The following is a 57,671-nucleotide window of genomic DNA, read 5'->3' as shown; positions in this document are numbered from 1 at the left end:
CGCAACGGAAGACACCACCTCCGGGAGGAGGAAGCCGGCCAGCGCCAACGCGCAAGAACTTCCTCGCGCCCTGGCCATGATGATCGATCATGTCGAAGAATGGCAGGGACGACACAGTCAACTGCCGCAAACTACCGCTGCTCACCTTCGAGGGACGATCAGACAGGCCGTGATCAACAGATGCATGTGGATCGATCCGGTCGTGGCGGACCCCCAGTCTGCTGAACTCGACAGGGCATGGCCATCGAACTCCACCGTCGTGTCGATCGAAGGTGCGGCGAGCGAGCGGTTGCCCGGAACGGCAGACGCCCCGATTCGGTTCAAGCGCAATCCGAGCAACGCCACGTTCTTCCGACAGATACTCCTGGCGAGCGTGGGTGTGGCAGGTAACGCGGCAGCGATACGACGCCTCCACGAGATCGCGGAGCATCACCAACCCGACCTCCAGCGTGCCGTACAACGCCACCGTGGCTTCTCAAACCGGGAACTCATCCTCGGGTTCCGCGCCTCGCTGCTGGGCGCCGCGCTTGCCGGCCACGCCTGGCCGGGCATGAAGGACACAGAATTGCTGAACGCGGCGCTTGCCGACGGGAGCGGGTGGGAACGAGCGGATGGACTGAGCCGCACACCGCAATGGAATCGGCTCTGGGAGGCTCACCGCAGCGGCCGTGGCGAACTGGTCGCCAGGCTACGAGACAGTGTGGGCTTCACGCGAGGGGTGCGAGGCAACGTCCGCATCGTCGACGGCACACGGGCCTTGCCCTTGGTTGGTGAGGCATCCCAAGAGTGGGCCTGGGAGCGCCCCGACAAGCTTCCCTCGTGGGCCACCAAGGCAGTGTCCGGACTCAATCAGTTTGCTGTCGTGGCCGATGCGCAGTTTGCCGACCTGCAGCACACCCTCGAGAAGGTTCGCGCTCTGCTACCCGCAGGAGTCAGCGGCGCCGAGACGGTGCTGGCGGTTGACCAGGCTCTTCGTGCCGCGGTCGACGAGGGCCTTGGCCCGGTGGACCTGCCAACATTCCGATCCTTGCTGGCTGACGTTCGGCAACGCGACTGGAAATCCATCGATCGGCTGGAGCGTGACATAGGGCGCGTCGCGGCTGCCGAGGACGACGACAGCCGGTTCCGCGCGGTCCTGGCGACATGCGCGGCAGACCGAGGGGCGGACTTGGCCGCGATTGAACGCTTCCTCGTCGCTGGTAACGCTTGGTTGACCGAGCGACTGGACCAGGCCAGGTTGAAAACTGGCGGTTCTGGCGAGTCGGCGGCACTACGGGTTCAAGAAGTTTTGCGGCAGTGGACAGAGGTGGGGCCATGACAGCGATGTCTGTTCTAGACAAGGCGAGGGCGCTCACGGCTGAGGCGAACCGGCTACGCGAAGGGTCTGTCGCGGAAGACAACGCCAAGCGGGTCTTCACGCAGGCCGATGGCCTCGGCAGCGCGCTTGAGCAACTGCGCCGGTTGCTTGAAGCGGGTCGCGCTCTGCAGGAACAAGGCGCCGATGTGCCGGTGGGTCAGGTCGATGAGGGACGCGAGAGATTCGCGCAACTTGCCGCGGACGGACTGCCATCAGTTCGCGCCATCACCGCGGCCCGCCAGAAGGTAGAGGGCGTCCTTGAGCGGGTGCAGGCCACGCTGACAGGGGCGTGGCTGAGGTGGACCAGCGAGCAGTTGGCCGAACTCCCGATTCAACGTTTGGCAGTGTTGCCCGCTGCCGCCCAGCGCGACCAGCAGACATGGTTCACCGAACTGAAGAGACTTGGCAAGATCGAAGTGCCTCACGTACGGGAGATCTCCTCCTTCGTGACGACACATGCCGGCCTGAAGGAGTCGCTGAGCTACCTGCGGGAACCCGAGCCGGAGCTTGAGGCGTTACTGTTTCGCCTTGGCCGACGGGTGTCACTCGATCGAGTCTCAGACGCAGAGATCGCGATGCTACGGGAGTACGGTCTGGCCGACCAGATTGAACTCCATAGGAGGGGTTTGTGACTCAGGGGCTCGACGGACGCACCCTGTCTGGCGTCCTCGATCATCTGGAGGATCTCGAACTGCCCCTCCTGGTTTGGGGCGTGACCACGGGCACCCTCTCGCACGAGGAGGTGCTCGAGACGATTAATGAGCGACTCCTGCAGTCCCCGACCTCGGCAAACGTGGACCCCGACGACGTCCTCACGGCCCTCCTCGATGGCGCACTGCTGATGCGCATCCCGGCGACGTCACCGCCCCGCTACCGCACACGCATGGGCGAGACCGTGCGTCTCACCGCCCGACTGCGACAGCTATTCGGCCCCCGCGACCTCACGTCGCCCCCAGCGCGTTGGTGGGAGCAAGGCAAAACGCTCGTCGCCGATTACCGCCTCCACACAGCACCGCGTCGCTACCCTAAGATCAACGTCCTCATCGAGGACGCCCTGCAGGAACTCGCCGTCACCGAGGCGTGGACGGCCGGGCATGAGTCAACCGCCCGAGCGCTGCTCAGACATCCAACTGTGGCGAGATTCCAGGTGGACGCGACGCGAGCGATCACCACGGCGCTGAATGCGCGCCAGAGCGCGGGCGTCATCGTCGGTGCCGGCACCGGCAGCGGAAAGACGCTGGGTTTCTACCTCCCCGCATTCGCCGCCATGGCTGCGCACATGCGGACGGGCGGAACCGGTGTGCATACGCTGGCTCTTTACCCTCGGATCGAACTGCTGCGTGACCAGTTGCGGGAGGCGGTCGCCACCTCATTGCGGGTGAATGGGGAGGCCGGCGCCGGGACGAGCCGCCGGCTCAGGATCGGAGTGTTGTACGGCGACACGCCGCACAACGCCCAGCGTCTACGCGCACAGACATCTCACCTGACCCGTGCGTGGCGCAGTCGCGGCGCCGATGTCGTGTGCCCCTACCTGTCGTGTCCCCAGTGCCGCCAGGAACTGATCTGGTCTCGCCAAGATCAGAACGAGAATCGGGATCGCCTGCACTGCACTCAGGCCACCTGTGGGCTTGTCATCGACGATGTCGTTTTGACCCGTGACTCGCTACGCGACAATCCACCGGACCTTCTATTCACCACGACGGAGATGCTCAACCGCAACGCCACCGACCCTGGGCTCGGTCAACTCCTCGGCTGGCGCGGCCCACGCCGGCCGTCGCTGGTGCTCCTGGACGAGGCTCACACCTACACCGGCATGCACGGCGCCCAGGTGGGACTCGTACTCCGGCGATGGCGCCACGCCGTGCGAAACCCGGTGACCTTCGTCGGCCTGAGCGCCACCCTGCGCGACGCCGCTGCATTCTTCGCACAGCTCACAGGCCTGTCGGACGCGTCGGTGGAGCACGTCACGCCCCAGCCGCAAGACCTGGAGAACAAAGGCCGGGAGTACGCCATTGCTCTACGCGCCGACCCGGTCTCCGGCGCGAGCCAGCTGTCGACGTCCATTCAGACCGCCATGCTGTACGGCCGAATCCTCGACCTCCCCGGCCATGAGATGCTTTACGGCTCGCGTGGTTTTCTATTCACTGATGACCTGGACGTCACGAACCGTTTCTACGACGACCTGTGTGACGCCGAAGGAGGAGGCACTAGACGCGGACCTCGACGAGCCGGGCGAGTCTTGGCCGGGCTCCGGTCACCGGAAGCGCCGTTCCGGGCTGAACGCTTCATCGACGGTCAGTCGTGGGATCTGGTACGTCAGATTGGACGTGACATAGACCCTCGCGCTCTGATGGGACAGTTAGCCGTAGGACGTACGTCATCGCAGGACGTCGGTGTGGACAATGATGCCGATCTCATCGTTGCAACGGCGTCGCTGGAGGTGGGCTACGACGACGACCGCGTGGGTCTCGTCCTTCAGCACAAGGCGCCACACGACGCGGCTGCCTTCATTCAACGCCGCGGTCGCGCCGGACGTCGCCGAGGAACCCGCCCCTGGACCGTCATCACCCTGTCGGACTACGGCCGCGACAGGCTGGCATACCAGGCCTACGACTCCCTGTTCTCGCCCGAGTTGACCGCGCGCCGCCTCCCGGTCCGTAACCGCTTCGTACTCAAGATCCAAGGCGCGCAGGCTCTGCTGGACTGGCTATCCACGACGCTACGGGACAACCGGATCGACCCACGCCGGCTGCTGTCCGCGCCACGCCCGACTGCCCGCCCGCCGTCTCCAGCACAGGGGCAGGCACTCGCCGATTTGCTGGAAAAACTCATCATCGACCCAACATTGCAGGACAGCCTGATCGTCCACCTGCGTCGCGCGCTGGACATCAGCGCCGATGAGGCTCAGGCATTGCTCTGGGAACAGCCGCGTGCCCTCCTGCTCGGCGTGGTGCCCACCGCCCTGCGCCGGCTGCGGTCCGGGTGGCGACCCGTCGACCCGGACCCAGGCGCGCATCCCGGAAGCCTGCTACCCGAGTTCCTCACCACGGCCTTGTACGAGCCGCTGAACGTGCCGGAGGTCAACTTCCGGCTGCCATTCGCAGAGGATTGGGAAGCCCTTCCCATCGAGCGGGCGCTCCGCGAGGCAGTGCCCGGACGCGTCAGCCGCCGCTATGGCCACCGCCGCAGCAATCACCGCACGTGGCTGCCGCTGCCAGATGTCCAGGCCAACGGCACTCTAGAGATCGACAGTTTCGTCGAGACCTATACACCACAGGGCACGTGGTCACCGACGGGACACCAGCCGGTTCAGGTCTTCCGGCCCCACGTCGTCGCTCTGCAGCAGCCACCGGACGAGGTCGCCGATCGATCGCAGGGCATTCCGGTGTGGGCGTCTGAAATCCTTGAACCCAGCAGCGGCCTCTACATGGCGGACATCCCCAAGCCGTCCAACTGGACCGACCGCATCACCGCCGTTGGTTTCGCCACGAGCGCCGCCGGCAACCCGGCTGAGGTCCGCCGAATGACGCTCGGGGCCGAATGCGACACGACCTATGACCGCGGCACCGCAGGCACCGTCACCAGCAGCGTCCGCTACAGCTTGGACGGCCAGCCGGCCGCGCTGGGCTTTCGCCTAAACGTCGACGCAGTCCGGTTCGACCTCGCACCGCTTAACCTCACTCGGCCGACCGTCGCCGAACACCTGAAATCGCCAGAGTGGCGATCGCTGGCGTTCGCCACCGCCGTCGCGGAGGACCCGGCGCTCGACGGTGTAGCGAATCCATTCCAGCGGAACTGGCTGACCACCGTGTATACGGCCGCATATGCCCTGGCCGCGATCCAGCCCAACAACGCGACCTTCGGCGAACGCCTTCACGCCCAATTGAGTCGTGGCGCCTGGCGCAACGACGTCCAACAGATCCTGCGTGCCCTCTACCGCGACGCCGGATCCGTCGCGACCGCCGCACCTGAGCGGCTCGTCGCCGGTCTGACTGAACTCAGCAACGACGCGCGGCTCACTGACTGCCTCGACCGCCACGCACGGCTGCTCTGGACCGATCAAGTCGTAAGCCTCACGGAAGACCTCGCCCAACGGACGTACCGCGAGACCGTGGCAGCCGCGATTCTGGCCGCTGCCCAACGCGCGTGCCCCGACGCTCAAGACCGCGACCTGATCGTCGACGTCGTTTCGCCGCCTGGGACCGGAGGCCCCGCCGCGGTCTGGCTGAGCGAAACATCGCTGGGCGGTATCGGAATCATCGAGCAACTGACGCACTACTATGCCGAGAATCCGCGCCGCTTTTGGAACCTCGTCGACAGCGCTTTAGGCCCCAGCGACCACGACTACATTCACAGTACCGTCGTGCAACTGCTCGACCATGTCGTGTCCCAGCCATCAGGGCCCGCCGCGCAGGCAATGTCCACGCTCCGTGACCCGCGCTCGGCCCATGCCGCTGAGAGCGCGCTGCAACAACTTCGATCAGCATGGGCGAAACTTACCGGCCACCCACGCCATCAAGCCGTGGCAGCGCTCTCCACCCGCCTGCTAAGACCAGGAACCACCAACGCCACCGACGCCGCAGCGCTCGGACTCGTCCACGCCTGGGACGCCCTCCAGCAACGCCTCGGCTTCGAGGTCGAGGCAGCAGTGTTCGCATATCTCATCGGCAGCGGACAAGTCGCCGTGCCGAATGCGGGCAACACCAGCCTTACACCGGACCAGATGTTCAGCTTGCTGTGGCCCCGGGGCAACAAGGCCCGAGTCCAACACCTGCAGCACTACCAGCCATACGCCCCCACGCCGATCCTCGATCGGCTCTTGGCGCAGGCAGCACACGACGAACGGCTGCCTGTGGTCAACGTCGACGACGTCGACTGGCTCGACAACTATCGAACGGCAGTACGCGACCGCGGCGCCGTCGTGCTCGTCGCCCCGGCACAGCGGATGCGAGCCTTCAGCACAGCCCTCAGGACCGTGCCGGCGGTCGCCGTCGATCGCGACGTGCTGCGGGTCTACGGCGACGTTCGCACCATCACACGTGACGGCGACAATCTACGCGCGACGATCGAAGTTCGTGAGGCTACACAGTGACGTTGGAACGAGTGGTCCGGACCGGCCGGGCGACCGGCCTTCGCATCGACACAGTGCTGGCAACCGTGCTCACCGCTGAACTGGTGGCGCCGAGCAGCCAACTCTGGCTCGTGTCTCCCTGGATCAGCGACGTACCGGCCATCGACAACACCAGCGGCAGCTTCGACAGCGTGTTCGTCGACCCCTCGAACCGGATGTACACCCTTTCCGAAGTCCTATCCCTACTTACCTACAACCAGGCCCGAGTGACAGTCGTCTCGCGTCCCGACCGGCACAACTCGACGTTCTTGGACCGCCTTCGCCGCAGCGCCGACGGCGAGAATCTGCAGATCAAGCAACACGAAGACGTACATGAGAAGACTTTCTGCGGAGACGATTGGCTCCTCACGGGGTCCATGAACCTCACCCTTCGCGGCATGCAGATCAACGACGAAGCCGTCACGTACAAGGTGAGCAGTGAAGCTGCCGCTACCGCCCGCCTCGACTTCCGGCACCGTTTTGGAGGACTCGAATGACCGGGCGCCGCACCGAGAGCAGCTACGCCACTCGGGCGGACCAGCTCATCGAAGCGTTCTTCGGTCCAGCAAATCCTGTGTGGCCGGACCGCGATCCGGGCTCGCCTGTCGGACGCCGCCTCGTTCCTTACCTCCAAGTCCTTCACGAGGCATCTGACGTCCCCATCATCCTGCCGCGCCAGGACCCCGAGACCCGGCAATGGGTGGCATACGTCATCCCCCACGATGAACGACATGCGGCGACGGTTGGTGAACTGCTTCAGGCGTTCATCGGCACCAGCTTCGCCAGATTTCACGGACTGCCCGCACGCCTCAACCCGAATGATCCGATAGATCGGGCTGTCCTTGAGTTCGCCGGCCACAGTTCAATCTTCGTCATCGCGAGCCCACGCTCGAAAGAGAAAGACATGTGGGACGCTGTACGGCTACTCCAGCAAGCCATACGAGCACGCCCACGACGGTCCTGGCATACGCCGACTCCCGTCGGCCGGCTGCTCAGCCAGTTTGACATCGCCATGGCCGCAGGCGACAACTCCGCGTCAGCATCGATCCTCGACCAACTCTCGGCCACCGGCGGGCTCAGCGCCACAAACGTCGCTCACCTGCGCATCAAGCGCTTATCCCGCCTCGGCCGGAACGGCGAACTGCTCCGGCTCGCAGAACTGCCAGATGTCGCCATCACGCACCCACCCATCCCTGTACGCGACGCCATCCTCGCAGCGATCTTTGCCACCGCACTGGCGGAACCCCTAGCAAACGGCGACCTCGACCTTGCGCGGACCCGCCTCATCGAGGCCGGAACTCTGGTCCCCGCCCTCATGAACGGCGAACTTTCCGAACTGAGCCCTGAAGCGCTCACTGTCCTCGCGCTAGCTGCAATCGTCGTAAACAGCACACCCATCTTAGACCTCCTACGCAACCAACCCGATGTCCTCGAAGCGGTCGAACGGTTGGCACCTGAACTGGCCGCGAAATACCGCAACACCCGCCCCGAACCGCATGGGGGAGGCAATGTCCCAGAACCGACCGAACGCAGATCCAGCCCGCCGGCAGCAGCACCAGCGTCATGGCTCCAGTTGGTACAAGCCGTCGCAGTCCGGTCACCCGTCACTGAGGTCCTTGCCGGCGAGCAGTGGCGCCAATGGTCACAAGCAGCCGAGCACGACGACCAGATCGCTGCCGTCCTCGGTCAACTCGACGATGCAGCGGCGGACCGAATTTGGTCACTTGTTGGCCCATTTGTCGATTCGGACCGCTACCTGACCCCAGCGGCGAAATCAGCACGTGAGTTCCTCCTTAACGCGCTCACCCATGACCGTTTCAGCCCTGGTGACCTGGCCGGCGTCGTCGCTCTCACAGAAATCGTCCTTCGGTCCGCACCGGACGCCCCCGCATACGCACACCTCCTGGACGACCTGACGGCTGAAGCACCGCGATGGGCCGGCCCCGATCGTGCCCCAGTCGTCCTCGACCTCGTCGACCTCGTCGCACGGTCGGCGTGTCCAGACTCCGACGCCCGGCTTCGACTGGGTTACCGCCTACTTCGACCGCTGAGCGATCACAGCACCCGCCTCGACCCCGATCAGGCCACTTTTGCCGCTCAACTGAGTGCCGAAATCGCCGTTGAACTCCCGTGGCCTGAGCCCGAACCGAAATCATCAGCAGAGGCATGGTCGTTAGTGATGGCTCAGGATCTGCTCCTGTACTCACTGGACGAAAAGGTCCTCGACCGGGTAGCCGCGACCTTCAATGCCGTCGCACCCCAGGTCAACGTCATCACAAGCCATGATTACGTCGGCAGCACGCAACTAAGACAGTGGGCTCGGCGTGCCGACGTCGTGGTCATGGCCACACGCTGCGCGACTCACGCCGCGACTGGCTTCATCCGTGCGAACTGTCGGCCGGGAACACCTGTCCGTGAAGCTGATGGAAGTGGCTCGGCCTCACTCCTGCGCGCCGCGACAGCAGCGCTGATGCGTCGGCAGCCGATTTGAGCGGTGCCCCCAACTCGCGGTCGCTGGAGGACGCCCAACGACGCCCTAGTGCTGCTGTTGCATCCCGGCGGTGCAGGTGTTTCGTCCTCCAGGTCCACTTCTCCAGGTAAGAGCCGCGTTCCGCGGACGCGCCGAGGGGCAACTCGTCGCCGGACTCCGTCGTCAACCCACCCCGCCACACCACGCGAGGAGTACGACCAGTTCCGCGTCATCCCGTGCGGCCCCCTCACATGAAGAATAGAATAGGAAGGCGCAGGTCATTGCCTGCGTGCACAGATAGAGCATCGCCTTAGGGGAAACCGGTACCCCATTTCCTGAGCTCAACCCGCGCCGTGTGCCTGTCACAGGTGGCGGGCACGTCCCGTATGGCAAGCGAGCAACCCGCGAGCATCACGGATCCACAGTGGATTAAGCGCGCGGCATTCGCGCAGGTCGTTGCATGATCGTCTCAGTGCTGGCAGACATTGCTATGGATTAAAAGTCCTCAGCTCTGCCATTGAGCTAACGGCCCTCTGCGCCTCAGGCTACCCGACCACCTGTGCCCGGGTTGATGTCCGCCCCCGCCCTGACGAGCGATGCTGATCTACGCCCGCCACGACTCTTGAGAGGTGCTGATCGGCGGCTGAGGTTAGGCCTACTCGCTGCCGGACGCCAGCCAGGTGACGATGAACGGCGCGGCGGCAGCCACCAGACCGCCGAAGAAGGCGACCACACTGGCGGCGACCCCGATCCGGCGTCGCCACGAGCGTCGGTCCGAAGTCCACCGCAGGTAGGCGAGCGCCGCAGCACCGAACAGAACTCCTCCGAGCATGAACCAGGGACCCCAGAACATCGCGTACCAGCGGAGTTCGGTGGTCATCGTCTCGCCCTTGATCAGGGCGCTCAGTCCGAAGCCGACGAACGTGCCGCCGTGCGCCAGCAGCAGAGCAGAGGCGCCCGAGCTGGGTACGAGCAGCAGCCAGTTCGGCACCCGCCGCTTCGCCACCACCGGCACCCACTGCGGAAACACCAGGCCGAACGGACGCACGAGCGCCAGACCCAGAACGACGCCGAACAGCTCCAGCACCACTGTCATCCACAGAGCCGCGAAGAGCATCCGGTCGCCCTGCGCGTGCAGGTCCTTGATCCCCTCGGAGAGGGTCGCGAGTCCGACGCTGCCGCCGAGGGCCCAGTAGATGCCGCGGATGGCGAACAGCAGTGCCCAGATCGCGGCGGCGTAACCCGCCCAGACCGGTCTACGGCGAGTAGGAGTCTCAGTGCCAGCCATCAACTGAGTCATCGACCAGGTACCGACCTTCCGTCCGCGCTTTCATCCTCGTGGCTCCGACAACGGGCAGCACGATCGATCACCGCAGATGCGCTCATCGTGATTCGATCACCGAGCATACGGAGAACGTCACTCATCGTGGTGCCGGTCGATCCGCTCCACCGCCAGCAGGGCGGCGACCTGTCGGACCGGTCTCTCATGACCGGTCGGCGGCCGGGGCCGAGGTCTCGGCAGCCCGCGTCTGCCGGGGCCAGATGGTGTGGCTTCCATCCACCGAGGTAGCTGGGCCAGGCCGGTTGGCGGCGTACGCCTTCCGGCCAGGAGTCACGCGCCGTCGGTGGCGGGCAGCACACTCGTCGCCGCGTCCCGTGCCGGGGCTGACGCAGTTATCCTCGTCAGGTGCTCGTCCGCGTGCGGCGCGTTGACACGAGTCCGGCATTTCGAAGGGACTATCGACATGCCCCGTGTGGTATCGGCGGTCATCCGCGCACTCGACATCCTCGAACTGTTCCTGGACCATCCCCAACTGTCGGCCCGCCAGGTGATGGAGCGGCTCGACCTGCCCCGCACCACCGTCCACGAACTGCTCGTCACGCTGGAGGCCCGCTCGTACCTGATCTCCGTCCCGGGCCAGCCGGTGCAGTATCGGCTCGGCATGCCGCTTTTTCAGCTCGGCGCGGCGTTCTCCGGCCGTCTTGACCTGGTCCGCGAGGCGCAGTGCGTCGCGCGGGACGTGGCCGCCGCGTGCGACGAGGCGGTCCACGTGGCCGTGCTCGACGGCGCCAATGTCATCTACCTCGTCAAGTTCGACAGCACGCACCCGGTCCGGATGGTCTCCGCGGTCGGGCGGCGGCTGCCGGCGCACTGCACCGCGGTCGGCAAGATCCTGCTGTCGGGCCTCGACCAGGCGGCTCTGGACGAAGTCCTGAAGGGTGACCTGCCGGGCATGACGCCGGACAGCATCACCGACCCGGACCGCCTGCGCGCCCACCTCGACCAGGTCCGGGCGGAGAGCGTCGCGGTCGACGTCGGCGAGTCGGACAGCGCCATGCGCTGCGTCGCCGCGGCCATCCGAGATCATTCCGGTACGACCATCGCCGGGATGAGCCTGTCCGCGCCGATCATCCGCTGGACGCCCCAGGCGCACGTGCGGTGGACCGGGCTGGTTCGTGAGGGTGCCGCCGCGCTGTCCGCCCGGATGGGCTACCGGGCTCAGCCTCGATAGCCAGCCTCGCGCTTTCGGTTCGAAACACCATCGAAACATTGACACTCGTCACAATCCTGCTCTAGCGTCGCGACCACTCGATGCGGTATCTCGAACTCAGTTCGAAATCTCGAACGGTGGTGGTCCCGTGGCCCGGCCGAACGTGAACGTCAGCGCCACCTCCTCGGCCCGGTCGCCGATCACCTCCACTTCGGCGCGTCACCCGGCGAGCGGCATGCGACATCTCTCCCGCGGTCGCCGACCAGAGACACACCTTGGAGCACGAGCATCGCACTGTTCGCCATGAGCTCCTTCGGCGTCCGGCGGTGCCGAAAACGAAGGAGGCGAACGTCCATGCAGGACAACCCGGCGTGGTCCCGGCGCGGCTTTCTCGGGATGGGGGTGGGGGTGCTCGGCGCGGCCGGCCTGGCCGCCTGTGGAGGCACCTCCGAGTCACCAAGCAAGGTGCAGCCGGAGGTTCCGCAGGAGCTGATCGACGCCGCGGCGGCGATGAAGGGCTCCTCGATGGGGATGCTGTCGCAGAAGTTGTATTCGACGGCGGCGAACGAAGCTCTCGACAGCTCGATCAAGAAGTTCGCCGACAGCACCGGGACGAAGATCGAGAACAGTCTGGTCCAGGCCGACGCCGGCGACGTGGTGGCCAAGATCGATGCCGAGGTCAAGGGCGGGGTCGCCCGTGACCTGGCGTTCATGACCGACTCCCGGTTCGTCGCGCAGTTCCAGGCGCTGGGCGACCTGGAGGACGTGACGGACGTCGTCCAGGCGCTGACCGCGAAGTACGGCGAACCCTGCGCCGAGGCCAAGAACTTCTGCGTCTTCGACGGCAAGTGGTTCGCCATCCCGTACCACTTCATCGGGATCGGGTCGTTCCTGCGCAAGGACTGGATGCAGGACAAGGGCATCTCCCCCAAGGACATCTACAGCTGGGAGGAGCTGCGAGACCTGTGCCTGGAGATCTCCGATCCGGCCAAGCGCCGGTTCGGCTGGGGCATGACGGTGAACCGGTCCGGTGACGGCAACGGCATGATCGAGGCACTGATCAACGCCTACGGCGGGTCGATCGCCGCCAATGACGGCCGGAAGGTCACGTTCGACTCCCCCGAGACAGTGCAGGCAGTCACCTTCCTGGGCGACATCTACACCAATGCCAAGTACAAGCCGATGTTGCCGCCCGGGGTGGCCAGCTGGACCGACACCAGCAACAACGAGAACTGGCTCGCCGGGGTCCTCGGTTACACCCGCAACCAGTTCAGCGTCTACGCGGACTCCCGGACCAAGAAGAACCCGGTGCACGCGAACACCCACGTGTTCTCCGACTGCATCGGGCCGGCGACCGACAATCCGCTGCTGCTCGGCCAGTCGCAGGGCTTCGTCGTCTTCAAGGGTGCCAAGAATCCGGCGCTCGCCAAGCTCCTGGCGCAGTACCTGGTCAGCGCTCCCGCGCTGCTCGGGGTGGCGAAGGAAGCGCCCGGCCTGGTGATGCCCGCCTGGCAGAAGGTCTGGGATGCCGACCCGTTCTTCACGAGCGGCGACCCGGCGTTCCCCATGCTGCGCAGGATCACCGAACTGAAGCTGCCGCTGAACACGAAGAACGGCCTGGCCTTCCCGCAGAAGGCCAGCGCGGGCCAGCAGGCGGTGGGGTCGGCCTACGTCCTCACCGACATGATGCAGCAGGTCGTGCAGGGAGCGGCGCCGGCGCAGGCCGTGACGGCCGCCCACGCGAAGATGGTGCAGATCTTCAACCAGCAGGGGCTGCCGCAGTGAGGTCGGTCCGTCCTGCGCGGGTCCCGGCGGCGACGAATACCCGGCCGCCGGGATCCGGCTCTCTCACCGCGACCCAGCGGCGGCTGGGTCGTGACTGGCGGCTGGGTGCGCTGTTCCTGGCACCCATGGCCGTACTGGTCGGCGGTCTCGTTCTCGTGCCGATCGTCCGGTCGATCATCACCAGCACCACGGAACGGCACGGGCAGGACTCCGTGTTCGTCGGCCTGGACAACTACCTCGCCCTCGCCAGCGACGAGCAGTTCCACACCGGCGTGGTGAACTCGTTCGTCTTCACCGCGTATGCCGAGGTCTTCAAGGTCGTGCTGGGGTTGGCCGCGGCCCTGCTGCTGCACCATCGACGCCGCGGGCGGGCCGTGCTCGCCGGGCTGCTCCTGCTGCCGTGGGTGGTGCCGACGGTGGTGACGGCGTTCAGTTGGCGCGCGCTGCTCGACCCGATCTTCGGCAGCGTCAACATTCTGCTCACCGCCTCGGGGATCGGGCCGCTGCTGGCCAGCGCGCACCTGGTCGACAGCTGGCCGGCGGGCTGGTTGTCCGACCCGTCGCTGGCCATGCCGTCGGTCATCCTCGTCAACGTCTGGAAGGGGGTGCCGTTCTTCACCGTCTGTTTCCTGGCGGGGTTGAAGGCGATCCCGGCGGACCTGTACGAGGCGGCGACCATCGACGGCGCCTCGGCGTGGCAGCGGTTCCGAAACGTGACGCTGCCCGGACTGCGCCACGTGATCACGGTGACGGTGACCCTGTCGTCGATCTGGACGTTCAACAACTTCGACCTCGTCTGGTTGCTGACGCAGGGTGGCCCGGGCGACGTGACCGCGCCGTACGTGCTCGTCGCCTACTCGAAGGCGATCCTGCAACTCCAGTACGGCGCGGGTGCGGCGGTCACGCTCGTCATGCTGCCGATCATCGGCGGGCTGGTGTTCGTCCTGGTCCGGTTGCTGCGCCAGGACACCAACATCAAACTGCCCCGGCGACGCCGGACAGCGCGGTGGATCGGGACACAACGGTGGGCTCCGACGGCGCGCAAGGCCCTGCCGTGGGTCGTCGCCGCGCTGGTCACCGGTCTGCTGGCCTGGGCGTCACCGAAGATCTTCTGGAAGGCGGCGGTGGTCCTCGGGGTGATCCTGCTGATCGCTGCGGCGGTCGGCCGGGTGGTCTCGACCCTCCAGTCCCGAGGCGGTCGCCGGTCGTCGTCAGTGGTGTCGGGCCTGGGTTCCTGGGTCGCGCTGGCCGGGTTGCTCTTCTTCGTGCTGGGTCCGCTGTACTGGATCGCCGTCACGGCCTTCAAGTCCGAGGGCCAGGTCGTCATGCGTACCGACGATTTGTGGCCCACGCCGTGGACGCTCGAGCAGTTCGGCGCCCTGTTCGACAACCAGCCGTTCGGCCGCTGGTACCTCAACACCCTGCTGGTGTCCGTGGCGTCCACCGCGGTGGCACTTGTCTGCGCCGCACTGGCGGGGTACGCGCTGGCTCGGCTGCGGTTCCGGGGGGCGCAGGGCTTCACCGTCACGGTGCTGCTCACCTATGTGATGCCGGGCGCGCTGCTGTTCATCCCGCTGTACCAGATGCTCATCGGCGTGCGGCTCACCGACTCGCTGTGGTCCCTGGTGCTGACGTACCCGACCTTCACGCTTCCGTTCGCCACCTGGCTGCTGGTGGGCTACTTCTCGTCGATCCCCATCGAGTTGGAGGAGGCCGCGCTCGTGGACGGCTGCACCCGCGTCCAGGCGTTCGGCCGGGTGGTGCTGCCGCTGGCCAAGCCAGGGTTGCTGGCGGTCGCGCTCTTCACCCTGACCAATGCCTGGAACGAGTTCCTCTTCGCCTTCGTGTTCATCACGAAGGACGAGTACAAGACGCTCCCCGTGGGGATGCAGTCGATGATCGCCGGAGACGTGGTGCCGCAAGGACAGCTCGCCGCCGCGTCGCTGCTCGTCAGCATCCCCGTGGTGATCATGTACGCCTTCGGGCAACGCTTCCTCACCGAAGGGCTCACCGCCGGCGCGGTGAAGGGCTGATCGAGCGGACCAACGGGCCGCTGGTGTCGATCGGGCACCAGCGGCCCGGCATCGGGAACCAACGACGTGCCCCGTCGGCATCGGATCAGGCAGTGGCGTCGGCCGGTTCGACATCTGTCGCGATCATCGAGAAAACGGCCAGGTCATGCGCCTTCTCGCCATCCCAGTCGGCCAGCCGTAGGGTGCCCTCGCGCTGGTATCCGGCCTTCTCCGCGACCCGCAGGGACGCAGTGTTGTCGAGCCGGGCGCGCAACTGGACACGTCGCATGCCGCCGTCGGTGAGCGCCCATCGACCGACCACGCGACCCGCCGTGGTCGCATGGCCTCGGCCGCGACGACTGGCCCGCACCCCGTAGCCGATTTCGCCGCGTCCGGCCTTCCAGTCGATGTCCCGCAGCCCAATGCTGCCGACGATCTCACCATCGGCCGCGTCCACGAGAGCCAGGAGCAGCCCCTCGCCGTCCATTCGTCGGCGCACCGTCCCGGTCAGCCACTCGTTCACATCCGTGACGGTTTGCGGTGAGCCTGGCGGCAGCGCCGTCCGGTCGCCGGCCGCCACGAGCGCCGCCACCTGGGCGGCGTCCTGCGGCCCGAACTCACGAATCTCCAGACCACCCGAGGTGATCGTCACTGGTGGGAACATGGTGCGGAGCGTAGAGCCCGGTCCCCGGGTCGTCGAAGACCTTTATCCCGCCCGGGGCCGCATGGCCGCCACTCACTGCCAGGCCATGTTGATGGCCCGTTCGAAGTTGACATAGCCGGCGCGGGTGAACGCGGCCGCCATGGGCACGTTGCCCAGGTCGGTGGCGGCGCGAATGCGGGGGACGTCCTCGGCGGCGAGGATTCGGGTGCCTTCGGCGAGGAGGCCGTCGACGTACCCGTGCCCCCGGTGTTCGGGTACGACGCCGAGATAGGCGATCACCGGGTGGTAGGCGTTGCGCGCCGGGATGACGAACCCGGCCGGCTCACCGTCCTCACCCACCGTGCCGATCCGCCACCATTCGCGAGGGCTGGAGTACGTGGCGAGTTCCTCCTCGTAGTGCTTGACGGCAGCCTCGTGCGGCGACATCCGCGCCAGGTCGGTACGGCTGTGCGCATCCAGGGTGCCGTCCAGGGCGCGGGTCATCAGGGCGATCAGCTCGTCGGTGTCGAGAGCCGAACGGAAGGCCAGACGCGGATCGGGCGCGGGCAGACCGCCGTCGGGCTGCCACTGAAGGCGCAGTCGTTCGACGGTCAGGCGTGCGCCGGTGCTCTCCAGGACGCTCATCCTCGTGCGCACCGCCCGGTACGCGTCCGGGTCCTCGCGCCAGTTCGCCGGGATGAAGCGGCCGTACTCCGGTGGGTTGGCACCCGCTGGCAGGACCTGCTTCGCGGCCGTCTCGTACAGCGTCCGTGCCACCTCGGTCAGGTCGTCGGCGCCGTCGTCGACGTCGAGGATGTCCAGGAGCAGCGGGCTGCCGTCGTCGCCGCGGCCCCACCAGGCCACCCTGGCGAGCAGGCGATCCCCGTCCAGCGCCACCCACATCCACTCCGGTCGGCGGCGGTGCGCGGCCAGGTCGTCGGCGAGTTCGTGGTTGATGGTGTACGGCAGAAGGTTGAACAGCGCCACCTCGTCCGGCCCGGTGATGGGACGGATCGTGACGGTGGCGGGGGTTGTGCTCATGCGGACTCGTTTCCGGTCTGGGCGTGGGTGTAGGTGAGGAACAGCGCGCCGCTGTCCAGGACGGTGTGGTCGGTCAGACGCCAGGTACGCGGTGCGAAGACGGCGTCGCGACCGAAGAGCGGGATACCGGCGCCGATGGTCAACGGGGCCAGCTTGACGATCAACTGGTCGATCTCGGGGTAGAGGGCACCGGCCAGGGCGCCGCCGCCGATCACCCAGACGTCCTTGCCGTCGTGCCGCTTCAGCTCTCGTACCGTGGCGATGGGGTCGGTGGCCAGGACCTCGACGGCCGGGTCCGGGCTGTCGCCAAGCGTGCGGGAGAACACCAGGTGGCGCAGGTGCGGGTACGCGTCGGTCACGCCGGCCCGCAGACCCACCTCGTAGGAGTGCCGCCCCTCCAGGACGGTGTCGAACCGGCTGCCCTCGTCGGTGATGCCGAACGCCTGCCGGGCCGGGCCGGGCAGGGTCTCCGGATACTCGGCGACGAGGTGGTGCAGGTAGTCGTCCGGGACGGGCCAGAATCCGTCCGGTCCGGTGGGGTCGGCACCGTCGGGACCGGCGATGAAGCCGTCCAGGGTGGCGGCGATGTAGTAGACGAGCTTGCGCACGAGCATCTCCTTGGCTGAGGCGTGTTCCTCGCTCCGACGCCGATCAGCGTGCGCGTTGACCGGCCCGTCCACAAGATCACATCTGGTAACGTGCCATAACCCTTCACTAATTCACGAACGGGATCAGCGGTGGAGCTCCGGGACGTCGAAATCTTCCTCACCCTGGCGGAGGAGCTGCATTTCACCCGCACCGCGCAACGACTGCACGTGACCCAGGCCCGGGTCAGCCAGGCGATCAAGAAGCAGGAACGGCGGATCGGCGCCGCCCTGTTCGAGCGGAACAACCGACGCGTGGCGCTGACACCGATCGGTCAACGGCTCTTCGACGACATCCAGCCCATGTACCGGGGACTGTGCGAGGGTATCGACCGGGCCAGGCTCGCCGCCCGCGGCAAGACCGGGGTGCTGCGGGTCGGGTCGATCGCCGTCAACCTCCACGACTTCCGCGAGCTGTTCACCGCGTTCGCGCAGGGCCACCCCGAGTGCGAGGTGCAACTGCGGCACGTCGACTTCGGCGACCCCTTCGGTCAGCTGCGCGCCGGCGACATCGACGTACAGATCGTGTGGTTGCCCGTCAGGGAGCCGGACCTCACCGTCGGGCCGGTCATCTACACCGAACCCATCGTGCTGGCGGTTGGCGCGAGCCACCCGCTCGCCACTCGGGAGTCGGTCTGCTACGAGGATCTGGCAGACGTGACGGTGATGGGCGGCGCCCGGCCGGACTACTGGCGGGAGATCCTGGTGCCCCTGCGCACACCCAGCGGGCGTCTGATCCGCATCGGCCCGTCCGTCTCCAACTTCCAGGAGATGATCCCCATCCTCGTCACCGGCGAAGCCGTCTCGCCGGTCCATGCCCAGGCCGCCCGCTACTACGCGCGCCCGGACATCGCGTACGTGCCGATCCGTGACGCCCCGCCGGGCCGGTGGGGGCTGATCTGGCGCACCGGCAACGAGACGGAACTCATCCGCTCGTTCGCCGACACCGCACAACGCCTCAGTTAGCTGAAGGCCAGCCACACCACGAAGCCGAGCCCGATGAGCAGGGCGGTCACCCAGCTCAAGCGGGACAGTGACAGGTCCCCCTCCACCTCGCGGGCCACCGTCGCCAACGTTCCGGGGAGTTCGGGAAGCGACGAAGGCCGATACACCACAGCGGTGACCTGACCCTCCGCCACCGAGAAGGAGCCGTCGACCTGCCGCCCGGACCGGCCGATGCGCATCGGCAGCCAGGTCGCCACCTCGACGGTCCCGGCGAGGGCCGGGATGTCGTACGGGTCCCAGCCGGGCAACCGATGCTCGACCTCGTCGACGACGACGACCGGGGTGGTGTCGTCGCCGTAGGCATCGGGGTCGAGCCACAACAGGGGCTTGACGGCGAGGATCCGCAGCACCCCGTGCCCGGCGGTGATCGGCACCGTGGCGGGCGCTTCCCGCATCGCCGTCAGCTCACGCTCGACCTCGGGAGTAATGGCCTTGTCGCGTACGAGGAACAGTTTTGCGAACAGGTCCGCGCCCAGCAGGGAGACGAGAAGGCAGAAGGCGCAGAGCATCACTCCGGCGTAGGCGACTTGGATCCCGATCAGGCGCAGGATGGCACCGAGAAGTATTACCCCGTCCAGATACGCGCCGAGAAACAGCAGGCCGAGGGACGACACCCCGCAGACAGCGGCGACGGCCAGAGCGGCGCCGAACCCCAGGGCACGATCTCGCCACTGACCGGGACCAGCCTCCTCTGCCACCCCTCCGACCGTAGCGATGCCCGGCAATGTCTTACGCCCTGTGGACGGGATGCCGCAGCGTCGCAATTGTCGGCGGCCGCCTGTTATTCGACGCTGGCGAGGATCGCCCCGCCGACGGTGTCCACATACCACCGCTGGTACTGCTCGATCTCCCATCCGCGTTGCCGGACGAGCCAGTCGAAGTTGCGGACGTCCTGGGCCAACCAGAGGATGTCGGCCACCTGATCGACGCCCAGGTCAGGGCGTACGCCTCCGGTGCCGACGAGTTCGGCGGCGAACATGGCCATGCCGCGGCGGCGGTCGTCGACGTTCTTGCGCCAGATCTCGGCGACGTCTGGGTCGGCCGTGGCCGCGCCGGCCAGCGCGAGCATCACCTGGGCCTGCCGGGCGTTGACCTCGGCCAGGTGGCGGGCGTAGCGGACGAGCTTGGCCCGGGGGTCGGCGAGTGCGCGGATCTCGGCGACGAAGGGCCGGTCCGGCAGGGCCACCGGTTCGTCGTCGCCGGCCAGGGTGACGTCGACCAACTGGGAGAGCAGGTGCCGCTTGCTGCCGAACACCGCGTACAGGGTCTGGACCGCGACGCCGGCTTCCACGGCGACAGCGGTCAGCGGTGTGGCCGCGTAGCCCGGGTCGACGAACAGCCGGCCGGCCGCTTCGAGGATCGCTCGCCGGGTCTGTCGGGCCTGCTCCTGTCGGCGAGAAGACTCGTAACGTCTCTTGACAACCACGCTTCGAGTGTAGTGCTCTATTGGATAGAGTCTCACTCTATCGAGAGGTGGTGGCCATGCCGTTCGGTGTGTTGCAAGAGATGCCCGGCGTCAGCGAGGCGGAATACCGGCAGGTGGAGCGACACCTTGGACCGGATCGACCGCCAGGTCTGCTCGCCCATGTCGCCGGGCCGACCGAGGACGGCTGGCGGATCATCAACGTCTGGCAGGACGAGGCGGCATTCCGTCGGTTCCAGTCCGAACGACTGGTCCGGGCTGCCGGCCTGGCGGCACAGGAGGACGGCTTCGACCCGACGAAGGCGGCTCACTTCCGCTCGATGAGCGTCGACGGCGCCGAGATGCCGTTCTGATGGCCGACACCGCCAGCCTGCGGGCCCGCAGCGCCGCTTTCTGGGCGGGAGCGGCGGCTGGCTGGATTCGGCACGCGGATCGGCAGGACGAGACCGGTCGACCGCTGGGAGCGGCGGCCCTGGATCGACTGGCCGCACGACCCGCCGAACGGATCCTCGATGTGGGCTGCGGCTGCGGCGGCACCACGGCCGAGATCGCCGCCGCGGTCGGCGCGGCCGGCGCGGCGACAGGTGTCGACATCGACGAGACGATGGTGACCGCCGCTCGACGCCGGTTCCCCACCGACCGGCACCCGGGCATCCAGTTCCACGTGGCCGACATCGAGACTCTCGATGTCGTGCCGGGTGCTCCGTTCGACGCGGCGTACTCACGAATGACCCTGATGCTGTTGGCGGACCCGGTGGCCGGCTGCCGCGCGATCCGGCGGTCACTGCGCCCGGGAGGGCGCCTCGCCGCGACCGTCTTCCGCGACAGCGGCGTCAATCCGTGGCTGTCCGCGGCGATGCTCGGCGCCGCACCGCATCTCGGACCGTTGCCACCGCTCCCGGTCGGTGACGAGCCCGGTCCGTTCGCGTTCGCCGACCCGGCGCGGCTCGACCGGATCCTCACCGAGGCCGGCTTCACCGCCGTCACGATCACACCGTGCGACGTCGCCCTGGAAACTCCGGACGACGCCGACGCGGTGGCCGAATGGCTTGTCGAGGTCGGCCCGGCCGGTGCCGCGTACCGGGCGGCTCCGCCGGCTGGGCAGGCATCGGCTCGGGCGGGGGCCGCCCGGCTGCTCGACCGTTTCCGTGCGCCCGGCGTCGGCTACCGGCTGCCCGCCGGCCTCTGGCTCGTCGCCGCGAACTCCGTCGAGGACTGACAACCCATCCCGCAGTCGCTAACCACCAACAACCACGTCAGGACGAAACCCGATGAGAACGATCCGTTTGCTCGCGCCGGTCGTCTGCGTTGCCCTAGCCGCGACGGCGTGCACCGACACCGACACGCCCGGCCCCGGGGCTGCGGCGCCGAACAACCCCACCGCAACCGCCGCCGCGTCCAGCGCGGCCGGATCCGCTCCGCAGGGCGACTCCACGCCGGTGTCGGCGAAGGCGGTGTGCGCCTACCTGGACGGCCAGTTGCCGACCCTGAAGGGCATCGGGTCCGAGACGGGCGCGATGGCCAACCTCACCGTGAATCTCTATTCCTGGTACGAGTTGCAGGGTCCCGTGCCGACCGGCCGTCAGATCGACGACCAGACCCGACAGGAGTGCCCGGCGACCCGTACCGAGGTGCTGAAACTCGCCGGCATGGAGAGCTTCGAGCGGCTGTAGTAGTCCCGATGCGGCCCTCACCGCTCCAACCGCTTGCCGAACCAGTGGTGGGCGTAGTGCTCGGTGTTGTACGGCTCGATCTCCACATAACCGGCCGCGCGGTACATGGCGATCGCCTCGGTGAGGTTGCGGTTGGTGTCCAGCCGGACGGCCGTCGCGCCACGCTCCGCGGCGTACCGCTCCAACTCGCCCAGCAGCCGCCAGCCGATGCCGAGCCCGCGCACGGCGTCGGCCACCCAGACGCGTTTGAGCTCGGCCTGGCCGTCCGGGAGGAGTTTGACCGCGCCGCAGCCGATCGGTTCGGCGTTGAGGGTGGCGAGCAGGAGCACACCGGCGGGCGGGACCAGCGCCTCGTCCGGGACCGGGTTGCTCAGCTCCGGGTCGAACCCGTCGTCGAACCGTCGCCCGATCTCCCGGGCGTACGCGCGCAGGCAGGCACGGGCCCGCGGGTCGCTCGGCGGGCACGCCTCGATGACGACCATCGAGCCGATGAGCAGCCGTTCGACCTCCGCCATGGCCGCGACGAGTCGTTCCCGACGGTGCTCGGTGAGCGGTTCGAGGATCGAGGCGGCGAGGTCGTCCGACCGCTGGTCGAGATCGGCCCACGCCGTACGACCGGCGGCGGTGAGCGTGGCGGTGCGGACCCGGCCGTCGCCCCCGGCCTGATCGGCCGGTCCCACGGTGACCAGGCCGTCGTTCTCCAGAGCGCGCAGGAGCCGGCTGAGGTGGCCGGAGTCCAGGTTGAGCCGGGCCCGTAGCGCGGCGACCTCGGCGCCGGAGGGGCCGATCTCCCAGAGCACACGCGCCTGCCCGAGGGGTCGCCCCTGTGCCATGTACTCGTCGTCGAGCGCACCCACGCGCTGGGTGACCGTCCGGTTGAACCGCCGCACGGCGGCGATGAGCGCGGAGTCCATACGTCTGACTTTAGTCAGGGATTTTTGACGCGGCGATAGGAGCGGATGCCCGCGTGGTCCAGGACGACCACCGTGAGCACCACCCCGGTGGCGACCGCGCTGACCGCCAGCAGCGGCAGTCGCAGAACGGCCGCCGCACCGGACATCACGAACAGGGCGGCGACCCGGGGCCAGGAGAGTCGCCGGTGGATCGCCACCGAGAACAGGGTCCGCCCGAGGAGGAACAGCGTCGGACCTCCCAGGATGACGACGGCCGCGGTCAGGTCACTCGCCTTCGTGGGGTGGGCGATGCTCAGTTCGGCCCCGACGGCGGTGACCACCAACCCGGCGATCATCACGAGGTGCAGGTAGCCGATGATGACACCGAGCCGGCCTGGGTCGGCGCGCTCGATGGCCGGGCCGAGGCGCTGACCGGCGGGCGTCACGTAGAGCAGACCGATCAGCACGGCGGTGGCGAAGACCAGCAGGAAGGCAGCGGTCTGCGGAAGGTCCAGGTGGGTGCCGGCGTACGAGAGACCGGCGACCAGGACGAGTTCGCCGAGCGCGATGATCATGATCTGCTGGTACCGCTCGGCGAAGTGTTCGCTGGCGAGGCGTAGTTCCTGCCGGGACGTCCGTCCCAGCCGGGGAGTGGGCCAGCCGATTCGTGGACCGGTGAAGTCGATCGCGAGAGCGAACAGCCAGAGCGGCACCCGCCACTCCGGCAGGAACCCACCGACCAGCCACGGCACGGCGGACACGCTGAACCAACAGAGGATCCGCAGCGCCCTCCTCTGTCGAGGGTGACCGCGCAGCGCGAACGCGGTCACCGCGCCGCGGGCGATGTGGACCGCGACGTACGCACCGGCGAAGAGCAGGCCCCGCCCGTCCAACGCCTGCGGAATCGCCACCCCGGCCAGCAGGCTGCCCAGCGCGGCAGCGACCAGCAGCCACCGGACCCACGGGCTGTCCGGGTCGTACCAGTCGGCGAACCAGGTGGTGGTCACCCAGATCCACCACACGCCGGCCAACAGCAGGGCGGTACGCAGTGCCCCGGGCAGAGTGAGGTCGTGCAGCAGGTGCCCCGCGAGTTGACTGAGGGCGAGCACGAACGCCAGGTCGAAGAAGAGCTCCAGGAACGAGGCGCTCAGCGGTGCGTCATCGCCCCGCAGCAGCCGTTCGGGCCTGCTCGCCATCGGCGCTCCTCCCGGTGGCCCGCACGTCAGGCCTCCGTCGTACCACCCGGGGCCGGCCACCGGAGGCGGAAACGGGTCAACGGCCGACCCCCTCGACGACGACCCGTCGACCCCTCGAGTCGTTGATCCGGCAGCGCCGAAGGTCGTCGGTGACCACGGTGGGGGCACCGACTCAACGAGAGGGGACGACGATGACCGCTCAGCGGGAGACCGTGCCTGTCGACCACGACCTGTTCCGCGCCGTGTACGACTCGCCCGCGGCACTGCCCGGCCGACACCGCTGGACCACCCCGGAGGCGGACGTCCGGCGGCTGGAGAAGCTGCTCGGCATGCCGGCGCGCAGCATCGGCGCCCCGCTCTGGGTCAGCGGCGACGAACCCGACTGCCCGAAGTGTGGCCGACGCGTCACCTGGTACGACATCGTGTCGTCGGCACTCTCCGGCGTGCACGACAAGGTCATGATCGCCACCGTCATCCTCGGCGAGCGCAAGTACGTCAACACCGGGATTCCGGCAGCCATCGCCGGTGTGCGCTGCGCCGACTGCCACACCGCGATCGACGGCCTGCGCAGCTTCAAATGCCACAACTGGGCGTACGCCTTCGAGGCGCTGGAGGCCGTCCGCGAGCGCATGGCCGGCCGCCCCGGACCGACCTGAGCCGTGCCGCGCGAACCGCGGGCTGGCTGCCCGTGGCTCAGTCGGCCGAGCGGCGGGCGGGGCGGCGGCCGGGCGGGGAGTGCGGCTCCGGCCCGGGGTCGGGCACCGCCGGCATCGGCCGGGTGACCGGTTCGGCCTCCGTGATCCGCAGCGACTCACCGTGGTGCCACAGCTCGACCTCGGCGTCCGGGCCGGCGCCGGGCAACTCGTAGCGGGCTTCGGTCGGAGTCACCGTGACGCGCAGCCGGTGGCCACGCCAGTGCAGGCTGAACGCCAGCCGGTCGATCCGGCGCGGCAGCCGGGGGTCGAAGGAGAGCACACCCCGGTCGTCGCGCAGCCCGCCGAAGCCCTGCACCAGCGCCAACCACGCACCGGCCAGTGACGCCAGGTGCAGCCCGTCGGCGGTCTTGTCCCCCAGGTCCGCCAGATCCTGCAGGACCGACTCGGCGAACAGGTCGTACGCCAGATCCAGGTGCCCGACCTCGGCGGCCAGCACCCCCTGCGGGGCCGCCGACAGCGACGAGTCACGGACGGTGCGAGCCTCGTAGTAGGCCAGGTTGCGGGCCTTCTCGGCGGCGGTGAACTCGCCGGGGCAGAGCTGCATGGCGAGCACCAGGTCGGCCTGCTTCACCACCTGCTTGCGGTACAACTCCAGGTAGGGGAAGTGCAGGAGCAGGGGATAGTCGTCGTCGCCCGTGTTCGCGAAGTCCCACTCGGGCTGCTCGGTGAACCCGGCGGCCTGCTGGTGCACACCGCGCTCGTGGTCGTACGGGACGAACATCGCGTCGGCCGCGGCCCGCCAGCCGGCCACCTCGTCGTGCTCCACGCCGAGCCGACCGGCCACGTCGGGGTGGCGCTCGGCGGCGTCCGCCGCTCCCCGCAGGTTGCGCCGGGCCATCAGGTTGGTGAAGACGTTGTCATCGACAAGGGCGGCGTACTCGTCCGGGCCGGTCACCCCGTGCAGGTGGAAGGCATCCTCGCCGGACCAGTGCCCGAAGCCGTGCCAGAGCCGGGCCGTCTCCACGAGCAACTCCAGCCCCGCCTCGGCGAGGAACCGCTCGTCGTCCGTGGCGGCCAGGTAGCGCAGCACCGCGTCGGCGATGTCGGCGTTGACGTGCAACGCGGCGGTGCCGGCCGGCCAGTAGCCGGAGCACTCCCGGCCGCCGATGGTGCGCCACGGGAACGCCGCGCCGGTCAGCCGCAGTTCCGTGGCCCGCTCGCGGGCCTCGGGCAGGTGGGTGTGCCGCCACCTGAGCGCCGAACGGGCCACCGCCGGGGCCAGGTAGGTGAGCACCGGCAGAACGTAGGTCTCGGTGTCCCACAGGACGTGCCCGTCGTAGCCGTTGCCGGTCAGCCCCTTCGCCGCGATGGTCCGGTCGGAGTCCGGGCGGCCGGCCTGGATCAGGTGGAACATCGCGAACCGGATCGCCTGTTGCAGCTCCGGGTCACCGTCGAGCTGCACGTCGGCGACCTGCCAGGCCGCGTCCAGGGCGGCCCGCTGGTCGGTGAGCAGGGCGTCGAAACCGTCCGCGCGCGCCGCGTCCGCCTCGGCGGTGACCAGGGCCGCCAACTCGTCGACCGACGTGCCGTCGATCATCGCCCATTCGTAGGCCGCGAACTTCGTCAGCCGCAGCCGCTCCCCGAGGTGCAGCCGATCCGCCACGGTCAGCCGTACCCGGTCCGGGGTGCAGTCACCGGTGACCGTGACCGTGTCCGGCCCCTCCACCAGGTGACTGACCGCGACCGCGACACGCTGACCGCTGCGCTCGGTGCGGTGTACCAGCACCCCGTCGAGGTCAGCCGCGCGGTACGCCTCGGCGGTCAGCGGGTTGTCGGGCACCGAGGCGGCCCGGGGGTCGTCCGAGCGCTCCGGCACCGTCTCGTTGGCCAGCAGATCCGAGCAGACCCGCACCTCCACGGGGGCGTCCAGCGGCTCGACCTCGTACTGGACGGCGGCCACCGGGCGGCGCGGCAGGGACACCAACCGGGTGCTGCGGATGCGCACTCCCCGCCCGCCCGGCGAGATCCACTCGGTTTCCCGGCGCAGCACGCCGGCGCGCAGGTCGAGCACCTGTTCGTGGCCGCGTAGCGTCCCGGTGCGGATGTCCAGCGGCTCGTCGTCGACCCAGAGCCGGATCAGCGCGGCGTTCGGCGCGCTGATGACGGTGTCGCTGGCCTGCGGAAACGCGTACCCCTCCTCGGGGTAGCTCAGCTCGCGCCGCTCGTGGAAGCCATTGACGTAGCTGCCGGGCATCCCGCACGGCGCACCCTCGTCGAGCACGCCACGCCAACCGACCCACCCGTTGCCCACCGCGAAGATCGACTCGGTCTCGCCGAGCCGGTCCAGGTCGGCCTTCGTACGCCGGATCCGCCAGGCCTCGTCGTCCACCGTCCCGCTGGCGGGCGGCGGTTGGTCGGTGGCCGAACTGGTCTGCACAAAGCCTCCCGTGAATGCCGACGTCCTCGACCAGCCAAGCAGAGCCGCCTGAACGAATCCTGGACGAAGGTCAGGGTGCCCGACCGACCTTCGACTGCTCCGCTACCCGCTGCGGCGTTCCTAGGGTGTCCCCCAGGTGAACAGGGTATGAACGAGAGGTGAGGTGATGCATGGCCGCCAACGGCAGCGTGGACGTTCCGGAGATCAGTGCTGAGTGGTATCGCGATGTCGTCGACGCCGCTGCCAGCAGTCCGGAGCCGGTGCAGTGGTTCGTCGGGCACGCCACCGAGGGGGTGATCCTGCTGCTCGGCGCGCTGCTGGTGCTGGCCGCGCTGACCCGATGGTCCGGTGGTCCGCACGACCGGGCCCTCGCCCTGGTCGCGCCGCTACCGGCCATCCTCGCGTACGTCGGCAGCGAATGGTTCAAGACAGTGGTGGACGAGGACCGCCCCTGTCGGACGGTCGGCCGGGCGATCATCGCGGGCACCTGCCCACCCCCGGGCGACTGGTCGTTCCCCAGCAACCACGCCACGATCGCCGGCGCGCTGGCGGTGACCACGCTCCTGCTCTCCCGTCGACTCGGCCTGGTCGCGCTGCCGCTTGCCGCACTGGGTGCCTTCTCCCGGGTCTTCGTGGGCGTGCACTACCCGCACGACGTGATCGCGGGCGTGCTGTTCGGTGCGCTGGTCGCCGTGGTGGCAGCCCCACTGCTGGCCCGCCCGGCCGCCGAGGCGCTCCGCCGTCGAGGCGACCGCGCCGACCCCCCGGTCCCGAAGCTGGCGAGCCGCACCCGCCAGTGACCTCCGCGTCGGAGAAGATCACGCTCGATCCTGGTTGTAGTGGTCTGCCAGCCCGCGCGATGCCACTAGATCCAGGATCGAGCACGATCTTGGCGAGGGGCGGGCGCGGGCAGCGGCGGCGGGCGGCGGGCAGCGGCGGCGGGCGGCGTCAGCCGGCCAGCAGGAGCGCGCCGACCGTGCCGAGCAGCAGGAACGGGCCGAACGGCAGGTGTGTGCTCCAGTTGACTCGGCGCGCGGCCAGCAGGCCCACACTCACCAGCGCGGACAACCCGAAGGCGAGCAGCAGCCCGAGCAGCAGCACCGGCCAGCCGTACCAGCCGAGCAGCGCTCCCACACCGAGCGCCAGCTTGGCGTCTCCCAGCCCGAAGCCGCGGTTGCCCAGCAGCAACGTGGTGGTGGCGAAGAACAGCGCCAGCCCCGTGCCGCCGACGGCAGCCCGCAGCCACGGCCCCGGCTCGCCGGCAAGGGCGGCGGCGACGCCGAGCAGCAACCACGTCCCGGCCGCCGCCGGCAGGGTGAGCCGATCCGGCAGGCGGTGCACGGCCAGGTCGACGAAGACCGCCGGGATCGTCCAGCCGAACCACCAGGCCAGCGCCGGCAGCGCCCCGCCCGATGGGCCGACCAGGGCCAGCAGCAGCACCGCGGCGAGCCCGGCCAGCTCGACCGTTCCCGGCGGTGGGCCGACACGTGCGCGGCAGCGACCGCACCGGGCCGCCGGACCCAGCGCGGGCCAGGGCCGGGTCAGGCCGACCGCCGCGCCGCAGGCGTCGCAGCCGGTCCGGTTCGGCAGACCCGGGGGTACGGCGTAGCGCAGCGCGGCCATCCGCATCAGCGGGCCGACCGTGAGGAACGCGAGCACGGTCGGGACCCGGACGTGAGCCACGGCTGCGCGTGCCGTCGAAGGGGTCCGACGCCCCGGGGACGAGGAGGTCGTGTGCGCCGAGCCGCCGGATGTCGTCGTGCTTTTCCCGGGTGCGGCTGCCGGCGGGCGGGCGGGTGCGGTCGGGCCACCGGACGACCGGGGCGCCGGGCTCCGATCGGGTGGGTTTCCCCGACCAGGGAGGGCGGCAGGGGGGCCGGTCAGTGCCATGTCACCGCCAAGGAGCCCCGATGCACCGCCGGGACGGCGCACACGGATAGTGACTGGACGATCGCTACGGTGTGGCGGATGGCGCAGAAAGCGACCTCCCCCGCCGACCATCGGCGGGTGCCTCCGGCGAGATCGGGGCCGGGCGCTCCGCCGGACGCGGCGGATCGTCGACCGGTCGACAACTCCGCCCGGATGCCGGGATGAGGCCGCGATGTCCCACTCCCGGGACCGCCGACGAGACGCCGCTGGCCCCAGGCGGTCCGCCGACGCCGGGTCATGGACGACCTTCCGCCGGGCCATTGCGCGGGACGCGGCACGGACACCCGCCACCACCACCCTTCATCACTCAGAGTATTCGCTTGAATTGCCTCTGTTGCATCGGCGAACGTCAGCCTATGCTCGCCCCTTGGGTGTGACGCAAGCCTCACCTTAACCACCCGACGGCATGGGACCTGCATTTGTAGAAGATCCGTAACGGTGAATGCAGAGGCGCAATGATCGTTCCGGGATGTGCTGATCCGGGCGCGCTTCCGCATGCCCTGCGGCGGTGATCCTTCACCCCGCCGGGCGACCACGAGGAGGCTCGACGGTGCGCGGACGGCAGCTCAGACGAGCGGCGATCTGCCTGCTGGCGGTCGTGGCGGCGGTGCCGGTCACCGCCTGCGCCAGTGGGCGGGAGGCCGCCGAATGGCCGGCGGCAGCCCAGGACGACGGGCAACCGGTGGCTCCCGACGTCGACCGACGCGCTGCGGAAAAGGCGGCGCTTGACGCGTACTCCGGTTATTTGGCGGCCTCGCGGACGGCGAGTGGACGCAGTGATCCGCGTGCGCCGGAACTGTCCCGTTTTCTCGCTGATCCACTTCTGACCCGGGTGCAATTGTCCATTCGAGACGCTAAGGAGCACGGTGCTGTGCGTACCGGGACGTTGAAGTCGGACCCGACCGTGACCGCCGTCAGTCTGGACGCGAACCCGGCCACCGTCGAGATCCAGGACTGCCTGGACCTGACCGGCTACCGGCTGGTCTACGCCAAGGACAAGCGCGTCGTCCCGGGCAGCGGCGGCGGCCGGCACCTCTCCACCGCCACCGCGACGCGGTATCCCGACGGCCGTTGGCTGATCAACTCCGGCACGCTGCACCGGGACCAGCCATGCTGACCCGGGCCGGAGCGGACGCTCCGACGCGTACTCCCGGGGTCTCGGCGGCTCGGCGGACCCTCGCCGGGATCGGGCTCGCGCTCCTCCTGGTGGCCGGCACGACCCTGCCGGCAGCCGCAGCTCGGCGCGCCGGTCCGGGGGCCAGTTGCCCGCCCGACCAGCCCGACTGCAGCGTCTGGGACGACGAACCCGGCAAGCCGGGCGGCGGCGGCAACAACGGCGGCGGCGATGACGAAGACGACGGTGGCGGTGACGGTGACGGCGTCTGCAAGTGGGACGGGCGGACCGTGCCCTGCTACGACGATCTCAAAGGCTGGTTCAACAGCGGCGACGGCTGCTACTACGAGCTGGCCGAGCCGCAGAACGAGGCACCCGAGGGCCAGCACTGGTACGTGCAGACCTGCAACGACGGCACGGACGTCGGCAACGTCACCGTGGTGTTGCGGGAGGCGCCGCCCGGCTTCGGCGCGCCCCCGAACCCGGCGGAGTTGGCCCGACGCGCCCTGGCGAAGATCACGCTGAAGCGGGCGCCGCTGGCTGTCGCACCCCGCAAGGACAACGGCCCCGGCCTGGTCGGCCTGCCGGTCTGGATGTGGTCCGACAACAAGGACCGCGGCCACTTCGGCCCGCTCCACGCCGACGAGACCGATCGGGACGTGACCGTCGAGATCACGGCGGAGGTTAGCGAGATCGTCTGGGACATGGGCAACGGCGATCGCGTGTCCTGCCCCGACGCCGCCACCCCGTACGTCGCAACGGACCAGAACCTCGCCGGCCGCACCTCCCCGACCTGCGGCTACGACAAGGGCTACCAGAAGGCCGGCAAATACGACGTCACCGCCACCACGCACTGGAAGGTGACCTGGAACGGCGGTGGGCAGAGCGGAGAGATCCTGGTGACCCGGAACAGCGGCGTCGTGCAGATCCAGATCAACGAACTCCAGGTGGTGACCCGATGAGTCTCGCGACGCACAACGGAACGGGGTCGGTCGACGCACCGGTCAGCCCGCCCAAGGTGGTCCGGCAGCGTCGGGTCCGCCCGGGGTTGCTCGGTCTCGCCGTACTCCTGATCGCCCTGGGTGGGCTGGGCGCGGCGTTCGCGGTCACCTCGGTCCGGGCCACCGGCAGCTATCTCGCGGTCGCCCGGCCGGTGGAGGTGGGTCGGGAGGTCAGCGCCGCCGATCTGATCACCGTGCAGGTAGCTGGCGGTCAGGGGTTGCGTCCGGTGCCCGCCGGCCGGCTCGACGAGGTGGTCGGCAAACGGGCCGCGGTGAAGCTGGTCCCGGGCACCCTGCTCACCCTGGGGCACGTCACCGACGATCCGCTGCTCGGTCCCGACCAGCAGCAGATCGCGCTCGGCCTGAAGACCGCCCAGGTGCCGGCCCGGCAACTGCACCCCGGGGACAAGGTGCTGCTGATCAGCACCCCGGACCGCGGCGCCAACGGGGACCCGGCCGCCGCCGGCACCAGGTTCCCGGCCATCGTGATCGACATGGTCAGTCCGGCCAACAACGACAAGGTGCTGTACCTGGCGCTGCCCACCCGGGACGTGCCCGCGGTGGTGGCTCTCACCGCGCAGTCGCGCGTCGCCGTCGTGCTGACCGAAGCGGCCTGAGCATGGCGATCATCGCGCTGGTGTCCGCGAAGGGTTCGCCCGGCGTCACGACGTCCGCGCTGGCCTGCACACTGGCGTGGCACCGACGGCTGGTCCTCGCCGAGTGCGACCCGGCTGGCGGGTCGATCCTCGCCGGCTATCTCGGCGGCCAGTTGGACGGCCCTCGCGGCATCGGCGAACTGGCCGTCGGGGAACTGCGCGACGGCAACCTGGAGACCGCGTTCTGGTCGCAACTGGTCGACCTGGACGCACCCCACCGGGAGCGACTGCTGCTGCCCGGCCTCGTCGACCCGGCCCAGGGCGGCAGCGTCACCCCGCTCTGGCAGCGGTTCGCCGACTACTTCAACGCCCTCGATCGCGGCATCCCCGGCTACGACGTGCTCGTCGACTGCGGCCGGCTGCACGTGGCCGCACCCCCGTGGCCGGTGCTGCGGGCGGCCTCGGTGGTGCTGCTGGTGACCCGGGCGCACCTGCCGGACCTCTCCGGCACCCGGGCGGTGGTCACCGCGATCGAACGGGACTTCGCCGAGCACCGGGTTCCACCCGGCACCCTGCGGCTGCTGCTGGTCGGCGGCGGACACGGGCGAGCCGAGATCAGCCGAGCCCTGAAACTGCCGGTCGTCGCGCGGCTGCCCCACGATCCGCGTACCGCCGGGGTGCTCACCCTGGGCGGGACCGTGCGGACCGGACGGCCGCTGATGCGCGCGGCCGCCGCGTTGGAGGTGCCGATCGGCGCGCTCCTGGAGCGGCGGCAGGCCCGGCTGGCGTGGCCCGTGCAGCAGGGGGTTCCAGATGCGGTTTGAGCCGGTCTCCGCGGATCCTCGTCAACAGCCGCCGGGCGTGACCTCCACCGAGCCGCCGCTGGCCGGGCCGAACGGCCGGCACCAACAGTCCGCGCCGACGCCGCAGCCGGTGCCCACGGCCGCAGCGCCAACGGCATCGACGCCGCGACCCCGGATGGACTTCCAGGTGGTCCGGGAGTTGCGCCGGGAACTCACCGAACGGCTCACCCTGTGGCAGCGCGGCCGGGAGTTCACCGCCGACGAGGAGGACACCGAACGGGCCCGGCTGGCCGTCACGGTGGTCGCCCAGTACGCGGACTTCGTCCGCCGGGCCGGCACCCCGATGGCTGCCGGCGAGGAGCGCCTGCTGCTCGACCAGGTGACCGCCGAACTGGTGGGGCTCGGTCGGCTACAGACGCTGCTGGTCGACGACACCATCGAGGAGGTGCACATCCTCGGCTGCGACCAGGTGCGCATCACCAGGCACGGCGGTGGGGTGGACTGGGCCGAGCCGATCGCCGACAGCGACGCCGAACTCGTGGAGATCCTCCAGGCGGCGGCCCGCCGGGCGGGCGCGACCGAGCGGTCGCTGTCCACCGTGAAGCCCACCCTCGACCTGCAACTGCCCGACGGCAGCCGGCTGGCGGCGGTGTTCCTGGTCAGCCACCGCCCGTACGCGGTGATCCGCAAGCACAACACACTGGACGTGAGCCTCGACGACATCGCGGGCACCCGTGGCGACCTCGACGAGATGATCGACCCGCTGCTGCGCGACTTCCTGCGCGCGGCGATGCGCGCCGGGTTGAACATCATGGTCGCCGGGTTGGCCGGTGCCGGTAAGACCACGATCATCCGGGCGTTGATGAACGAGATCCCGCCGGACGAGCCGTACGTGCTGCTGGAGGAGAGCCGCGAACTGCTGCCGGCCCGCCGCCGGGAGCGGCACCGGGCGGTGATGAGCTTCGAGGCCCGGGAGGGGCACGGCGAGCGCGGCTTCGACGGCCGTCCGGCCGGTGAGGTGACGATCGCCGACCTGATCCCCCTGTCGCTGCGGATGGGCGTGCTGCGGATCATCGTCGGTGAGGTGCGGTCCCGGGAGATCGTGCCGATGCTCCAGGCGATGACCACCAGCCGGGGCTCGATGTGCACCATCCACGCCCGTACGGCCGCCGGGGTGGGCGAACGGATCGTCGAGCTGGCGTTGGCACACGGCCGCGAGATGACAGTCGACCAGGCCCGCCGGATGGCCGGCAACGCCCTCGACCTGATCGTCTACGTCACCATCGAGGACGAGACCGCCATCGGCGGACGGAAACACCGGTTCGTCTCCCATGTGGAGGAGGTGATCGGGGCCGGCGAAGCCGGTCGGATCACCACCACCACGGTGTTCGGTCCCGGCCCGGACGGTCGGGCGGTCCCCCGGCACCTGCCGGAACGGGTCCGCGACCAGTTGCTGCGGGTGGGTTACGACGCGCGGTTGCTGACCCGGTGGGTCGAGGCCGGCGCCGGTGCCTGGCGACGGCCCCGGCAGACCCGACTGGCCCGGCGGTGACCTGATGCTGGCCAGCGTCGAGTTGATCGCCGTGGTCTCCGGGGCGGCCTGTGTGGCCGGGCTGCTGTTGGCCGTGGTCGCGCTCGTCGGCACCCGCCGGCCACCCGGACCTCGTCCGGGAGCCGGGCCGGGTCTGTCTCGACTGTGGCGCGGACCGGGCGCCACGCCGACCGAGCAGCGGGCCTACCAGGCGCTGCTGGTCGCCGCGCTGGGTGCCGGCGCACTGGCGTTCCTGCTGACCGGGCTGCCGGTGGTGGGCCTGCTGGTGGCGGTGGCGGTGCCCGGCACCCCGTGGCTGTTCGGGGTGGGCAGGGCCGAGCAGCGGGCGATCGCCCGGATCGAGGCGGTGGGCGAGTGGACCCGTCGACTCAAGGACGTCTCCGGCACCGGGCAGGGCCTCCAACAGTCGATCATCGGCACGATCGGCAGCGTGCCACCCGGCATCGAGGAAGAGGTACGGCTGCTCGCCGCCCGCCTACAGGCCGGCTGGCTGGCCCGATCGGCGTTGCTGGCGTTCGCCGACGAGATCGCCGACCCGGTCGGTGACCAGGTGGTCGCGGCGCTGATCCTGCACCTGTCGGACCGGGGCGAACGGCTGGGTGACGTGCTGGGCTCCATCGCCGGCGCGGCATCCGCGGAGGTGGCCACCCGCCGAGAGATCGAGGCCAAGCGGACCCAACCCCGGTTCGCGGTCCGCTTCCTCACCGCCATGACCCTGGCCACCCTGGCGTACGGGCTGCTCAACGCCGAGTACATCAAGCCGTACGGCACACCGGTGGGTCAGGTGGTGATGGCCGCCCTGGGCGCCGCCTTCGTCGGCCTGTTGGCGTGGGTGCGGTCGATGAGCCAGCCACAGCGGCCGTCCCGGTTCCTGCCGGCGCCCGACCCCGCCGAGGTGATCGCATGATGCTGAACTGGCAGCTCACCATGGCCGTCTGCGGTGGTGCCGGCGTCGGGTTGGGCGTGTTCCTGGTGGTCCGGGAGTTGGTGCCGGCGACCCCGGCGCTGGGGCCGGCGCTGCGTCGGCTGCACCAGCCACCGGGCACCGGCCGGCTCGCCACACCCGCCTCCCGGCGACTGGACTCGTTGACCGGCTTGGCCCGCTGGCTGCGACCGCCGCACCGGCAGCTCGCCCTGATCGGCCAGACCCCCGAGCAGTACGCGCTGTCGGTGCTGCTCTCCGCACTTGTCGGGCTGGCCACGCCGACCCTGCTCGGGGTGGCGTTGCTGGTGCTCGGCGTCTCGTTTCCGCTCGTCGTACCGGTGCTCGGCAGCCTCGGCCTGGCACTGATCGGCGGGCTGCTGGCGCACCGGGCCGTACTGACCAAGGCCGAGGCCGCGCGGGCCGAGTTCCGCGCCGCCGTCTGCACCTACCTCGACCTGGTGGCGTTGCAGCTCTCCGCCGCGCACGGGCCGGTGCAGTCGTTGGAGCGCGCCGCGGCGGTCTGCGACGGCTGGGTGTTCGACCGGCTCCAGGAGTCGCTGCGGATCGCCCAGATGCAGATGCACGCGCCCTGGGACGAGTTGCGCGACCTCGCCGACAAGATCGGCATTCCGGAGCTGGGTGACGTCGGCGCGATCATGCGCTCCTCCGGCAGCGAGGGCGCACAGGTGCACGAGACCCTGCGCAGCCGGGCCGACTCGCTCCGCGACCAGATCCGCACCGACAACCTCGCGCACGCCGAGGGGGTGACCAGCCGACTCGACATCCCGGGCGCGCTGCTCGTCTTCGTGTTGCTCGGCTTCGTCCTCTACCCGTTCGTCGCCCGTCTCTGAAGCCCTCCCCCTGAAGGAGTTACGCCATGTCCATCCTCAGCTACCTGCACGTCGTGCTGACGACGCGCCTGGCCGAGCTGCGCCGCCACGGTGAGCGCGGTGACAGCCCGGTGCCCACCGCGGTGATCATCGCCGGCCTGGTCGCCGTCGCCATCGCCGTCACCGCGTTGGCCCTGACCAAGGCCGAAAACTGGATGAACGACATCCCGGAACCCCCGGGCGCAGGCACCGGCGGCGAAGGCGAGTAGCCGGGATGCGCCGAGCCCTGTTTCCCAGGTGGCGCTGGGCGGTCAGCGCCACCCGGCGCCGCCTCGCCGGCGGCGAGCGGGATCGGGGCGCGAATCCGGTGGAGCTGGCCGTGATGATGCCGCTGATCCTGGTGCTGCTCTTCGCCTCGGTCCAGATCGCGGCCGTCTTCCTCGCCCGTTCGACCGCCTTGCACGCCGCACAGAGCGGTGTCAACGCGCAACGGCCGTACCAGGCGCCCAACGGTGCCGGTGTGGACAGCGCGACCAGCTTCCTCGAGGCCGCCGGCGGCTGGCTGGTGGGCTGGGACAGCACCGACCTGACCTGCGTGATCATCGACGAGGCCGAGGTCACCTGCACGGTGAGCGGCCGGTCCCTGTCGGTGGTGCCGGGCGTGGACTTCGCGGTGCGGCAGAGCGCCCACGGAACGGTGGAGAGGTTGACCGAGCCATGAGCCGCACCGCCGAGCGGGGCTCGGTCTCCATCGAGGTGGCGGTGCTCGCCCCCGCGTTCATCGCGCTGATGGTGCTGGCCGGCGTCGCCGGACGTACGGCGGTGGCGGCGGAGGCGATCGAGGCCGCGGCCCACGATGCCGCCCGGGCCGCCTCGATCTCCCGGGACTCGACCACGGCCCGAGCAGCGGCGCTGAAGGCCGTCCAGGATCAGCTGGACTGGCGCGGGTTGGCCTGCGCCAACGAACTGAATCCGGAACTCACCGCCACGGTGGCTGGCCAATCGAGAAACTTCGACGATGCCTTCAGCAGCACGGCCGGTACGGACGCGACGGTGACGGTGACGGTGGTCTGCCTGGTGTCGCTCCAGGACATCTCACTCGATGTCCTGCCCGGAATGCCGGGCGAGAAGCAGGTCAGCGCGACGTTCACCTCGCCACTTGACCGCTACCGGAGTCGGGAATGACCGCGGACGTCCGCCGCCCCCTCGCCGGCGACCACGGCCGGGTGAGCATCTTCCTGGCGGTGGCGATGATCGGCGTACTGGCCATCGTGGGTCTCTCCTTCGACGGCGCCGGCCAGCTACGCAGCCTGCAACGTGCCGAGAACCTGGCCGCCGAGGCCGCCCGCGCCGGCGGTCAGGCCATCGACCGGGGGGCCGCGATCGACGGCCGGCCGACGCGGATCGACAGGGACGCGGCGCTCGTGGCGGTCACCAACTATCTGGAGGCCGCCGAGGGCACCAGCGGCCACACCGTGAGCTTCCCCGAGGTCGCCGGGGAGACCCTGATCCGGGTCACCGTCACGATCACCTACGACCGCACGATGATCGGGCCCTTCGTCCAGGACAAGACGGTCACCGTCACCGGCGATGCGACCGCGCGCGCCATCACCGCAGCAGCACCGTAGGAAGGAAGGCAGCCATGCCCGTATCGGCTGGGTCCGTCGCACGGCGGACCGGACGCGTCCTCACCGGCCTCGGCGCACTGGCCGTGCTGTGTGCGCTGCTGGTTGGCGCGCCGATCGCACTGCTGGCCTTCGCCGGCAATCCCCTGCCTGATCACCTTCCCACCGTCGCCGAGATCGGCACCGCGCTGACCAGCAGGGACGACGGCCAACTCTTCCTGCGGGCACTGGCGGTGGCCGGCTGGTTCGGCTGGGCCACGTTCGCCTTCTCCGTCCTCGTGGAGTTGGGGGCGCAGACCCTGCGCCGCCCGGCGCCGAAGCTGCCCGGGATGAGTCGCCAGCAGAAGGCCGCCGCCGCGCTTGTCGGCTCGGTCGCGCTGATCCTCGCGGCCAGTCCGGCCGCCGCCAGCGCCGCGGCGGTCTACGGCGCTCCGGCGTACGCGAGCACCAACGCACCGGCCGCCGCCACCCTGGCCGCGCCGACCCGGGTGGGCGCGACGCCCGACACGGCGGCTCCGCTGGCGCAGGGCGGGCTGGCGGGCCGGGCCGCCGCTCCCGGTGGCACGAGCGTCAACCACGAGGCCGCGCCCGTGTACCGGGTCGCGCGGGGCGACTACCTCGGCGAGGTGGCTGACCGTTACCTGGACGAGTTCGGCGACTACCGACAGCTCGCCAAGCTGAACAAGCTCGACGACCCGGACCGCATCCGCCCTGGTCAGCTGCTCCGGCTGCCCGCGGAGGCCGCCGACCAGGGCAACCGGAAGCACGCCACCGGACGGCTCGTCGACCGGCCGGCGGCACCGAAGCCGACCGCGCCCCGGCCGGCGCCCGAACGGGCCGCACCGGAGCAGCCGGCCCCGCCACCATCCAGCGGTACGGAGTCGGCGGGCCAGCCACCCGCGATGACTGTCGGGGCAGCCCGGGCCGGCACCGAGGACCGGGTGAACCGGCCTCTCGCCGTCTCGGCCGTACTGGCGGTGGCCAGCATTGTCGGCGCACAGATCGGCGCGGTCCTGGGGCTGCGCCGCCGTCCGGCCGTCGCCGGAGCGGCTCCCCGTCTGGCCGCGGCCCGCACGCCCCGGGGCGGTACGGCCCGGAGCATCGGCGGGAGCACGAGCAGCAGCGCGGGGCGGACCGGTGGTGGGGCGGCGGGAAGTGGTGCCGCCTGGGCCGCCAGCCGGGCGGCGGCGGCCCTCGAAGCGCCGGCAACACGCGACGGCGGCACGGCGCCGACCGGTGGTGGTGGCATGGCGTCTCGCGGCGGCGGTACCGCGCCGTACGGCAGCGGGATCGCACCTCCGGGCAGCGGAACGGCGCACACCGGTGCGTCCGCCTGGGGTGGCGACGACGGTTGGGCTGGCGACGGGGCTGACGGCGGGTTGTTCGATGGTGGGCACGGCCTGGACTCGATGCCGGAGGGGCCGTCGGTCGGTCGACACCGACGCAGCTGACGTCCCGGCGGGCGGGTCTGGAGACGCGGTCAGGGCAGGCGGGTCTGGAGCACGCCGTTCTGGATCCGGGTGGGCAGGATCTGCTGGTCGTTGCCGGAGGGACCCTGCATGACCTCGCCACCGTTGAGCCGGAACGCGCTGCCGTGCCACGGGCAGACCACGCAGGCGTGGCCGTCGATCTCCTGCACCTCGCCCTCGCCGAGCGGCCCGCTCTGGTGCGGGCAACGCTCCAACATCACGGTCACCTCGTCACCGTGCCGGTAGAGGATCACCGAGATGTCGTCGTCCACCTCTCGGGTGATCAGGGTGCGCTGCGGCAACGTCGCCATGTCGGCGAGCGAGTGCCAGCCGTCGGTCATCCGATGCAGCTCGGAGACGCTCTGGTTGACCTGCGCCCCCTGCTTGTACGCGAGGTGACCCCCGATGTACGCCCCGAGGCTCACGGTCGAGAGCCCGAGGAACCCGAGCGCGCGGCCGATGCCGTGCCGACCGGACAGCCGCGCGGCCAGCGAGCCGGCGTACAGCGTCAGGCCGACGGTGTTGGCGGCGGCGTGCACGAGGCCGACCCGGCGCTGGTCCCGGGCGAGTGCCGCCCAGTCGTTCAGTCCGGCGACCGCCGCCGGCACCGCGCTGACCGTGCCCAGGCCGACGAGCACGGTGGCGGGTCGACGCTGTCCGGGCATGAGGTCCAGCACGGCGGCGCTGATCCACGCGCCGACCGGCACCTGCACCATCGCCGGGTGCAGTGGATGCCCGAGCGTCACCCCGTGCAGCAGGTCCCGCAGCCGCCGCGGACGCAGCGTTCCCAGGACGACCTTCTGCAACCGGTCACCCGCGCGGTCCAGCCGGGATTCCTGCTCAACTTTCGTCAAAAGTGCTCGCACGAGTACCGACTTCCCGGCGATCGCCGTCGCAAACCGGTCGGCGACGACAAACCTGCCGCCCCGCCCACGCCGCCGATCTTGCACTTTCTGCCCCGACAACTCGGGACACAGGCCGCGAACCGGCGACCGAAAGTGCAAGATCGACGGGGATTGTGGGGTGGGGGTGGGGCGGGCATGCTGGCGGGATGGGTGTGCGGGTGACGCGGGTTGGGGCGGTTTGCACTGTGGTGCTGGATCGCCCGGACGTTCGGAACGCCGTCGACGGTCCTACGGCTCGGGCGCTCGCCGACGCGTTCCGGGCCTTCGACGCCGATCCGGACGCGTCGGTGGCTGTGCTCTGGGGGGCCGGTGGCACGTTCTGCGCCGGCGCCGACCTGAAGGCCCTCGGCACGCCGAGCGGCAACCGGGTCGAGCCGGAGGGGGACGGCCCGATGGGTCCGACGCGGATGACGCTCAGCAAACCGGTGATCGCGGCGATCTCCGGGTACGCGGTGGCGGGTGGGCTCGAGTTGGCGCTCTGGTGCGACCTGCGGGTCGCCGAGTCCGACGCGACGCTCGGGGTGTTCTGCCGCCGCTGGGGGGTGCCGTTGATCGACGGTGGCACCGTGCGGTTGCCCCGGTTGATCGGCGAGAGCCGGGCCATGGATCTGATCCTCACCGGCCGCCCGGTGCCGGCGGATGAGGCGTACTCGATGGGGTTGGTCAACCGGTTGGTGCCACCCGGCCAGGCGCGGGCCGCGGCCGAGGAGCTGGCGGCGGCGATCGCCCGGCACCCGCAGACCTGCCTGCGCAACGACCGGGCGGCGGTCCTGGCCGGTGCCGGACGGCCCGAGCCGGAGGCGCTGGCGACCGAGCTGGCGTACGGGATGGATTCGCTGGCCACGGACGCGGCCAGCGGCGCGGCCCGGTTCGCGGCCGGCGAGGGTCGGCACGGCACGATGCCGCCGGGAGGGGTGAACCTCCCGGCGGCATCCGGTGCCGGCTGGATCAGTTGCGGTTGATGGTGAAGGTCGTCGTGGGGTTCTGGATGTCCACCGCGTTGTTGCTCAGCCGCAGGTTGTTGAAGGTGACCGACCCGACGGCCGGCCCCTGCCCGGCCTCCGGCATCGGGTTGGCCCAGATGGCGAAGCCGGACTTGGCGTCGTAGGCGTCACCACTCTTGCGCGCCCCGCTGATCGAGACGTTCGTGAAGACCGTGTCGGTGATCGGGTTCTGCGGCTGCCCGCCGACGTAGTTGGTCTGGAACATGATGCCGCTGTAGGTCGGATCGACGATGTCGACATCGCTGACCCGGATGCCCTGGAACACCTTCGAGGCGGAGAAGACCCAGATGGCCGGGAAGGTCTGCGAGCCCCAGAAGTGCCCGCCGGCCCGCACGATCGAGATGTTCTCGAACCGGGTCGGCGGGCTGGCACCGAAGCCGTTCATCGGGTAGCCGAAGTCGAGCGAGCTGATGGTGATGCCGGAGTAGACCAACGTGTCCGCGATGTAGATGTTGCGGAACGTGTTGCCGTAGCCGCCGTAGACGGCCACACCGGCGGCCCGCCAGGTGAGGGTCGAGGTCAGGTTCTCGTAGACGTTGTCCCTCATGTCGGCGCCGCCCGCGTCGATCGCCGAGAACAGCGCGAAGCTGTCGTCACCGGTGGCCCGGGCGTCGTTGTTGCTGACCAGGTTGTTGGTGCTCCCGTTGGTCATGTTGATGCCGTCGGCGAACATGTTGCGGATCCGGGAGTTCTTGATCGTCATGTAGTCGGTGTTCGCGCCCCAGTAGAGGCACACCATGTGCTCGTTCCAGATGTTGTCGATCACGATGTTCGACACGTTGGAGAAGTCGAACACCTTGCCCGGACCGTCGATCCGCGAGGTGTAGTTGCCGAAGTAGGCGAAGTTCTTGAAGGACGAGTTCGCCGCCGAGTTCTCGGCCCGGAAGCCGATGTCGGTGTTGTCCTGGCCCGACGGGGCGTTGAACCGGGTGTACCAGGGGCCGGCACCGGTCACCTGGACCGCCTTGCCGTACACCTGGAACTTCGACGAGGTGGAGTAGTTACCGGCCGGCAGGTACACCCCGATCAGGTTGCCGGTGGTGTCCATCCGCACCCGGTCCAGGGCGTTCTGCACGTCCTGGTGGGTGAAGCCGCCCGGCGTGGTGTAGCGGGTCGGGTCCGGGTTGGCGATCGGCGACACCTGCTCGGTGTTGATGAAGTCGATCGCGTAGTTGGTGGTGTTGGCCGAGTCCTTCTGGAGGCGGATCTTGCTGCCGGCCGGGACCGTCGAGTTGAGCATGACGTTGGCTTCGTCGTAGATGTGCCGCGGCCCGCCCGCGCTCGGCGAGTTGCCCGGGCTGGTCTCGTTGCCGTAGAGCCAGGCGTACCGGGACGTCAGGTCGATGGCCTTGTGGAACGTGCCGTTGACGTAGACGTTCAGCGTGGAGTTGATCCCACCGCCGCCCGGGGCGTCCGGGATGGAGAAGCGGGTGACGAGCGTGTTGGTGCTGGCCCGGGTGGTGAACTCGACGTAGCTGCCGGTCGAGTTGAGGGTCACCGCACGCCGACCGGACGCCTCGCCGGCCAGGTCGCCGACCTCCCGGTTCGGCCCGACGACGCTGGCGCCGCCGCCGACCGCGCCGTCCTCGGCCTCGTACATGTCGTACGGCATGTTGGCGCCGCGACCGACGAAGAGCGGACGGTCGCTGGTGTTGTTGGCCTGCTTGACCGGCAGCTCGTTGCCGTCGGCCGCGAGCACCACCCGGACGGTGTACTTGCCGTTCGCGGCGGTCCAGGTGCCCAGGTTGACCGGGCCGACCGTGGCGCCGGCGTTGATCACACCGGAGTACGAGCCGGTCAGGGTACGGACCACGGTGCCGGACTCGTTGAGCACGGTGAGCGTGATGCCGTGCGAGCCGGACGCGGACGCCACAGTGCCGGCGTTGCGCACCGACACCGAGAAGGTGACCGTGTTGCCGGCCGACGGGTTGCCCGGCGACCAGGCCACCGACGAGGCGACCAGGTCCGACGTGGCGACCGCGCTGACCACCAGCGGGCTGGGGTTGGAGTAACTGTTGTTGGTGTCGTCGGACTCGACGACGGTGTTCGACTCGTCGACCTTCGCGCTGAGCGGGTAGCTGCCCGCGTCCCGGGTGCCGATGCTGGCGCTGACCGTGGTCGAGGCGCCGGCCGCGAGGCTACCGACCGACGCGGTGCCGACCCGGGTGGAGCCCAGGTAGAAGTTGACTCCTGTCGCGCCGGAGGCCGCCGAGCCCGCGTTGCGCACGGTCGCGGAGAGCGTGATGGTGCTGGTCTCCACGGGTGCCGACGGGCTGAACGACATGCCGGTCACGGTCAGGTCGGGGTTCGGCGCGGGGGTGCCGAAGACCTGGAACTCGGCGACCTGTCCGGCCGGGGCGCCGGTGTTCGAGGCGATCGAGAGCCGGACGTCGGCCGCCGCACCGGAGACCGGGATGGTCACCGTGTTGCCGCTGCCCGGGTTGAAGCTGTAGTTCGCCGCACCGGCCAGAGTGGTGAAGGACGACGAGCCCTGGTCCCGACCGAGCACCGCGATGTTCTGCGTACGGGCACCCCAGGCCGAGTCCGGGTTCAGTTTCACCACGACCTGGCTGAGGCTGGCGTTCGCGCCGAGCTGCACGGTCAACGTGCTCGGGTTGCCGTTGCCCTCCCAGTAGGTCGCCACGTTGTTGTCGTTGGCGTTGGTGGCCACGAACGTGTGCACGTACCCGGAGGCGGAGATCGGCTTGCCGATCGCCAGGTTGCTCCCGGTCGGCGGGTTGCCGGTGCCGGTCCGGGTCACCGTGTTGCTGTTCGACGACTGGTTGCCGGCGGCGTCCTTGGCCCGCACGTAGTACGAGACGGTGGCGCTGTCGGACTGGCTGTCGGTGTAGGTGAGCGTCGAGCCGTTGACGCTGCCGCGCAGCGCGCCGCCCGCGTACACGTCGTAGCCGGTCACCCCGACGTTGTCGGAGGACGCCGACCAGGTGAGCCGGATCTGCCCGCTGGCGGGCTGGGTGTACGCCAGGTTGCCGGGGGCGCTGGGAGCCTGGGTGTCGGTGCTGCCGGTGGCGCCGTACACCTCGACCTCGGAGAGCTGCGCGGCCGGCCAGCCGGTGTTGCCGGTGACCTGCACCCGTACGTAGCGGGTGCTGGCGGCGGTGAAGCTGACGGTCGCGGTGTTGCCGCTGCTCGGGTTGAAGGTGTAGCCGGCGGACGCCTTCAGGGTGGTGAAGGACGAGCCGTTGGTGGAGCCGAGCACCGACAGCGTCTGGGTGCGGGTCTGCCAGTCCGACGCGGGCGGCAGCTTGAGCACCACCCGGTCGACGCTGACCGTGGCACCCAGGTCCGCCTGGATCCACTGCGGGAACGCGTTGTTGTTGCTCTCCCAGTAGGTCGAGGCGTTGCCGTCGTTGGCGTTGCCCGCCACGTAGTTCTGGTTGTAGCTGCTGGCGGTCATGGTGGCCGAGAGCCCGGCGAGCATCGCCATGCGCGCGGCGGCCGCGGACGGGTCGGCCGCCGGTGCCGCGGTCGCTGCGGGGGTGACGACCGGGGCGGTGGCGAGGAGCATCCCGGCGAGTGCGCCGGCGAGGAGCCGCCGACTGCGGGCGGTGCGGGGGACGGGATTGGGCGCGCCGCTCGGCGGCGTGCCTCGTCTGGTGCCGTTACTGGACATGGGGTCGCTACACCTCTTTCGGGGGTGGGTGCGGGTGCGTTGCCCGGCGACGGGTGCAGGGGTACGCCCGTCGTTCCGCGACAGGTGGGGGACGGTGCGGGTGGGACGGGGTCGGCGGGCCGGGGCCGCGTCGCCCCGGAGCGCCGGATCGGGTGGCCCCCGCCCGGATCGGACGGGGGCACCCGGGCTAGCTGGAATAGACCTCGAACTCGCTGAGCTGACCCGCTGGCCAGCCGGTGTTGCCGGTGACGGTCAGCCGCAGGTACCGCTGGCTGGTCGCCGTGAAGGTCACGGTGACCGTGTTGCCGCTGGCCGGGTTGAAGGTGTAGCCGGCGGACGCCTTCAGGGTGCTGAAGGACGAGCCGTTCGTGGAGCCGAGCACCGACAGCGTCTGCGTACGCGTCTGCCAGGCCGACGACGGTGGGAGTTTCAGCACGACCCGGGACACCGTCCGGTTGGTGCCCAGGTCCACCGTCAGCGACTGCGGGAAGGCGTTGTTGGCGCTCTCCCAGTAGGTGTTCGGGTTGCCGTCCACGGTGTTGGCGGCGGCGTACACGTCGGAGTGGCTGGTCTCGGTGACCGACCTCCCGGCCGCCAGGTTGCCGCTGGGCGGCGGGGTGGTCGGTGGGGCCGTGGTCGGTGGGGCCGTGGTCGGTGGGGCCGTGGTGGGCGGGGCCGTGGTGGGCGGCGGGGTGGTCTGGGTGCCGCCGTACACCTCGACCTCGGAGAGTTGCGCGGCCGGCCAGCCGGTGTTGCCGGTGACCGTCACCCGGAGGTAACGGCGGTCACCGGAGGGCAGACCGATCGACACGGCGTTACCCGAGCCGGGGGCGAACACCCGACCGGCGGACGACGCCAGGGTGGCGTACGACGAGCCGTCGGTGGAGCCGAGCACCGACAGCGTCTCGGTGCGTTGCTCCCAACCGCTGGGTAGCTTGAGCACCACCCGGTCGACCGATCGGGCCGAGCCCAGGTCGACGGTGATCGACTGCGGGAAGGCGTTGTTGGCGCTCTCCCAGTAGCTGGCCGCGTTGCCGTCCACCACGTTGGTCGCCGTGTAGCTCTGGTTGGTGCTGGTCGCGGTCGCCGACCGGTTCAGCGCCAGGTTCCCCCCGCTGGTGGGCGGCGGCGTGGTGGGCGGCGGCGTGGTCGGCGCCGGGGTGGTGGGTGCCGGGGTGGTGGGCCCCGGGGTGGTCGGCGGCGGCGTGGTGGGTCCGCCGCCCCACTGCGGGTTCGGCCACGGGCCGCAGTACGGAGTCGACGTGTACCAGCCGGAGTTGCCGCTGCCCTGGGTGATCTGGAAGCCACCGCCCACGCAGTTGTGCATCGGGTTGCTCTGCGCGATGTTGGTGGCCCGCACGTTCGTGAAGGACACCTGGCTGGGTGCCTGCACCTGGAGCGCGTACGTGCCGGCGCCGTCGATCCGCACGTTGCTCAGGTTGATGCCGCTGGTCTGGCCCTCGATCCAGTGCAGCGCCGCGTACGAGCTGTCCAGGATGTCGGTGTCGGTGATGTTGATGGTGGCCTGCTGGAACGACTCGTTCAGTGCGGAGAACCAGATCGCCCCGACGCCGAAGTTCCAGTTGTAGTCCGAGTTGCCGTTGCGGATCAACGTGTTCCGGGCGACCGTCCAGGTGCCCCGGACCGCGGTGTCGCCCTGCACACCCGGATAGCGGTTCGCGACGTGGATGCCGCCGCCGTTGGTGAGCGAGTCGGCAGTCACGTTGTCGGTGATCTTGATGTCCCGACCGCCGTAGCTGACCAGGTGGTTCGCCAGCAGGGTCACGCCGATGGTGTTGTGCGTGAAGGAGTTGTTGACGTTCGGCACGCTCTGCGCCCACATCGCCAACGCGTCGTCCCCGGTGTTCCGGACGAAGGTGTTGGTCACCGTCGAGTTGGTCACGCCGGTGTGGAAGTTCACCCCGTCCGCGGTCTGGTCCAGGATGCGACTGTTGCGGATCGTGAAGTTGTCCATCGGGCCGTCCATCCACGCCCCGACCTTGGTGTTCTCCAGCCACAGGTTGTCGACCACCGAGTTGGTCATCGCCCCACCCAGGGCGTTGACCTGGTCGTCGTCGATCCGCTCGCGGATGTCGCCGATGATGGCGAAGTCCCGCAGCGTCACGTTGCGGCTCGGCCCGTTCGCCTCGTGCGAGCGGACCGGGCCGGTGTAGCCGCCACCGGGGACGTACTTGCCGTAGATGCCGACGGACCGGTTCCGGTCCGTGGGATGCCGGCCGCCGAGCACCGAGTACCAGGGGCCGGCGCCGCGCAGGGTCACCCCGTCGACCACCACGTGGTCCCAGAGGGTGAAGGTGCCGGTCGGAATCCAGACCGCCCGGCCCTGGGCCTTACCGGCGTCGACAGCCGCCTGGAACTTCGCGGTCGAGTCGGTCGCGCCGCTCGGGTCCGCGCCGAAGTCGGTGACCACGTCGAGCACACCGGAGGGTTTGGTGATCGCCGGGGCGACCAGCTCGAAGTCGGCCAGGTCGATGGTGAACGAGGGCGACTGGGCGGTCGAGGAGACCTGGAACCGGATCTTCGTGCCGGCCGGCTGGGTGCTGCCGAACATCGCCCGGGTCTCGTCGTAGAAGTGGTGCGGGTTGGTGTCACCCGGGTTGTTGTTGAACGGGTATCCGCCGTAGTACCAGCCGTACCTGGACGTCACCGGGACCGACTTCAGCAGCGACCCGTTGGCCCGCAGATCGATGGCGGCGTCCCGGCCGGTGCCGGACGGGCTGTCCGGCAGGCTGTACCGGAAGGTGACCGCGTTGGCCGGCGCGGTGAGGGTGAACTCGACGTACTCACCGACGGCGTCGAGGGTGACCGCCTCCCGGCCGGACGCCTCGGACGGCAGCGTGCCGTAGCGCCGGTCCGGGCCGATCTTCGAGCCGTTGTGGGCGGCCTCCTCCGCCTCCTGCTCGAGAAACGGGACGGTGGCGCCCCGGCCGGAGATGTCGAAGGGGGACAACCCGGCCGCCGAGGCCGGAGTCGCGGTGCCGGTGACCGCGAGGGCGGTCACCGTTGTGGCGGCGAGCAGGGTGGCGGCGATGGCGGCCAACCCTGCCCGGGCCGGGTGTCGAAGGTGGTGCGGGGTGCCGGTGGTGTGGTTGGCCATGAGCTGCGCTCTCCCTTTCGTCAGGCAGGCCAGATCCCCCCGTGTCGGTGCGGTGTCGCGCGTCTCCCTCGTACCTCCTTCCTGGTGGCGTGGGGGGGGGGGGGGGGGGGGGGGGCCCCCCCCCCCCCCCCGGGGGGGGGGGGGGGGGGGGGGGCGGCCCCCCCCCCCCCCCCCCCGGGGGGGGGGGGGGGGGGGGGGGGCGGGCCCCCCCCCCCCCCCCCCACGGCGAGCGGAGTCAGGTCAGGCCGGGCCGTCCGCCCCGCGCGGCCCGTCGGTGGATTCGGCGGTACGCAGCCAGACCGCGGTGTCGGACGGCAGCAACCCGTCGTCGAGCGGTCCGCTGGCCAGCAGCAACTCCCCCTGCACTGGCATCGACACCGCCTCGGCGGACAGGTTGACCACACAGCTGAAGCCACGGCCGCGGCTGAAGGCGAGCACCCCGTCCGGGGCGGGCAGCCAGGTCAGCTCGCCGTCACCGAGCGCCGGTTCGGCCCTGCGGGCCTGGATCGCCGCCCGGTACAGCTCCAGCATCGAGGTCGAGTCGCCGGTCTGGGCGCTGGCCGTCCGGTCCTTCCAGTCGGCCGGCTGGGGCAGCCAGGGCGTCGCGGCACCGGCGGGGCTGAACTCGAACGGCGGCTGGTCACCGGCCCACGGCAGCGGTACGCGGCAGCCGTCCCGGCCCGGGTCGATCCGGCCGGACCGTTCCCACATCGGGTCCTGCCGCAGCGCGTACGGGATGTCCTCGACCTCGTAGAGGCCCAGTTCCTCGCCCTGGTAGACGTAGGCGGCACCGGGCAGCGACAGCGAGAGCAGTGCGGCGGCGCGCGCCCGACGGGTGCCCAGCTCCAGGTCGGTGGGGGTCCCCTCGCGCTTGGCGGCGAAACTGAACCGGGTGTCGGCCCGACCGTAGCGGGTGACGTGTCGGGTGACGTCGTGGTTGGAGAGCACCCAGGTGGCCGGTGCGCCGACCGGCGCGTGTGCGCTCAGCGTCCCGTCGATGCTCTCGCGAAGCGCCGAGGCGTCCCACGCGCAGCCGAGGAAGTCGAAGTTGAACGCGGCGTGCAGCTCGTCCGGGCGCAGGTAGTTGGCGAACCGCTGCCGGTCCGGCAGCCACACCTCACCGATCAGCGCCCGCTCACCCGGGTAGGAGTCGGCGACCCGCCGCCAGCCCCGGTAGATGTCGTGCACCCCGTCGAGATCGTGGAACGGGTGCGGGTGGTCGGGTCGGACCTCGGGCAGCTCCCCGTCCTTGACCAGGAGCCCGGCCGAGTCGATCCGGATGCCGTCCACGCCCCGGTCGAACCAGAACCGCAGGATGTCCTCGAACTCCGCCCGTACCCGGGGGTGGTCCCAGTTGAAGTCCGGCTGCTGCGGGGCGAACAGGTGCAGGTACCAGTCGCCGGGGGTGCCGTCCGGGTTGGTGGTGCGGGTCCAGGTCTCGCCGCCGAACTCGCCGATCCAGTCGGTGGGCCGCTGGTCACCGTTGGGACCCCGGCCGGGCCGGAACCAGAACAGGTCGCGCTCCGGCGCGCCGGGTCCACCGGCGAGGGCCGCCTGGAACCAGGGGTGCGCGTCGGAGCAGTGGTTCGGCACCACGTCGACGATGGTCCGGATGCCCAGCTCGTGTGCCTCGGCGATCAACGCCTCCGCCTCGGCCAGGCTGCCGAAGACCGGGTCGATGTCGCGGTAGTCGGACACGTCGTAGCCGGCGTCGGCCATCGGGGAGGGATACCAGGGGCTGAACCAGATCGCGTCGACGCCGAGCGCGGACAGGTGGTTCAGCCGGGACCGGATGCCGGCGATGTCACCGATGCCGTCGCCGTTACCGTCGGCGAAGCTCCGGGGATACACCTGGTAGATCACGGCTCCACGCCACCACGGACTTCTGTCAGCTGTGGACACGAGCACCTGCTTTCTGCGTCAGTACGTCGGCGGGTCAGCCGGACCTGGATATGTGGCGGGCGAACGGTCGTTGTTCGCCGCGCGGGAGGATGCGGTGGTGGCTATCCCTTGATGCTGCCCGTGGTCAGACCGGACATGATGTTCCGTTGGAAGATCAGGAAGATGATGACAGTCGGGATCGCGGCGATGACCGACGCGGCGATCACCACGTTCATCGGCGTGCCACCGGCGAAGGTGTAGATGCCCACGCTGACCGTCCGGGTCTCCGGCGACGGCATGACCAGTTTCGGCCAGAGGAAGTCCTTCCACACCGCCGTCACGGCGAAGATCGAGACGACGCCGAGGATGGGACGCGACAGCGGCAGGATGATCGACCAGAGGGTGCGCAGTGACGACGCCCCGTCCATCAGGGCCGCCGCCATCAACTCCTCGGGAATCGAGTCGAAGAAGCGCTTCAACAGGAAGATGTTGAACGCGTTCGCGACCATCGGCAGCCAGATGGCGAACGGCGAGTCGAGCAGGTTGATGTGCAGGATCGGCAGGTCCAGCACCGTCACGTACTGCGGGACGATGAGGACCATCGCCGGGATCATCAGCGTCCCCAGCATCAGCGCGAGGATCACGTTGCCGAAGATCGGCCTCAGCTTGGACAACGAGTACGCGGCAGCCGCGTCGAAGACGAGTTGGAACAGCACCGCGCCGATCGCGTAGTAGAACGTGTTGAACAGCAGCTTGGCGAGGGCCAGGTTGTTCCACGCGTCGATGTAGTTCTGCGGCTGCGGATCCTTCGGAAACAGCGTCGGTGGGGTCTGGGCGATCTCCTGGCCGGACTTGAGCGCGCCGGTGACCATCCAGTAGAGCGGTCCGAGGAAGACGAGCGTGAACCCCGCCACCACGACGACCAGCAGCGTCCAGTAGATGACCTTGCCGCGCCCCCGGCTGAGCTGGGAGTGGGAGATGAGGGTCCGGGTTCCGGAATCCTGTGCCATTCCTCGCCGTCCTAGTCCTGTTTCGCAGTCAGCCGCACGTACACGGCGGAGAAGCCGGCCAGCACCACGAGCATGATCACGCCCAGGGCAGCGGCGCCGTTGAGGTCGTTCTGGAAGAACCCGTGCTGGTAGATGAGGTACGCCACCGAGGTCGCGGAGTCCTCCGCGCCCGCGCCGTTGGCGAGGATCAGGGGCTCGATGAAGAGCTGCATCGTGGCGACGATCTGCAACATCGCCAGGAGCGCGAGGATCAGCCGGGTCTGCGGGATCGTCACGTGGACGATGCGCTTCCAGATCCCGGCGCCGTCGAGTTCGGCTGCCTCGTACAGCTCCCCGGGGATGTTCTGCAACGACGCCAGGTAGATGAGCACCGCGCCGCCCATGTTCATCCAGGTCGACGCGACCACCATGGCCGGCATCGTCATCTCCGGCGACTGCATCCACTGCGAGGTGGGCAGGTGCAGCGCCTTGAGGATCGCGTTGAAGAGCCCGGCCTCGCTGGGGTCGTACGCGTAGAACTTGAACAGGAACAGCGCCGAGGCGGGCGGCAGCATCACCGGCAGGTAGACCAGGATCCGCAGGTAACCCTTGGCGTGCCGGAACTCGTTGAGCAGGATCGCCACGAAGAACGGCACCGCGTACCCGACGACGAGCGCGAGCACCGTGAAGTAGAAGGTGTTCTGCCAGGCCGTCCAGAAGCTGGGGTCGGCGATGATGCGGGTGTAGTTGTCCCAGCCCACCCAGGTCGTCTCGCCACGCCGGGTGCGCTGGAAGCTCATCACGACGCCGCGGACCATCGGGTACCAGGAGAAGACGACGAAACAGAGCACCGCGCCGATCAGGAACGCGTGACCGGTGAGGTTGTCCCGTACCTTGCGGCCGAGGCTGGTGCGCTGCGGCCTCGCCGAGTACGGCGACGGCGGGCGGCCCGGTTTCCTCGGGGTCTCCGGGACGGTGGTGATCGCCAAGGCAACTCCTGGTTGAGTCGGTGACGTCGACGAGGTGCGGCGGATGGTGTGGGGGCCGGGTCGGCGTCCCGGCCCCCACACGATCGGTCAGCTCTCTGCGGCGAGGAGCTGGTTGACCTTCTGCTCGGCGGTCTTGAGCAGCGCGTCGATGTTCGCGTTCGGGTTGGTCAGCACGCCGGACATCGCAGCGTCGAGCACCGCGTAGACCGCCTGTGCGTTACGCGGCTCACCCTTGATCGGCACCGGGGTGGCCTCGAAGAGCGCGAAGTTCGCCGTGTCGACGTTCGCGTTCGCCTTGCGCAGTTCCAGCTCCTGCTTCTGCGCCTCACTGCCGTTGGCGAAGAGCAGCGGCTGGGGCAGGCCCACCGGGTAGTTCTGCGGCTTGGCCCGGACGTAGTCGAACTGACCCTTGCCCGGCGTCAGCTTCTGGTACGCGATCCACTTCATGCCGGCCTTGACCTGCTCGGGGGTCAGGTCCTTCTTGAAGAAGTAGCCCTCGCCGCCACCGAGCGTCCCCTTCGCCGGGCCGTCCTGGCCGGGCAGCGGGCTCATCGCCCAGTCCTGGAACTTGCCCTGGAACTGGCTGACGATCGCCTGGGTGGCGTCCGGCGCGCCGATGAACATGCCGACCTTGCCCGCGCCGGCGTTCGTCAGCAGGTCACCCCACTGCAGCAGCTGACGGGAGCCCATGCTGTTGTCGCCGTAGCGCATGTCCTTGATGTTCTGCAGGACCTGCTTGCCCTGGGCGTTGTTGAAGTCGGCCTTCTTGCCGTCCTCGGTCAGCATGCGGCCGCCCTGCGAGTAGAGCAGGGAGGTGAAGTGCCAGCCGCCGGTGTTGCCGGCGCTGTACTCCGAGTAGCCCGCGATGCCGTTGCCGAGTGCCGAGATCTTCTTGGCGGCGGCCCGGACGTCGGCCCAGGTCTTCGGCGGGTTGTTGGCGTCGAGCCCGGCCTGCTGGAACAGGGCCTTGTTGTAGACCAGACCCATCGAGTAGTTCTTGACCGGCACGGCGTAGAGCTTGCCGCCGTCGGTGAAGACCTCCTTGAGCGCCGGGTCGACGCTGTCCCAGGTGGAGATGTTGTCCTTGTTGGCGTACTGGGTGATGTCCATCGCCTGACCCGAGTCCAGCACCTGCTGGAGGTCGGTCATGTAGCCGTAGAACACGTCGGTCACGGTGCCGCCGGCGAGGCGGGCGGTGAAGTCCGGCGGGTTGTTGCACTGCTCCCCGACGCTGACGCTCTTGACGACGATGTCCGGGTTCTGCCGCTGGAACTCGGCGACGTCGTCGTTCCAGTTCTTCAACAGCTCTTTCTGGGCGCCGACCGGCTGGCAGTCGACCGTGATGGTGACCTTGCCGCCGGCGGTCGTGTCCTTGTCGTCGCTCTTCGTGGAGCACGCCGTGAGGCTGAGCCCCAGGCCGGCCACGAGCGCAACCGCCGCAGCCTTTCGGTATTGCGGTACGGACATCTGTCCATCCCTTCGGGAACGGGTGACTCCAATGACCTTCGCTGATCTGCGGTGATACGACCTGACGCCCAGTAGCTGCGTCGGAGCCAGGTGTGAGTGGAGTCACTGTAGCGAGGGGGACTCATTTCGGCAAGGTATCGACCCTGTTCCGAAAGGACACGACGTGATTACGGCAGATGTTGGCAAACTCGTGAAAGCAGCCGGATATGGCGGCCTTTGACCCGTTATGAAGGGCCATTCGGACAGGTCGATGCTGCGCGACGTTCGCAGCGACGAAAACGGCCGCCGACCGCCGGGAGCGGTCGACGGCCGAAGCGTCGGGTGGAGTGGTCGCTAGCGACCGGGCGCGGGAGCGGTCGAGCCGCGGACCACCAGCTCGGGCTCGAACAGCAACTCGTCGTGCAGCACGCCGGCACCCTCGATCTGGGTGACCAGCAGGTCCACGGCAGCCTGCCCCATCGTCTCGATCGGCTGCCGCACCGTGGTCAGCGGCGGGTCGGTGCACGTCATGAACGCGGAGTCGTCGAAGCCCACCACCGACACGTCGGCCGGCACCGAACGCCCCAACCGCCGGGCCGCACGGATCGTGCCCAACGCCAGTACGTCGCTGGCGCAGATGATGCCGGTCACGCCCCGCTCGACCAGTTTCGTCGCGGCGACCCGCGCACCCTCCATCGAGAAGCTGGACCGCTCGACACACTCGGCGTCGGCCTCGTCCCAGCCCGCGGCCTGGATCATCGCGTCCAGCTTGCGGCGGGACGGCACGTGCCCCTCCGGGCCGAGGACCATCCCGATCCGTTCGTGCCCGAGCGAACGCAGGTGCCCGTACGCCTGCTCGACCGCGACCGCGTCGTCGGTGGAGACCCGTGGGAACCCCAGCTCGTCCACGCCCGCGTTGACGAGCACGACCGGAAGGCCCCGGTCGGTCAGTCGACGGTAGTGGTCGTGTCGAGCGTCGGCGAGCGCGTACGAGCCACCGGCGAAGATCACCCCGGACACCTGGTGGTCGAGGAGCATCTCCACGTAGTCCATCTCGGACACCCCGCCGATGGTCCGGGCGCAGAGAGCCGGGGTGTAGCCCCGCTGGGCGAGGGTCCCGGTGACGACCTCGGCCAACGCCGGGAAGATCGGGTTCTGCAACTCGGGCAGCACCAGCCCGACCAGCCGGGCGCGTTCGCCACGCAGCTTGGTCGGCCGCTCGTAACCGAGCACGTCGAGCGCTGTCAGCACGGCGGTCCGGGTCGCCTCGGAAACCCCGTCACGGCCGTTGAGCACCCGACTGACGGTGGCCTCGCTGACGCCCGCCTTCTTGGCAACTTCAGTCAACCGCTTGGTCACGGTCGCAATCGTACGTCACCGCGATGAAAGAAATGAACAGCAAAATGCCCGGCGTTTGCCGTCCGGCTGCCGCATTCTTCCCATCCGCCACCATTCCGGCGGCCCGAATCGGCGCCCGGCGGCAGAGTCCGCGCGCCATCGACACCAGGTCGCACCGCCCGAGCCTTGATCGACTCGGCTTTCATGATGTCGTGGAGTCAACCGGCCACGGACACCGCGACTTTCATGAAGCCGAGTGGATCACGCCCGGCGCACCGCTTCGCGGACCCGGTCAGGACAGGTCGTGTAGCGCGGACTCGATGGCCCGGTGGAAGGTCGGGTACGCGTAGATCATGTGGCGGAGCTGGCTCAGCGGCACCGCCGCGTGCACCGCCACGACCAGGGCGGAGAGCACCTCGCCGCCGGCCGGACCGACCGACGTCGCCCCGATCAGCACTCCCTGGTCGGCGTCCGCGACGAGCTTGATGAAACCGTCGTCGCCGACCCGGTGGATCCACCCCCGGGTCGAGCTGCCGAGCTTCGTGAAACCGACCTGCACGTTGATGCCCCGCTCGCGGGCCTGCCGCTCGGTGAGCCCGACCGCGCCCACCTCGGGATCGGTGAAGGTCACCCGGGGCAGCGCACGGTAGTCGGCTCGCGGAACGGTGCCGGCCGACCCGCTCGACCCGCTGGCGGCCAGCGCGCTGGACGCCCCCATCGCGCCACCGACCACGCTTGAGGTGCCGCTGGCGTCCGCCCCCGCCGCTGTCTGTCGAGCGCGGGCGAGGATGTCGGCGATCACGATCCCCGCCTGGTACATGGCGATGTGGGTGAAGGCGCCCTCACCGGTCAGGTCGCCGACCGCCCAGACCTGGTCGGTGACGTGCAGACGGTCGTCGACCGGCAGGTACCGCTGGCTGGCGTCCACGCCGATCGTGTCCAACCCGAGTTCTTCCAGGTGCGCCTTGCGCCCGGTGACCACCAGCAGCCGGTCGGCGGTGAACTCCGTGCCGCCGCCACCGCGCAGGGTGAACCGGGTGCCGTCGTGCTCGACCCGCTCGGCGCGTACCCCGGTGTGGATCTCCACGCCGTCGGCGCGCAGCGCCGCGGCGGCGACGTCGGACGCCTCCGGCTCCTCGACGGCCAGCACCCGGTCGAGTGCCTCCACCACGGTGACCCGCACCCCGAAGCGGGCGAAGACCTGGGCCAGCTCCAAGCCGATCGCGCCGCCGCCGAGCACCAGCAGCGACTCCGGCAGTTGGTCGGCCTCGATCGCCTGGTGGTTGGTCCAGTACGGGGTGTCGGCGAGGCCGTCGATCGGCGGCACCGAGGGCCGGGTGCCGGTGCCCAACACGATCCCGTGCCGGGCCTGGAACACCTGGTCACCGACGCGGACCCGACCGGGACCGTCGAACCGGCCGCTGCCGCGTACGAGCCGGCCGCCCCTGCCGACGAACCGCTCGGCCGCGACCGTGTCGTCCCAGGTGTCGGTGGCCTCCTCCCGGATGCGCTTCGCCACCGGCGCCCAGTCCGGCTGGACCTGCGCCGTTCCGGCGAGCCCGTCGACCCGGCGCGCCTCGGCGAGCGCGTTGGCTGCCCTGATCATCATCTTGCTCGGGATGCAGCCCCAGTACGGGCACTCCCCACCGACCAGGTCCCGCTCGATGCCGACGACACTCAGGCCGGCCTCGGCGAGTCGCCCGGCGACCTCCTCGCCACCGACCCCGAGCCCCACCACGACCACATCCACCAGCTCCGGCTCCGCCACCGGAACAGCATCCCCCAGCGACACCACCGCGACCACCGGGGTAGGCGAAAAGTCGGCACACTCACCGGTCCGGGGCGCCTACGGTGTCGGGATGCACGCACGCTTCGCTCCGGTCCGGGACTGTTTCCACGACCTGTTCACCACCGGTCGGGAGACCGGTGCCGGCCTGACCATCTGGTACGACGGACAGCCGGTCGTCGACCTGGTCGGCGGTTTCCGCACCGGCGCCGGACCCGACGGTGAACAGTGGCGGACGGACACGCTGGCCAACGTCTACTCCGTTGGCAAGCCGGTGGCCGCGCTCTGTCTGCTGATGCTCGTCGACCGGGAGCGGGTCGACCTCGACTCGCCCGTCGAGCGGTACTGGCCGGAGTTCCGCACCCCCGCCACCGTGCGTCAGGTGCTGTCGCACACCGCCGGGCTGCCGACCTTTCCGGTGCCCCGGCCCGCTGCCGCGATCGCCGACTGGGCGCTGCTCGCCGGCGACCTGGCCGCCGCCGACCCCGAGTGGCCGCCGGGCTCGGTGGCCGGCGAGCACGCCTGGACGTACGGGCACCTGGTGGGCGAGCTGGTTCGCCGCGTGGACGGGCGGTCGGTGGGCCGGTTCCTGGCCGAGGAGATCGCTGGCCCGTGGCGGCTCGACCTCGGTTTCGGGCTGGCCGAGGCGGACCAGCGGCGCTGCGCCGAGATGCGCTACGGCGACCCGGGGTGGCCGGGTCGGAAGCTCGGCGAGCCGGGCTCGCTACGGGCGCGGGCGCTGGGCAACCCGGCCGGTGGACTGGACGTGGCCGTGCTGAACAGCCCGCTGTGGCGGAGCGCCGAGATGCCCGCGGTCAACCTGCACGCCACCGCGGCCGGCCTGGCCCGGCTCTACGCCGGCCTGCTGGCCGGCGGCGTCCTGGACGGCGTCCGGCTGTTCAGCCCGGAACTGGTGGCGGAGGCGACCGGGGTGCAGTACGACGGGCCGGACCTGGTGCTGGACCGCCAGGCCCACTGGACCCTCGGCATGCAGTGGGAGCCGGACGGCAGTTGGGGCATGGGCGGCATCGGCGGCAGCAGCGCGTGGGCCGACCCGCAGCGCGGTTACGTCCTCGCGTACGCCACGGCGCACCTCGCCGAGCACGACCGGGTCGACGAACTGGCCGAGGTGTTGCACTCCTGCCTCTGATCAGCGCAGCCAGACCGGGTCGGTGCCCGGCACCGAGAGCGGCGGCGGATAGTCGAGCGTCTGGCGCAGCGCCTCGGGCAGGCGCCACGGTTGGTGGATGGCCTTGCCCTGCACCGTCGCCAGCTCCGGCACCCACCGGCGCACGTAGTCGCCGTCCGGGTCGTACCGCTCGGCCTGCCGGACGGGGTTGAACCCCCGGTAGGGCTTGGTGTCGTTGCCGGTGCCGGCGACCCACTGCCAGTTGCCGGAGTTGTTTGCCACGTCCCCGTCCAGCAGCCAGCGAAAGAACACCCTCACCCCCGCACGCCAGTCCTGCCCGAGGTGCTTGGTCAGGTAGCCGGCGGTGATCAACCGGGCCCGGTTGTGCATCCAGCCCTGCGCGCGCATCTGCCGCATCCCGGCGTCGACGATCGGCATCCCGGTCCGTCCCTCGGCCCAGGCCGCCAACGCGTCGTCGTCGTAGCGCCACTGCTCGGTGGCACCCCGCCGGTACGCCGCGGTCGAGATCTCCGGAAAGGCGGCGGTGACCTGGTAGTAGAAGTCCCGCCAGCAGACCTGCCGAACGAACGGCCCGGACCGGTCCCCGGCGCGGCTGGCCACCGCCAGCGGGGACACGCAGCCGAAGCGCAGGTACGGGCTGAGTCGGGAGGTGTCGTCGCCGGCCATGTCGTCGTGCTGGTCGCCGTACCGGTCCAGGTCCGGCAGCCAGTCGGTGAGCCGTGCCTGGGCGACCCGCTCGCCGCCGACCGC

47 protein-coding genes and 1 pseudogene (2 of these 48 cut by a window edge) are annotated in these 57,671 nt (G+C 69.7%); 28 read left to right on the top strand and 20 right to left on the bottom strand.

Going from position 1 to position 57,671, the window contains the following annotated elements; genetic code table 11:
• The 5 genes in view from dpdH to AB0A90_RS08450 are tightly spaced (at most 11 nt apart) and all read left to right on the top strand, a layout consistent with a single transcriptional unit that may run on beyond the window.
• Nucleotides 1-1,318, top strand: the end of a protein-coding gene (dpdH, locus tag AB0A90_RS08470; RefSeq protein ID WP_357243737.1) for a protein DpdH. The gene continues 1,715 nt to the left of window position 1, outside the view; 1,318 of the gene's 3,033 nt are visible here — the last part of the coding sequence; its start codon lies off the left edge, out of view; the stop codon is at nt 1,316-1,318.
• On the top strand, nt 1,315-1,989 hold the full coding sequence (locus AB0A90_RS08465) for a hypothetical protein (RefSeq protein WP_357243734.1): 675 nt from the start codon (nt 1,315-1,317) through the stop codon (nt 1,987-1,989). Before dpdH ends, AB0A90_RS08465 begins: the two co-directional genes overlap by 4 nt.
• Nucleotides 1,986-6,449, top strand: coding sequence for a protein DpdJ (gene dpdJ, locus AB0A90_RS08460; RefSeq protein ID WP_357243730.1), 4,464 nt, complete (start codon nt 1,986-1,988; stop codon nt 6,447-6,449). The genes AB0A90_RS08465 and dpdJ overlap by 4 nt, the downstream gene beginning before the upstream one ends.
• An 11-nt stretch (nt 6,450-6,460) precedes the next feature.
• Nucleotides 6,461-6,964: a phospholipase D-like domain-containing protein DpdK gene (dpdK, locus tag AB0A90_RS08455; protein ID WP_238672887.1), complete on the top strand. Its 504-nt coding sequence runs from the start codon at nt 6,461-6,463 to the stop codon at nt 6,962-6,964.
• On the top strand, nt 6,961-8,958 hold the full coding sequence (locus tag AB0A90_RS08450) for a hypothetical protein (protein WP_357243727.1): 1,998 nt from the start codon (nt 6,961-6,963) through the stop codon (nt 8,956-8,958). The genes dpdK and AB0A90_RS08450 overlap by 4 nt, the downstream gene beginning before the upstream one ends.
• A 634-nt stretch (nt 8,959-9,592) precedes the next feature.
• On the opposite strand, the gene AB0A90_RS08445 is transcribed toward AB0A90_RS08450, so the two are convergent.
• Nucleotides 9,593-10,225, bottom strand: coding sequence for a DUF3995 domain-containing protein (locus AB0A90_RS08445; protein ID WP_357243724.1), 633 nt, complete (start codon nt 10,223-10,225; stop codon nt 9,593-9,595).
• A 457-nt stretch (nt 10,226-10,682) separates the two neighbouring features.
• Between AB0A90_RS08445 and AB0A90_RS08440 the strand changes: the two genes are divergently transcribed.
• The 3 genes from AB0A90_RS08440 to AB0A90_RS08430 all read left to right on the top strand — a co-directional run bounded on the left by AB0A90_RS08440 (nt 10,683) and on the right by AB0A90_RS08430 (nt 15,247).
• Complete coding sequence (locus AB0A90_RS08440) at nt 10,683-11,450, top strand: IclR family transcriptional regulator (RefSeq protein ID WP_357243720.1); 768 nt, start codon at nt 10,683-10,685, stop codon at nt 11,448-11,450.
• 333 nt (nt 11,451-11,783) lie between these two features.
• Nucleotides 11,784-13,214 (top strand): extracellular solute-binding protein, encoded by a 1,431-nt coding sequence (locus AB0A90_RS08435; RefSeq protein WP_357243717.1) that lies wholly within the window; start codon nt 11,784-11,786, stop codon nt 13,212-13,214.
• 125 nt (nt 13,215-13,339) lie between these two features.
• The gene (locus AB0A90_RS08430; RefSeq protein WP_357243715.1) at nt 13,340-15,247 is read left to right on the top strand and encodes an ABC transporter permease subunit; all 1,908 of its coding nucleotides are present in this window, start codon (nt 13,340-13,342) and stop codon (nt 15,245-15,247) included.
• Between the two features lie 85 nt (nt 15,248-15,332).
• Here the strand turns inward: AB0A90_RS08430 and AB0A90_RS08425 are convergent, their stop codons facing one another.
• The 3 genes from AB0A90_RS08425 to AB0A90_RS08415 form a co-directional block, all read right to left on the bottom strand.
• Nucleotides 15,333-15,890 carry a GNAT family N-acetyltransferase gene (locus AB0A90_RS08425; RefSeq protein ID WP_357243712.1) on the bottom strand — a complete coding sequence of 186 codons (558 nt, stop codon included), beginning with the start codon at nt 15,888-15,890 and terminating at the stop codon, nt 15,333-15,335.
• Nucleotides 15,891-15,962: 72 nt separating this feature from the next.
• On the bottom strand, nt 15,963-16,910 hold the full coding sequence (locus tag AB0A90_RS08420) for a GNAT family N-acetyltransferase (RefSeq protein ID WP_357243709.1): 948 nt from the start codon (nt 16,908-16,910) through the stop codon (nt 15,963-15,965).
• A complete protein-coding gene (locus tag AB0A90_RS08415) occupies nt 16,907-17,518 on the bottom strand; it encodes a dihydrofolate reductase family protein (protein ID WP_357243706.1) in 612 nt (203 codons plus the stop codon). Before AB0A90_RS08415 ends, AB0A90_RS08420 begins: the two co-directional genes overlap by 4 nt.
• Nucleotides 17,519-17,647: 129 nt before the next feature.
• Between AB0A90_RS08415 and AB0A90_RS08410 the strand changes: the two genes are divergently transcribed.
• Entirely contained in the window at nt 17,648-18,520 is an 873-nt protein-coding gene (locus tag AB0A90_RS08410) for a LysR family transcriptional regulator (protein ID WP_357243703.1), read from the top strand.
• Here the strand turns inward: AB0A90_RS08410 and AB0A90_RS08405 are convergent.
• Both AB0A90_RS08405 and AB0A90_RS08400 read right to left on the bottom strand, forming a co-directional pair.
• Nucleotides 18,517-19,257, bottom strand: a complete 741-nt coding sequence (locus AB0A90_RS08405; protein WP_357243701.1) for a hypothetical protein — start codon at nt 19,255-19,257, stop codon at nt 18,517-18,519. The genes AB0A90_RS08410 and AB0A90_RS08405 overlap by 4 nt on opposite strands.
• A gap of 83 nt (nt 19,258-19,340) precedes the next feature.
• Nucleotides 19,341-19,985: a TetR/AcrR family transcriptional regulator gene (locus AB0A90_RS08400; RefSeq protein WP_357243698.1), complete on the bottom strand. Its 645-nt coding sequence runs from the start codon at nt 19,983-19,985 to the stop codon at nt 19,341-19,343.
• Nucleotides 19,986-20,041: 56 nt separating this feature from the next.
• On the opposite strand from AB0A90_RS08400, the gene AB0A90_RS08395 reads away from it, so the two are divergent.
• Genes AB0A90_RS08395 through AB0A90_RS08385 form a run of 3 tightly spaced genes read left to right on the top strand, consistent with a single transcriptional unit; the run spans nt 20,042 to nt 21,655 of the window.
• On the top strand, nt 20,042-20,335 hold the full coding sequence (locus AB0A90_RS08395; RefSeq protein WP_328651444.1) for a hypothetical protein: 294 nt from the start codon (nt 20,042-20,044) through the stop codon (nt 20,333-20,335).
• Entirely contained in the window at nt 20,335-21,201 is an 867-nt protein-coding gene (locus AB0A90_RS08390) for a class I SAM-dependent methyltransferase (RefSeq protein WP_357243695.1), read from the top strand. The genes AB0A90_RS08395 and AB0A90_RS08390 overlap by 1 nt, the downstream gene beginning before the upstream one ends.
• A gap of 52 nt (nt 21,202-21,253) precedes the next feature.
• The gene (locus AB0A90_RS08385) at nt 21,254-21,655 is read left to right on the top strand and encodes a hypothetical protein (protein ID WP_357243692.1); all 402 of its coding nucleotides are present in this window, start codon (nt 21,254-21,256) and stop codon (nt 21,653-21,655) included.
• Nucleotides 21,656-21,672: 17 nt separating this feature from the next.
• Here the strand turns inward: AB0A90_RS08385 and AB0A90_RS08380 are convergent, their stop codons facing one another.
• Both AB0A90_RS08380 and AB0A90_RS08375 read right to left on the bottom strand, forming a co-directional pair.
• On the bottom strand, nt 21,673-22,569 hold the full coding sequence (locus tag AB0A90_RS08380) for a helix-turn-helix domain-containing GNAT family N-acetyltransferase (RefSeq protein ID WP_357243689.1): 897 nt from the start codon (nt 22,567-22,569) through the stop codon (nt 21,673-21,675).
• 14 nt (nt 22,570-22,583) lie between these two features.
• Nucleotides 22,584-23,744, bottom strand: coding sequence for a low temperature requirement protein A (locus AB0A90_RS08375; RefSeq protein WP_357243686.1), 1,161 nt, complete (start codon nt 23,742-23,744; stop codon nt 22,584-22,586).
• Nucleotides 23,745-23,935: 191 nt separating this feature from the next.
• Between AB0A90_RS08375 and AB0A90_RS08370 the strand changes: the two genes are divergently transcribed.
• Complete coding sequence (locus AB0A90_RS08370; protein ID WP_357243683.1) at nt 23,936-24,400, top strand: hypothetical protein; 465 nt, start codon at nt 23,936-23,938, stop codon at nt 24,398-24,400.
• A 37-nt stretch (nt 24,401-24,437) separates the two neighbouring features.
• On the opposite strand, the gene AB0A90_RS08365 is transcribed toward AB0A90_RS08370, so the two are convergent.
• On the bottom strand, nt 24,438-26,837 hold the full coding sequence (locus AB0A90_RS08365; protein ID WP_357243680.1) for a glycosyl hydrolase family 65 protein: 2,400 nt from the start codon (nt 26,835-26,837) through the stop codon (nt 24,438-24,440).
• A 170-nt stretch (nt 26,838-27,007) separates the two neighbouring features.
• Between AB0A90_RS08365 and AB0A90_RS08360 the strand changes: the two genes are divergently transcribed.
• Nucleotides 27,008-27,637: a phosphatase PAP2 family protein gene (locus AB0A90_RS08360; RefSeq protein ID WP_357243677.1), complete on the top strand. Its 630-nt coding sequence runs from the start codon at nt 27,008-27,010 to the stop codon at nt 27,635-27,637.
• A 148-nt stretch (nt 27,638-27,785) separates the two neighbouring features.
• Here the strand turns inward: AB0A90_RS08360 and AB0A90_RS08355 are convergent, their stop codons facing one another.
• Nucleotides 27,786-28,466 carry an A24 family peptidase gene (locus tag AB0A90_RS08355; RefSeq protein ID WP_357244101.1) on the bottom strand — a complete coding sequence of 227 codons (681 nt, stop codon included), beginning with the start codon at nt 28,464-28,466 and terminating at the stop codon, nt 27,786-27,788.
• 850 nt (nt 28,467-29,316) lie between these two features.
• On the opposite strand from AB0A90_RS08355, the gene AB0A90_RS08350 reads away from it, so the two are divergent.
• The 12 genes and pseudogenes from AB0A90_RS08350 to AB0A90_RS08295 all read left to right on the top strand — a co-directional run.
• Nucleotides 29,317-29,883 carry a hypothetical protein gene (locus tag AB0A90_RS08350; RefSeq protein WP_357243674.1) on the top strand — a complete coding sequence of 189 codons (567 nt, stop codon included), beginning with the start codon at nt 29,317-29,319 and terminating at the stop codon, nt 29,881-29,883.
• Nucleotides 29,877-30,842 carry a hypothetical protein gene (locus AB0A90_RS08345; RefSeq protein ID WP_357243672.1) on the top strand — a complete coding sequence of 322 codons (966 nt, stop codon included), beginning with the start codon at nt 29,877-29,879 and terminating at the stop codon, nt 30,840-30,842. The genes AB0A90_RS08350 and AB0A90_RS08345 overlap by 7 nt, the downstream gene beginning before the upstream one ends.
• Nucleotides 30,839-31,498: an SAF domain-containing protein gene (locus AB0A90_RS08340; protein ID WP_357243668.1), complete on the top strand. Its 660-nt coding sequence runs from the start codon at nt 30,839-30,841 to the stop codon at nt 31,496-31,498. Before AB0A90_RS08345 ends, AB0A90_RS08340 begins: the two co-directional genes overlap by 4 nt.
• A 2-nt stretch (nt 31,499-31,500) precedes the next feature.
• A complete protein-coding gene (locus AB0A90_RS08335) occupies nt 31,501-32,301 on the top strand; it encodes a ParA family protein (RefSeq protein ID WP_357243665.1) in 801 nt (266 codons plus the stop codon).
• Nucleotides 32,291-33,832, top strand: coding sequence for an ATPase, T2SS/T4P/T4SS family (locus tag AB0A90_RS08330; protein WP_357243662.1), 1,542 nt, complete (start codon nt 32,291-32,293; stop codon nt 33,830-33,832). Before AB0A90_RS08335 ends, AB0A90_RS08330 begins: the two co-directional genes overlap by 11 nt.
• Nucleotides 33,833-33,836: 4 nt before the next feature.
• Nucleotides 33,837-34,739 carry a type II secretion system F family protein gene (locus AB0A90_RS08325; RefSeq protein ID WP_357243659.1) on the top strand — a complete coding sequence of 301 codons (903 nt, stop codon included), beginning with the start codon at nt 33,837-33,839 and terminating at the stop codon, nt 34,737-34,739.
• A complete protein-coding gene (locus AB0A90_RS08320; RefSeq protein WP_357244098.1) occupies nt 34,739-35,608 on the top strand; it encodes a type II secretion system F family protein in 870 nt (289 codons plus the stop codon). The genes AB0A90_RS08325 and AB0A90_RS08320 overlap by 1 nt, the downstream gene beginning before the upstream one ends.
• A 26-nt stretch (nt 35,609-35,634) precedes the next feature.
• Nucleotides 35,635-35,856: a hypothetical protein gene (locus AB0A90_RS08315; RefSeq protein WP_357243656.1), complete on the top strand. Its 222-nt coding sequence runs from the start codon at nt 35,635-35,637 to the stop codon at nt 35,854-35,856.
• A 5-nt stretch (nt 35,857-35,861) separates the two neighbouring features.
• Entirely contained in the window at nt 35,862-36,308 is a 447-nt protein-coding gene (locus AB0A90_RS08310; RefSeq protein WP_357243653.1) for a TadE/TadG family type IV pilus assembly protein, read from the top strand.
• The gene (locus tag AB0A90_RS08305) at nt 36,305-36,772 is read left to right on the top strand and encodes a TadE/TadG family type IV pilus assembly protein (protein WP_357243650.1); all 468 of its coding nucleotides are present in this window, start codon (nt 36,305-36,307) and stop codon (nt 36,770-36,772) included. Before AB0A90_RS08310 ends, AB0A90_RS08305 begins: the two co-directional genes overlap by 4 nt.
• Entirely contained in the window at nt 36,769-37,215 is a 447-nt protein-coding gene (locus AB0A90_RS08300; RefSeq protein WP_357243647.1) for a pilus assembly protein TadG-related protein, read from the top strand. The genes AB0A90_RS08305 and AB0A90_RS08300 overlap by 4 nt, the downstream gene beginning before the upstream one ends.
• A 14-nt stretch (nt 37,216-37,229) precedes the next feature.
• Nucleotides 37,230-38,249, top strand: a pseudogene (locus AB0A90_RS08295) (LysM peptidoglycan-binding domain-containing protein); the annotation flags it as partial.
• A 443-nt stretch (nt 38,250-38,692) separates the two neighbouring features.
• On the opposite strand, the gene AB0A90_RS08290 reads toward AB0A90_RS08295, so the two are convergent.
• A complete protein-coding gene (locus tag AB0A90_RS08290; protein WP_357243644.1) occupies nt 38,693-39,547 on the bottom strand; it encodes a DUF2231 domain-containing protein in 855 nt (284 codons plus the stop codon).
• A gap of 185 nt (nt 39,548-39,732) precedes the next feature.
• On the opposite strand from AB0A90_RS08290, the gene AB0A90_RS08285 reads away from it, so the two are divergent.
• Nucleotides 39,733-40,548, top strand: a complete 816-nt coding sequence (locus AB0A90_RS08285) for a crotonase/enoyl-CoA hydratase family protein (protein ID WP_357243641.1) — start codon at nt 39,733-39,735, stop codon at nt 40,546-40,548.
• Here the strand turns inward: AB0A90_RS08285 and AB0A90_RS08280 are convergent.
• From AB0A90_RS08280 to AB0A90_RS08245, 8 genes are all read right to left on the bottom strand, one after another.
• Nucleotides 40,535-44,224 carry a discoidin domain-containing protein gene (locus AB0A90_RS08280; protein WP_357243638.1) on the bottom strand — a complete coding sequence of 1,230 codons (3,690 nt, stop codon included), beginning with the start codon at nt 44,222-44,224 and terminating at the stop codon, nt 40,535-40,537. The genes AB0A90_RS08285 and AB0A90_RS08280 overlap by 14 nt on opposite strands.
• A gap of 187 nt (nt 44,225-44,411) precedes the next feature.
• Nucleotides 44,412-47,342, bottom strand: a complete 2,931-nt coding sequence (locus AB0A90_RS08275) for a discoidin domain-containing protein (protein WP_357243635.1) — start codon at nt 47,340-47,342, stop codon at nt 44,412-44,414.
• Nucleotides 47,343-47,582: 240 nt separating this feature from the next.
• Entirely contained in the window at nt 47,583-49,205 is a 1,623-nt protein-coding gene (locus tag AB0A90_RS08270) for a glycoside hydrolase family 13 protein (protein ID WP_357243632.1), read from the bottom strand.
• Between the two features lie 140 nt (nt 49,206-49,345).
• A complete protein-coding gene (locus AB0A90_RS08265) occupies nt 49,346-50,233 on the bottom strand; it encodes a carbohydrate ABC transporter permease (RefSeq protein WP_357243629.1) in 888 nt (295 codons plus the stop codon).
• Nucleotides 50,234-50,244: 11 nt separating this feature from the next.
• Entirely contained in the window at nt 50,245-51,201 is a 957-nt protein-coding gene (locus AB0A90_RS08260; protein ID WP_357243626.1) for a sugar ABC transporter permease, read from the bottom strand.
• 87 nt (nt 51,202-51,288) lie between these two features.
• Complete coding sequence (locus AB0A90_RS08255) at nt 51,289-52,668, bottom strand: extracellular solute-binding protein (RefSeq protein ID WP_357243623.1); 1,380 nt, start codon at nt 52,666-52,668, stop codon at nt 51,289-51,291.
• A 333-nt stretch (nt 52,669-53,001) separates the two neighbouring features.
• Nucleotides 53,002-54,006: a LacI family DNA-binding transcriptional regulator gene (locus AB0A90_RS08250; protein WP_357243619.1), complete on the bottom strand. Its 1,005-nt coding sequence runs from the start codon at nt 54,004-54,006 to the stop codon at nt 53,002-53,004.
• A gap of 271 nt (nt 54,007-54,277) precedes the next feature.
• A complete protein-coding gene (locus AB0A90_RS08245) occupies nt 54,278-55,753 on the bottom strand; it encodes an FAD-dependent oxidoreductase (protein ID WP_357243616.1) in 1,476 nt (491 codons plus the stop codon).
• Nucleotides 55,754-55,844: 91 nt separating this feature from the next.
• On the opposite strand from AB0A90_RS08245, the gene AB0A90_RS08240 reads away from it, so the two are divergent.
• Nucleotides 55,845-56,921, top strand: a complete 1,077-nt coding sequence (locus tag AB0A90_RS08240) for a serine hydrolase domain-containing protein (RefSeq protein WP_357243613.1) — start codon at nt 55,845-55,847, stop codon at nt 56,919-56,921.
• Here the strand turns inward: AB0A90_RS08240 and AB0A90_RS08235 are convergent, their stop codons facing one another.
• A protein-coding gene (locus AB0A90_RS08235; protein ID WP_357243610.1) for a deoxyribodipyrimidine photo-lyase crosses the window boundary here: on the bottom strand, nt 56,922-57,671 show its 3' portion. The gene runs 576 nt beyond the window's last position; 750 of the gene's 1,326 nt are visible here — the last part of the coding sequence; the start codon falls outside the window, past its right edge; the stop codon is at nt 56,922-56,924.

Source organism: Micromonospora sp. NPDC049204 (assembly GCF_040647935.1).
Lineage (GTDB): Bacteria > Actinomycetota > Actinomycetes > Mycobacteriales > Micromonosporaceae > Micromonospora.
Note: the sequence above shows the minus strand (reverse complement) of the source record. Positions and strands in the feature narration are given on the sequence as shown.

Bases quoted from the DNA above. Each gene is read 5' to 3' on its own strand.
- AB0A90_RS08370 (WP_357243683.1), top strand. From the start codon at position 23,936: ATGACCGCTCAGCGGGAGACCGTGCCTGTCGACCACGACCTGTTCCGC.
- AB0A90_RS08325 (WP_357243659.1), top strand. From the start codon at position 33,837: ATGCTGGCCAGCGTCGAGTTGATCGCCGTGGTCTCCGGGGCGGCCTGT.
- AB0A90_RS08360 (WP_357243677.1), top strand. From the start codon at position 27,008: ATGGCCGCCAACGGCAGCGTGGACGTTCCGGAGATCAGTGCTGAGTGG.
- AB0A90_RS08340 (WP_357243668.1), top strand. From the start codon at position 30,839: ATGAGTCTCGCGACGCACAACGGAACGGGGTCGGTCGACGCACCGGTC.
- AB0A90_RS08335 (WP_357243665.1), top strand. From the start codon at position 31,501: ATGGCGATCATCGCGCTGGTGTCCGCGAAGGGTTCGCCCGGCGTCACG.
- AB0A90_RS08280 (WP_357243638.1), bottom strand. From the start codon at position 44,224: ATGTCCAGTAACGGCACCAGACGAGGCACGCCGCCGAGCGGCGCGCCC.
- AB0A90_RS08240 (WP_357243613.1), top strand. From the start codon at position 55,845: ATGCACGCACGCTTCGCTCCGGTCCGGGACTGTTTCCACGACCTGTTC.
- AB0A90_RS08420 (WP_357243709.1), bottom strand. From the start codon at position 16,910: ATGAGCACAACCCCCGCCACCGTCACGATCCGTCCCATCACCGGGCCG.
- AB0A90_RS08300 (WP_357243647.1), top strand. From the start codon at position 36,769: ATGACCGCGGACGTCCGCCGCCCCCTCGCCGGCGACCACGGCCGGGTG.
- AB0A90_RS08435 (WP_357243717.1), top strand. From the start codon at position 11,784: ATGCAGGACAACCCGGCGTGGTCCCGGCGCGGCTTTCTCGGGATGGGG.
- AB0A90_RS08275 (WP_357243635.1), bottom strand. From the start codon at position 47,342: ATGGCCAACCACACCACCGGCACCCCGCACCACCTTCGACACCCGGCC.
- AB0A90_RS08320 (WP_357244098.1), top strand. From the start codon at position 34,739: ATGCTGAACTGGCAGCTCACCATGGCCGTCTGCGGTGGTGCCGGCGTC.
- AB0A90_RS08315 (WP_357243656.1), top strand. From the start codon at position 35,635: ATGTCCATCCTCAGCTACCTGCACGTCGTGCTGACGACGCGCCTGGCC.
- AB0A90_RS08440 (WP_357243720.1), top strand. From the start codon at position 10,683: ATGCCCCGTGTGGTATCGGCGGTCATCCGCGCACTCGACATCCTCGAA.
- AB0A90_RS08430 (WP_357243715.1), top strand. From the start codon at position 13,340: ATGGCCGTACTGGTCGGCGGTCTCGTTCTCGTGCCGATCGTCCGGTCG.
- AB0A90_RS08445 (WP_357243724.1), bottom strand. From the start codon at position 10,225: ATGGCTGGCACTGAGACTCCTACTCGCCGTAGACCGGTCTGGGCGGGT.
- AB0A90_RS08425 (WP_357243712.1), bottom strand. From the start codon at position 15,890: ATGTTCCCACCAGTGACGATCACCTCGGGTGGTCTGGAGATTCGTGAG.
- AB0A90_RS08305 (WP_357243650.1), top strand. From the start codon at position 36,305: ATGAGCCGCACCGCCGAGCGGGGCTCGGTCTCCATCGAGGTGGCGGTG.
- AB0A90_RS08375 (WP_357243686.1), bottom strand. From the start codon at position 23,744: ATGGCGAGCAGGCCCGAACGGCTGCTGCGGGGCGATGACGCACCGCTG.
- AB0A90_RS08345 (WP_357243672.1), top strand. From the start codon at position 29,877: ATGCTGACCCGGGCCGGAGCGGACGCTCCGACGCGTACTCCCGGGGTC.
- AB0A90_RS08285 (WP_357243641.1), top strand. From the start codon at position 39,733: ATGGGTGTGCGGGTGACGCGGGTTGGGGCGGTTTGCACTGTGGTGCTG.
- AB0A90_RS08310 (WP_357243653.1), top strand. From the start codon at position 35,862: ATGCGCCGAGCCCTGTTTCCCAGGTGGCGCTGGGCGGTCAGCGCCACC.
- AB0A90_RS08390 (WP_357243695.1), top strand. From the start codon at position 20,335: ATGGCCGACACCGCCAGCCTGCGGGCCCGCAGCGCCGCTTTCTGGGCG.
- AB0A90_RS08385 (WP_357243692.1), top strand. From the start codon at position 21,254: ATGAGAACGATCCGTTTGCTCGCGCCGGTCGTCTGCGTTGCCCTAGCC.
- AB0A90_RS08395 (WP_328651444.1), top strand. From the start codon at position 20,042: ATGCCGTTCGGTGTGTTGCAAGAGATGCCCGGCGTCAGCGAGGCGGAA.
- AB0A90_RS08355 (WP_357244101.1), bottom strand. From the start codon at position 28,466: ATGCGGATGGCCGCGCTGCGCTACGCCGTACCCCCGGGTCTGCCGAAC.
- AB0A90_RS08265 (WP_357243629.1), bottom strand. From the start codon at position 50,233: ATGGCACAGGATTCCGGAACCCGGACCCTCATCTCCCACTCCCAGCTC.
- AB0A90_RS08465 (WP_357243734.1), top strand. From the start codon at position 1,315: ATGACAGCGATGTCTGTTCTAGACAAGGCGAGGGCGCTCACGGCTGAG.
- AB0A90_RS08255 (WP_357243623.1), bottom strand. From the start codon at position 52,668: ATGTCCGTACCGCAATACCGAAAGGCTGCGGCGGTTGCGCTCGTGGCC.
- AB0A90_RS08330 (WP_357243662.1), top strand. From the start codon at position 32,291: ATGCGGTTTGAGCCGGTCTCCGCGGATCCTCGTCAACAGCCGCCGGGC.
- AB0A90_RS08450 (WP_357243727.1), top strand. From the start codon at position 6,961: ATGACCGGGCGCCGCACCGAGAGCAGCTACGCCACTCGGGCGGACCAG.
- AB0A90_RS08380 (WP_357243689.1), bottom strand. From the start codon at position 22,569: ATGGACTCCGCGCTCATCGCCGCCGTGCGGCGGTTCAACCGGACGGTC.